45 protein-coding genes and 1 tRNA gene (2 of these 46 only partly in view) are annotated in these 57,671 nt (G+C 50.5%); 21 read left to right on the forward strand and 25 right to left on the reverse strand.

The window, feature by feature from the left end; genetic code table 11:
• On the reverse strand, positions 1-1,023 hold the 5' portion of the coding sequence (gene radA, locus ABJU74_RS15570) for a DNA repair protein RadA (protein ID WP_348385249.1). It extends 342 nt beyond the left edge of the window; only the first 1,023 of its 1,365 coding nucleotides appear in the window; it begins with the start codon at positions 1,021-1,023; the stop codon falls past the left edge of the window.
• Positions 1,024-1,127: 104 nt separating this feature from the next.
• Between radA and ABJU74_RS15575 the strand changes: the two genes are divergently transcribed.
• Positions 1,128-3,482, forward strand: coding sequence for a patatin-like protein (locus tag ABJU74_RS15575; RefSeq protein ID WP_348385248.1), 2,355 nt, complete (start codon positions 1,128-1,130; stop codon positions 3,480-3,482).
• Positions 3,483-3,523: 41 nt separating this feature from the next.
• On the opposite strand, the gene ABJU74_RS15580 is transcribed toward ABJU74_RS15575, so the two are convergent.
• The 4 genes from ABJU74_RS15580 to ABJU74_RS15595 form a co-directional block, all read right to left on the reverse strand.
• Complete coding sequence (locus ABJU74_RS15580; protein WP_348385247.1) at positions 3,524-4,456, reverse strand: MBL fold metallo-hydrolase; 933 nt, start codon at positions 4,454-4,456, stop codon at positions 3,524-3,526.
• A gap of 39 nt (positions 4,457-4,495) precedes the next feature.
• The gene (locus ABJU74_RS15585) at positions 4,496-5,101 is read right to left on the reverse strand and encodes a DUF6445 family protein (RefSeq protein WP_348385246.1); all 606 of its coding nucleotides are present in this window, start codon (positions 5,099-5,101) and stop codon (positions 4,496-4,498) included.
• A gap of 9 nt (positions 5,102-5,110) precedes the next feature.
• The gene (locus ABJU74_RS15590; protein ID WP_348385245.1) at positions 5,111-5,776 is read right to left on the reverse strand and encodes a glutathione S-transferase family protein; all 666 of its coding nucleotides are present in this window, start codon (positions 5,774-5,776) and stop codon (positions 5,111-5,113) included.
• A 123-nt stretch (positions 5,777-5,899) separates the two neighbouring features.
• Positions 5,900-7,594 carry a long-chain fatty acid--CoA ligase gene (locus tag ABJU74_RS15595; protein ID WP_348385244.1) on the reverse strand — a complete coding sequence of 565 codons (1,695 nt, stop codon included), beginning with the start codon at positions 7,592-7,594 and terminating at the stop codon, positions 5,900-5,902.
• A gap of 183 nt (positions 7,595-7,777) precedes the next feature.
• Here ABJU74_RS15595 and ABJU74_RS15600 point away from each other — a divergent pair, with 183 nt between their 5' ends.
• Positions 7,778-10,150, forward strand: a complete 2,373-nt coding sequence (locus ABJU74_RS15600; protein WP_348385243.1) for an EAL domain-containing protein — start codon at positions 7,778-7,780, stop codon at positions 10,148-10,150.
• A gap of 47 nt (positions 10,151-10,197) precedes the next feature.
• Here the strand turns inward: ABJU74_RS15600 and ABJU74_RS15605 are convergent, their stop codons facing one another.
• Complete coding sequence (locus tag ABJU74_RS15605) at positions 10,198-11,973, reverse strand: sodium:solute symporter family protein (RefSeq protein WP_348385242.1); 1,776 nt, start codon at positions 11,971-11,973, stop codon at positions 10,198-10,200.
• A 14-nt stretch (positions 11,974-11,987) separates the two neighbouring features.
• Positions 11,988-12,296, reverse strand: coding sequence for a DUF4212 domain-containing protein (locus ABJU74_RS15610; protein WP_348385241.1), 309 nt, complete (start codon positions 12,294-12,296; stop codon positions 11,988-11,990).
• A gap of 528 nt (positions 12,297-12,824) precedes the next feature.
• Between ABJU74_RS15610 and ABJU74_RS15615 the strand changes: the two genes are divergently transcribed.
• Complete coding sequence (locus ABJU74_RS15615) at positions 12,825-14,429, forward strand: T6SS immunity protein Tdi1 domain-containing protein (RefSeq protein ID WP_348422580.1); 1,605 nt, start codon at positions 12,825-12,827, stop codon at positions 14,427-14,429.
• A gap of 221 nt (positions 14,430-14,650) precedes the next feature.
• Positions 14,651-16,627, forward strand: a complete 1,977-nt coding sequence (locus ABJU74_RS15620) for a S9 family peptidase (protein ID WP_348385239.1) — start codon at positions 14,651-14,653, stop codon at positions 16,625-16,627.
• Positions 16,628-16,911: 284 nt separating this feature from the next.
• Here the strand turns inward: ABJU74_RS15620 and ABJU74_RS15625 are convergent.
• A tRNA-Thr gene (locus ABJU74_RS15625) sits at positions 16,912-16,987 on the reverse strand.
• A gap of 212 nt (positions 16,988-17,199) precedes the next feature.
• Between ABJU74_RS15625 and ABJU74_RS15630 the strand changes: the two genes are divergently transcribed.
• Both ABJU74_RS15630 and ABJU74_RS15635 read left to right on the forward strand, forming a co-directional pair.
• Positions 17,200-18,549: a hypothetical protein gene (locus ABJU74_RS15630; RefSeq protein ID WP_348385238.1), complete on the forward strand. Its 1,350-nt coding sequence runs from the start codon at positions 17,200-17,202 to the stop codon at positions 18,547-18,549.
• A 173-nt stretch (positions 18,550-18,722) separates the two neighbouring features.
• Positions 18,723-23,405, forward strand: a complete 4,683-nt coding sequence (locus ABJU74_RS15635) for an NAD-glutamate dehydrogenase domain-containing protein (protein ID WP_348385237.1) — start codon at positions 18,723-18,725, stop codon at positions 23,403-23,405.
• Positions 23,406-23,413: 8 nt separating this feature from the next.
• On the opposite strand, the gene ABJU74_RS15640 is transcribed toward ABJU74_RS15635, so the two are convergent.
• The 6 genes from ABJU74_RS15640 to ABJU74_RS15665 form a co-directional block, all read right to left on the reverse strand.
• On the reverse strand, positions 23,414-24,619 hold the full coding sequence (locus ABJU74_RS15640) for a DUF445 domain-containing protein (RefSeq protein WP_348385609.1): 1,206 nt from the start codon (positions 24,617-24,619) through the stop codon (positions 23,414-23,416).
• A 95-nt stretch (positions 24,620-24,714) separates the two neighbouring features.
• Positions 24,715-27,879, reverse strand: a complete 3,165-nt coding sequence (locus ABJU74_RS15645; RefSeq protein ID WP_348385236.1) for an efflux RND transporter permease subunit — start codon at positions 27,877-27,879, stop codon at positions 24,715-24,717.
• Between the two features lie 55 nt (positions 27,880-27,934).
• Complete coding sequence (locus ABJU74_RS15650) at positions 27,935-29,119, reverse strand: efflux RND transporter periplasmic adaptor subunit (protein ID WP_348385235.1); 1,185 nt, start codon at positions 29,117-29,119, stop codon at positions 27,935-27,937.
• A gap of 266 nt (positions 29,120-29,385) precedes the next feature.
• Positions 29,386-29,661 (reverse strand): GlsB/YeaQ/YmgE family stress response membrane protein, encoded by a 276-nt coding sequence (locus ABJU74_RS15655; RefSeq protein ID WP_348385234.1) that lies wholly within the window; start codon positions 29,659-29,661, stop codon positions 29,386-29,388.
• A gap of 192 nt (positions 29,662-29,853) precedes the next feature.
• Positions 29,854-30,153 carry a DUF1153 domain-containing protein gene (locus tag ABJU74_RS15660; RefSeq protein WP_207989496.1) on the reverse strand — a complete coding sequence of 100 codons (300 nt, stop codon included), beginning with the start codon at positions 30,151-30,153 and terminating at the stop codon, positions 29,854-29,856.
• Between the two features lie 115 nt (positions 30,154-30,268).
• A complete protein-coding gene (locus tag ABJU74_RS15665; RefSeq protein WP_348385233.1) occupies positions 30,269-30,595 on the reverse strand; it encodes a hypothetical protein in 327 nt (108 codons plus the stop codon).
• Between the two features lie 196 nt (positions 30,596-30,791).
• Here ABJU74_RS15665 and mnmA point away from each other — a divergent pair, with 196 nt between their 5' ends.
• On the forward strand, positions 30,792-31,928 hold the full coding sequence (gene mnmA / locus ABJU74_RS15670; protein WP_348385232.1) for a tRNA 2-thiouridine(34) synthase MnmA: 1,137 nt from the start codon (positions 30,792-30,794) through the stop codon (positions 31,926-31,928).
• Between the two features lie 4 nt (positions 31,929-31,932).
• Here the strand turns inward: mnmA and ABJU74_RS15675 are convergent, their stop codons facing one another.
• The gene (locus ABJU74_RS15675; protein WP_348385231.1) at positions 31,933-32,310 is read right to left on the reverse strand and encodes a hypothetical protein; all 378 of its coding nucleotides are present in this window, start codon (positions 32,308-32,310) and stop codon (positions 31,933-31,935) included.
• 23 nt (positions 32,311-32,333) lie between these two features.
• On the opposite strand from ABJU74_RS15675, the gene ABJU74_RS15680 reads away from it, so the two are divergent.
• Positions 32,334-33,482 (forward strand): serine hydrolase, encoded by a 1,149-nt coding sequence (locus ABJU74_RS15680; protein WP_348385230.1) that lies wholly within the window; start codon positions 32,334-32,336, stop codon positions 33,480-33,482.
• A 64-nt stretch (positions 33,483-33,546) separates the two neighbouring features.
• On the opposite strand, the gene ABJU74_RS15685 is transcribed toward ABJU74_RS15680, so the two are convergent.
• The 3 genes from ABJU74_RS15685 to ABJU74_RS15695 all read right to left on the reverse strand — a co-directional run bounded on the left by ABJU74_RS15685 (position 33,547) and on the right by ABJU74_RS15695 (position 35,308).
• Positions 33,547-34,353, reverse strand: a complete 807-nt coding sequence (locus ABJU74_RS15685) for a PhzF family phenazine biosynthesis protein (protein ID WP_348385229.1) — start codon at positions 34,351-34,353, stop codon at positions 33,547-33,549.
• The gene (pdxH, locus tag ABJU74_RS15690) at positions 34,350-34,928 is read right to left on the reverse strand and encodes a pyridoxamine 5'-phosphate oxidase (RefSeq protein WP_348385228.1); all 579 of its coding nucleotides are present in this window, start codon (positions 34,926-34,928) and stop codon (positions 34,350-34,352) included. The genes ABJU74_RS15685 and pdxH overlap by 4 nt, the downstream gene beginning before the upstream one ends.
• A 161-nt stretch (positions 34,929-35,089) precedes the next feature.
• A complete protein-coding gene (locus tag ABJU74_RS15695) occupies positions 35,090-35,308 on the reverse strand; it encodes a hypothetical protein (RefSeq protein WP_348385227.1) in 219 nt (72 codons plus the stop codon).
• Between the two features lie 264 nt (positions 35,309-35,572).
• Here ABJU74_RS15695 and ABJU74_RS15700 point away from each other — a divergent pair, with 264 nt between their 5' ends.
• The 8 genes from ABJU74_RS15700 (at position 35,573) to ABJU74_RS15735 (ending at position 43,593) form a co-directional block, all read left to right on the forward strand.
• On the forward strand, positions 35,573-36,043 hold the full coding sequence (locus tag ABJU74_RS15700) for an ABA4-like family protein (RefSeq protein WP_348385226.1): 471 nt from the start codon (positions 35,573-35,575) through the stop codon (positions 36,041-36,043).
• A 69-nt stretch (positions 36,044-36,112) separates the two neighbouring features.
• Entirely contained in the window at positions 36,113-37,033 is a 921-nt protein-coding gene (locus ABJU74_RS15705) for a DnaJ C-terminal domain-containing protein (RefSeq protein WP_348385225.1), read from the forward strand.
• 17 nt (positions 37,034-37,050) lie between these two features.
• Complete coding sequence (locus ABJU74_RS15710; protein WP_348385224.1) at positions 37,051-37,998, forward strand: YihY/virulence factor BrkB family protein; 948 nt, start codon at positions 37,051-37,053, stop codon at positions 37,996-37,998.
• A gap of 76 nt (positions 37,999-38,074) precedes the next feature.
• A complete protein-coding gene (gene fabI, locus ABJU74_RS15715) occupies positions 38,075-38,878 on the forward strand; it encodes an enoyl-ACP reductase FabI (RefSeq protein WP_348385223.1) in 804 nt (267 codons plus the stop codon).
• Positions 38,878-39,378 carry an N-acetyltransferase gene (locus tag ABJU74_RS15720; RefSeq protein WP_348385222.1) on the forward strand — a complete coding sequence of 167 codons (501 nt, stop codon included), beginning with the start codon at positions 38,878-38,880 and terminating at the stop codon, positions 39,376-39,378. The genes fabI and ABJU74_RS15720 overlap by 1 nt, the downstream gene beginning before the upstream one ends.
• Positions 39,379-39,406: 28 nt before the next feature.
• Positions 39,407-40,474, forward strand: coding sequence for a chorismate synthase (aroC, locus tag ABJU74_RS15725; protein ID WP_348385221.1), 1,068 nt, complete (start codon positions 39,407-39,409; stop codon positions 40,472-40,474).
• A gap of 11 nt (positions 40,475-40,485) precedes the next feature.
• Entirely contained in the window at positions 40,486-42,285 is a 1,800-nt protein-coding gene (locus ABJU74_RS15730; RefSeq protein WP_348385220.1) for an SLC13 family permease, read from the forward strand.
• A 69-nt stretch (positions 42,286-42,354) separates the two neighbouring features.
• Complete coding sequence (locus tag ABJU74_RS15735) at positions 42,355-43,593, forward strand: dicarboxylate/amino acid:cation symporter (RefSeq protein ID WP_348385219.1); 1,239 nt, start codon at positions 42,355-42,357, stop codon at positions 43,591-43,593.
• On the opposite strand, the gene ABJU74_RS15740 is transcribed toward ABJU74_RS15735, so the two are convergent.
• From ABJU74_RS15740 to ABJU74_RS15760, 5 genes are all read right to left on the reverse strand, one after another.
• Positions 43,590-44,045: a L,D-transpeptidase family protein gene (locus tag ABJU74_RS15740; RefSeq protein ID WP_348385218.1), complete on the reverse strand. Its 456-nt coding sequence runs from the start codon at positions 44,043-44,045 to the stop codon at positions 43,590-43,592. The genes ABJU74_RS15735 and ABJU74_RS15740 overlap by 4 nt on opposite strands.
• Before the next feature lie 76 nt (positions 44,046-44,121).
• On the reverse strand, positions 44,122-45,411 hold the full coding sequence (locus ABJU74_RS15745; RefSeq protein ID WP_348385217.1) for an adenylosuccinate synthase: 1,290 nt from the start codon (positions 45,409-45,411) through the stop codon (positions 44,122-44,124).
• 17 nt (positions 45,412-45,428) lie between these two features.
• Positions 45,429-46,544, reverse strand: coding sequence for an ATP phosphoribosyltransferase regulatory subunit (locus tag ABJU74_RS15750; RefSeq protein WP_348385216.1), 1,116 nt, complete (start codon positions 46,542-46,544; stop codon positions 45,429-45,431).
• A gap of 59 nt (positions 46,545-46,603) precedes the next feature.
• Complete coding sequence (serA, locus tag ABJU74_RS15755) at positions 46,604-48,187, reverse strand: phosphoglycerate dehydrogenase (protein WP_348385215.1); 1,584 nt, start codon at positions 48,185-48,187, stop codon at positions 46,604-46,606.
• A gap of 103 nt (positions 48,188-48,290) precedes the next feature.
• Positions 48,291-49,460 carry a phosphoserine transaminase gene (locus ABJU74_RS15760; RefSeq protein WP_348385214.1) on the reverse strand — a complete coding sequence of 390 codons (1,170 nt, stop codon included), beginning with the start codon at positions 49,458-49,460 and terminating at the stop codon, positions 48,291-48,293.
• A 250-nt stretch (positions 49,461-49,710) separates the two neighbouring features.
• On the opposite strand from ABJU74_RS15760, the gene ABJU74_RS15765 reads away from it, so the two are divergent.
• Both ABJU74_RS15765 and ABJU74_RS15770 read left to right on the forward strand, forming a co-directional pair.
• Positions 49,711-50,376: an extensin family protein gene (locus ABJU74_RS15765; protein ID WP_348385213.1), complete on the forward strand. Its 666-nt coding sequence runs from the start codon at positions 49,711-49,713 to the stop codon at positions 50,374-50,376.
• Positions 50,377-50,442: 66 nt separating this feature from the next.
• The gene (locus tag ABJU74_RS15770; protein WP_348385212.1) at positions 50,443-51,312 is read left to right on the forward strand and encodes a TIGR00730 family Rossman fold protein; all 870 of its coding nucleotides are present in this window, start codon (positions 50,443-50,445) and stop codon (positions 51,310-51,312) included.
• Between the two features lie 11 nt (positions 51,313-51,323).
• Here ABJU74_RS15770 and ABJU74_RS15775 read toward each other — a convergent pair whose 3' ends face one another.
• Complete coding sequence (locus ABJU74_RS15775) at positions 51,324-51,968, reverse strand: cytochrome c family protein (protein ID WP_348385211.1); 645 nt, start codon at positions 51,966-51,968, stop codon at positions 51,324-51,326.
• Positions 51,969-52,199: 231 nt separating this feature from the next.
• Here ABJU74_RS15775 and ABJU74_RS15780 point away from each other — a divergent pair, with 231 nt between their 5' ends.
• The 3 genes from ABJU74_RS15780 (at position 52,200) to ABJU74_RS15790 (ending at position 55,977) form a co-directional block, all read left to right on the forward strand.
• Positions 52,200-53,105 carry a prephenate dehydratase gene (locus tag ABJU74_RS15780; protein WP_348385210.1) on the forward strand — a complete coding sequence of 302 codons (906 nt, stop codon included), beginning with the start codon at positions 52,200-52,202 and terminating at the stop codon, positions 53,103-53,105.
• Positions 53,106-53,292: 187 nt separating this feature from the next.
• Positions 53,293-53,916 carry a PilZ domain-containing protein gene (locus ABJU74_RS15785; protein WP_348385209.1) on the forward strand — a complete coding sequence of 208 codons (624 nt, stop codon included), beginning with the start codon at positions 53,293-53,295 and terminating at the stop codon, positions 53,914-53,916.
• Between the two features lie 183 nt (positions 53,917-54,099).
• Positions 54,100-55,977 (forward strand): EAL domain-containing protein, encoded by a 1,878-nt coding sequence (locus tag ABJU74_RS15790; RefSeq protein WP_348385208.1) that lies wholly within the window; start codon positions 54,100-54,102, stop codon positions 55,975-55,977.
• Positions 55,978-56,009: 32 nt separating this feature from the next.
• Here ABJU74_RS15790 and ABJU74_RS15795 read toward each other — a convergent pair whose 3' ends face one another.
• A protein-coding gene (locus ABJU74_RS15795; protein ID WP_348385207.1) for an EAL domain-containing protein crosses the window boundary here: on the reverse strand, positions 56,010-57,671 show its 3' portion. It continues 663 nt past the right edge of the window; 1,662 of the gene's 2,325 nt are visible here — the last part of the coding sequence; its start codon lies off the right edge, out of view — the gene reads right to left on this strand; its stop codon occupies positions 56,010-56,012.

The raw sequence follows: 57,671 nt of genomic DNA on the forward strand, positions 1-57,671 counted from the left end.
TTCAAGCACTGCCAAAATCATGGCCAGTCGCGAACTATCCCATCCGACAACCGAACGACGCGGGGTGGCTCCGCTCGCTAGCCGAACGGTGAGCGCCTGAATTTCAACCAGCACCGGACGCGTCCCTTCCAAAGCTGGAAACACTGTCGCCCCGGTCACTTCTTCATGTCGGTCCGTCAAAAAAAGAGCCGATGGGTTTTGCACTTCGCTGAGCCCCATTTCTTCCATCGCGAACACGCCGATTTCATCCGTTCCGCCAAAGCGGTTCTTAATCGATCGCAAAATCCGATATTGGTGACTCCGCTCGCCTTCAAAACTCATTACGGTATCAACCATATGTTCCAGCACCCGAGGTCCTGCGATATTCCCATCTTTGGTGACATGCCCGACGAGCATGACCATTGTGCCGTGCTGTTTTGCAAATTTGATAATTTCCTGGGCCGATGCCCGCACTTGGCTGACCGTTCCAGGCGCGCCTTCGATCAAATCGCTGTGCATGGTTTGGATGGAATCGATAACCGCAAAATCCGGCGGGTTTTTGCCCAATGTTGTCAAAATATCGCGAACGGATGTGGCCGATGCCAATTGCACAGACGCCTTGCCCAATCCCAGACGGCGCGCGCGTAATCGCACTTGATCAGCAGCCTCTTCTCCAGAAATATAGGCGACAGAACATCCCGCATCAGCAAGCTTGGCCGATACTTGCAACAACAAGGTCGATTTACCAATCCCCGGATCGCCACCCATCAGGGTTGCCGAACCGGCTACCAATCCGCCACCAACCGCACGGTCAAATTCTTCAATGCCCGTTTTTTTGCGGTCCGGAAGCTGGATTTCAGTGTCCAATCCAACAAACCGAACTTCTCGTCCACCGGTTTGCAGATTATGTTTAGCTGCGAAAACAGTGTCGCCAGCTTCTTCAACAAGCGTATTCCATTCCCCGCACTCGGCGCATTGGCCTTCCCATCGATGGGATATGGCACCGCAATTTTGGCAGACATATTTTTTCTTGGGCTTCGCCATTACACTCTTCTTCTGGAACAAAAAAAGAACATTATAGTTTTTGATGGCTTTTTCAACTGCTTTCCTGCTTGCGCGATTCTTCACATCCTGCCACTCTTGGATCGATGCGCCAGAAGGAACTCAGACTCGCTCTTATTTGCTATGGTGGCGTCAGTCTCGCCATTTATATGCACGGTATCACCAAAGAAATTTGGAAGTTGGCCAAAGCGAGCCGCGATTTTCACGATGGCCAGAAAACAGCCGATTGTAGCCGCGGAACCTATTATGACATATTGGACTGGGTGGAAAAAGAAACCGGGGTCAAGCTTAGAGTGTTGCCCGACATCATAGCTGGTGCCAGCGCTGGCGGCATAAATGGAATTTTTCTCTCACAAGCCATAATATCTGGGGAGTCACTCGAACCGTTGACTGAATTGTGGCTGGAAACAGCAGATGTGGATCGATTGCTTGATCCCGATGCTCGTCCGTTGTCCCGTTTTTCCAAATTTTGGGCAGAACCCATTGCCTGGATGGCCCTTGGTCGCAAAGGCGGAGCTGTCGAACAAACAGTATCCAAAGAGGCGCGAGAAGAGGTTAAAATGAAGCTATCGCGGTTTGTCCGCGCGCGCTGGTTTGCACCACCATTTGGCGGAAAAGTATTTTCCGGGTTGATATTGGATGCGCTGGCAACGATGAAAAAAACCGATCGTGGCCCCAAATTGCTTCCTCCCGGTCAACCGTTGGATTTGTTCGTAACCGTGACCGATTTCGTTGGTCATCCTGAGAAATTACAATTACACAGCCCGCCAGAAGCACTGGAAATGGAGCATCGCATTACGATTAGTTTCTCGACGCGGGGGAAAAGCGGTGCCGATATTGCTGATCCGGCGGAACTGGTTTTTGCGGGGCGAGCAACCGCCAGTTTTCCAGGCGCCTTCCCGCCATTCACGGTGTCGGAGCTAGACAATGTCCTATCCAACCGCGGTAGAGAATGGCCTAATCGGGCAAATTTCCTGAAACGTATCCTCCCCAATCAAAGCCGCGCGGGTACCGCCGATGATACGGTATTGATTGACGGCTCGGTGCTTGCGAACGCCCCTTTTGCACAAGCGATTGAGGCGCTTAAAAACCGCCCAGCAAAACGCGAAGTCGATCGCAGATTTGTCTATATTGACCCCCGTCCGGATCTCGATGTCGCCAAAAGCGATCGCGCGCTGCAACGGCTGCAAGCGGCTCAAGAAGCGGAGGATGAAAGTCTGCCTGGCTTTTTCTCAACAATTTTCGGAGCCATTTCGAATATTCCCAGAGAGCAACCCATTCGGGACAATCTGGACAATATTTCCGGACGATCCAACCGCATCATTCAAATGCGTCAGATCACGGACAATTTGCGAGGAGAAGTGGAACAAAATGTCGAATCGCTATTCGGCAGAACTTTGTTTCTCGACAAACCCACACCAGCGCGACTGGCTGCCTGGCGACGCAAATCACGGGACAAGGCAAGCAAATTGGCCGGCTTTTCCTACAGCGCTTATGGCCATCTGAAATTGGCTACGGTACTGGAAGATATTGCCCATACCGTCCGGCGGGCTAAAGCGGATAGCAATGTGCACAATCATCAGCAGATGCGAGAGCTATTATGGGCTGAATTGCGTCAAATTGGACTGGACAATATTGGTAAAAAGGGCGGCGCAGGTCCTTCTAAATTGGCGGCAAATTTCTTCAGTGAACATGATCTGGGCTATCGCATCCGGCGCTTGCGCTTTCTGGCGCGGCGTCTGGCTGAAGATCTCGATAGCGCGCATCCGGATGATTATGCCATTATCGAACAAATGCATGATGTGATTTATGATTGCCTTGCCCTTTATATTGAGCGCGAAACAATCGAATATCTCGGCGATGAATTTGTGGCTTTGGCAGAACAAGCCGAAAACCATCCATCGACCATTTTAGAAAGTCTTGCCAAAGCTCGAGACCTAGCGTCGGCAGATGCGCTCGTTGATGCCCAATTGGCCGAAGCCATGGCCGGTCTGCCCAAGACGGAACGCCGATCGATGCTCTTGGCGTTTCTCGGTTTTCCATTTTATGACATCGCCACTTTGCCGCTTTTACAAGGCGAAGGGCTGGATGAATTTGATCCGATCAAAGTAGACCGAATTTCACCAGAAGACGCCAAGTCGATTCGCCAAGGCGGAGTTGCAGCTACATTAAAAGGTATAGAATTCAATAACTTCGGGGCGTTTTTTAGCAGAAGTTACAGGGAGAATGACTATCTCTGGGGCCGCCTTCATGGTGCGGAACGGATGACCGATATTTTGTTATCCACCTTACCGGTGAACAAACAGCCAGATGCCCACAAAAAGCTGGAATTTAAAAAGACCCTCTTCCGCGCCATTATTGACGAGGAAGAAAAGCGGCTCACCAAAATAGGGCCGCTTATCATTTCGTTACGCAAAGAAATTAACCGCGCTACCGTTTGATCAGAATAAGCAACGCCAAAATATGGCGCGGTTGATAATCTTTAATGCGCTGGTTTTTCGAGGCTCATATAGACCGCTTTGACAAAGGCATCGCCTTTGATGAAGGCATCTTTATTCGTGTCCCATTTCGCTGCTGGTTTCATGGCTTGAATTTGCTCGAGTGTTTTGCCTTCGCTCCGCGCAGCTTCAACTGACCCGATGACGCTTTTTAACATATCCCGATAGTCTTTGAGATCGGCTGTCGTCGCCATGGGCCCATGGCCGGGGATAATCTGGGTATCGTCATTGGCCAGTGCCAAGGCTTGCTCCGCAGCAGCCAATACGCCCCGCGCATTGCCCCCGCTGTTCAAATCAATGAAGGGCAAGGTCACTTTGTTAAAATAGAGATCGCCCATATGGATAACATTGGCATTTTTCCAAAAGACAATACTGTCCCCATCCGTATGGGCATTCTTCATATGTTTAACATGAACTTCATCCCCATTGAGATGCAATTTGAGCCCATCTTCGTAGGTAACCACCGGTAAGGCTGCTTTTGGTGAAGCCGGGTCATTGCCGCGACCATCGGTTTGCTCCCCCGCCATTCTTTGGCGGACATGATCATGGGCCATGATCAACGCACCGGCTTTGCCAAAATTCTCGTTCCCACCGCTATGATCGCCATGCCAATGGGTATTGATGAGATATTTAACCGGGTCAGCCTCGAGCGCCGCAACCGCAGCTTCTATTTTTTTGGTCAATGGAGCAAATTGATCATCAATCAAGACAGTGCCATCCGGCCCATAGGAAACGCCAATATTTCCGCCAGCACCAAACAGAACGGCGATATTGTCCGTCAATTTTTGCGTCTTGATCTCAACCTTGGCAAAACGATCCGCTTCTTGCGCATTGCTTTTTTGCGCGCAGGCAGACAGCATGATTGGCGATGCAGCCAATAAAGCCAGAGACAGGGATTTTGTGTACAGCGGATTCATTGCGATATCTCCTTAATATGACGCCCTTTTAGTCGATGATTAGGTTTTGGCAAAGAACATCAATTGGACCAATCTCCCATTTTCTATATTGGTCCCAAAAGCGGGCCCGCTATTATGGAACAGCCAGGGGCTAAAAAGGATCAAGCGATTGTAGCGCATCGGCACCACCATCTCTCGCCGCCACTTGGATGGGTTGCGCGTATCGCGATTCACAATGTCAGCAATTAACGCATTTATGTCAGCATAGCCGGCATTGACAATGCCTAAAGAATCTGTCGGAACACGGTCCAACCCGGTGCGTTTGTGCCGGAAAAATTCCGTACCACCGGCACTATGTTCGGGGAGAGATAGATATAAAATGCCGGAATAAAAAGCTGGATCAATATGGACTCCGCTGCGCCCTTTGTCGCCTTTAACCGTGATCCGACAATGGCCATGGCTCGTTCCTTTGGCCGGTTCTACCGGCACATTGATTATGTCAGAGACGCGTTTTTGTAACCCTTTAATCACCAGCGACTGTGTCGAAATATGACCGGGATAATTGCCTTCTTTGCGGGTTGGGTCATAATCCAGCGCCATGGCTGCTTTGCGCGCAACATCGGGGTCGGATAGAAAGTCATCGATAATTAATAACGCCGGCAGCATCCCTTTTCCTTACCGTTGAGTACCAATTGCAATTGACTGAGTTTTCTCGGATTCCCATCGCGTTGCTACCAAAGTTGGCCGCTGCCCGATTTTGTTCAGCCAGTGCCGAAGCGGCAAAAGTTGACTGATCAAATTATCCCCTTCAGCTGTCATTTGAACCGGCCGTAAAATGCAATAGATGAAAATATCGGCAAGCGAAAAATCTGTACCCGCAAAATAAGGTGCTTCTTCAACGCGCTCGCAAACGATCCCAAGATGTTCTGCAATTTGCGGCAACGCAGCTTCGATAATATCCGATCGCAACGGCGTTTTCAAAAATCGGTGCGCCAATCGCGGCATTAACAATCCATGTTCCGCCACGGGAAAGAGATACCCATTGGCAATTGAAATCCAACGATCCATTTCCGCACGTGCCGCAAAGTCGCGAGGTTGCAAGTGACCTCCATTATGGGCGTTGTCGATATATTGGCAAATCGCAACACTTTCAAATAAACTGAGCCCATCTATTTCTACTGTCGGGACTTTTTGAAAGGGATGGCGGCGTTTATTTTCCGCACTACCGGCGGGCGTGGCTGTGATTGTCCACGTGATACTGGCCTCTTCTGCAACCGTCTGCACGATCCGACTATAGGTCGACATGATCGTTCCATATATGTGCAAAGTGGGTTCAGCCATGCCCCATGCTAAAACCAAAATTCATTTCTGTCATCAACCGGCTGGGATAAAGGGCAGAGACGCAAATCCGAGGCTCAGGCCTTTCGCCCGAAACCAACCCGAATTAAATGCAAAAAGCGCCTTTTACAGCAGTTCCTCAAGACGGAGTGCTTTGCGATCAAGCTTGCCGATCATCGTTTTAGGCAAGCTGTCTCGGATGACGACCGCGGTTACACGTTCATGTTTACCCAATTGCGGGTTGAGCCAGTCTTTCAAGCTCTCCCCTTCAACAGTCATGCCCTCTTCCAAAGCAACAAAGGCTTTTGGCGTTTCTCCGCGATAGTCGTCCGGGATGCCGATAACCAACGCTTCTTTTACTGCATCATGTTTGTAGAGTATTTCTTCCACTTGGCTGGGGAATACTTTAAACCCGCCGACTGCAATCATGTCTTTCAATCGGTCGACAATTTTTATGTAACCGTCTTCATCAATGACCGCGACATCTCCGGTTCGCAAAAACCCATCGACAAAAACATCGTCATCCGCATCGGGACGATTCCAATAGCCTTGCATGACTTGCGGGCCTGAAAATATCAGCTCTCCCGGTTCGCCATCGGGCACGTGTTTGTTGGGATCTTCTTTGTCCACCAATTTGACCAATGTCCCGGCGACCGGTTGTCCAATGGTGCCGGTTTTGTTGAGACCGGAATAAGGATTGGCACTGACTACGCCGGAACTTTCCGTGAGCCCATAGCCCTCGACCAATTTGGCGCCCGTCTTTGCTTCGAATTTTTTCTTTAATTCTGCAGGCAAAGGGGCACCACCAGAAACACAAACCTTGAGAGATGAAAAATTGGTTTTGTCGATATCCGGATGATCCAGCAAGGCCTGATACATGGTCGGCACGCCAGGCATGGCAGTGATCTGGTTGCGGGTAATGGCTTTCAACGTCTGTTTGGCGTCGAAACGCGGCAACATCACTATTTTCCCGCCGCGCTGAACGGTTCGATTAAGCACGGCGCTATTGGCGAAGACATGGAAAAATGGCAGCACGCCCATCAAGCGATCTTCTTCTTCGACAAACGGATCGATACCATTAATTTGCCGGGCATTCGCGGTCAGATTTTGATGACTAAGCATTGCCCCCTTGGGCGTTCCTGTCGTGCCGCCCGTATATTGCAGCAAAGCAATATCTTTTTCGGGATGGATATTGGGCGCGAGATATTTGCCATCATTATCGGTTAAATCCGCAAAAGGCGTGATGCGATCATCTTTGGGCTGCGGCGAATTTTCTTTGCGGCGGAACAAGCGATAAAAAAGCGCTTTTGCGCCCGGTAGTGCGCCCGCCACACTGCCCACGACCAAACGTTCCAGACTGGATTGCTTGAGCACTTCATATGCGGTTGGAAAGACAGCGCTGGCGGAGAGTGTGAAGAGGATCTTGGTCCCGCTATCTTCAACCTGATGGTTCAGTTCATCAATTGTATAAAGCGGCGAAAAATTGACGACAGTGGCCCCAATTGCCATTGCGCCATAATAGGCCGTCACATAATGCGGAACATTGGGCAAAAACAGCCCCACCCGATCGCCTTTTTTAATGCCAAGCTCTTGCAACCCTTTGGCCACCCGAACCACGCCGGCTGCAACGTCTGCATAGCTATATTTGCGGCCCATAAAATCCAGCAAATTTTCTTCGCCTCTGCGCCCAGCAGAAGCAAAAAACATTCCTGGCATCGACAGCGGAGGGAAAAATTGGTCCCAATCTGTCGGATGATTATAGCGCGATTTCCAGATCGGAGCAGAATCGCCAAGTGGCAAGGTTTCAGGCGTATCAGTCATTAACATCCATGTAAGTGAATATCTCGCGACTGACAATGGCTATTGCGGGATATCTCTCCAGAAATTCCAACCAAAACCGCGTCACTTGTATAAGCTGGTAAACGCCAAAATATTTACCAATATCAATCCCGTAACGGCATGAAAAATAACGATTGATAAACCTATCTTGGCTAGGTCGTCGAAATGTGGAATCTTCTCCAACAAAAAGACAGCTTGCGCGACCTCGAACAGCCTGATCTGGATCTGGTCACTAGAGAACAGCTTGCGCAACACGGAAAATCTACACTGACGGCTGTATTGTCCAATGCTGTGGCCGCCATTGTGGTATCGATATTATTCTCCCAACAGCTGAACTTCTGGGCGCTCGGAGGTTGGGCGTCGTTCTTATTGGGCGCATCCATTTATCGGCTGCAACTGGGCAAGCAAACCCAAAGAGCGGCCATATCCCGCGGTAAAGCCTTGCGTTTAAAAAGGCGCCTCACGGTAAATGCGGCTGTCTATGCCCATATTTGGGGAGTCGGCATCGCCTGTTTGTTGACCGTTGCACAAGGGACACAATTTGGACTGCTTGCCGTCATCGGAGCCGGACAAATTAGTGCCGGCACCCTGACCTATCGTCATCTTTCTGAAGCGTCGCGCGCTTGGACCTTCATCATCTTCATGTGTCTAGCGGTTGGCCTCATCGCTCGGGGCGGATTTGAAAGCTATGGCACGCTTGTTCTTTTATCCATGTTCGCAGCAGTTTTGAACAAAAATGGCGTCGACATTTTCAACGGTTTCGTCAATCAACTGCTGACCCGCCAGGAAAGCAACCGGTCCGCCGAAACCGTAAAATTACTGCTCAACGATTTTGAAGAACAATCGGCAAATTGGCTTTTTTCAATGGACCAAGATGGATTGCTTATCGATGTTTGCGACCGCTTTGCTGAAGCCGCGGATCGACCTAAGAAATTATTGGAAGGCAGCAAACTTACGGCGCTTTTTGCCGATCCCAAAGACCGCAATCACCTGAAACGAAAAATCGCCAAATCAATCGCGTTTAGAGACGTGCCCATTGCCATAAAAGTAGGTGATGAAAAACATTGGTGGACGATCAGCGCTCGCGCTACGGGCCCATCTCAGCGCAGCAGCAAGGTCGCAATGCGAGGCGTCATTGCCGATATTACAGCGCAAAAATCGGCTGAAGAAAAAGTCAATTATATGGCGCATTTCGATGGATTGACCGATTTGCCCAATCGCCGGCTGTTCAACGATACTTTGGATAGAACAATCCGAAATGCCCAAGACAAAGACTATATTGCCTTGGCCTTTTTCGACCTTGATCACTTTAAAGGAATTAATGACACTTTAGGCCATCCTATTGGCGATAAATTGCTGCAAGCGATCGCCAGGAGATTGGATCATTTGTCACATAGCGGGGATTTGCTCGCACGTATGGGCGGCGATGAATTTGCGCTGCTTTTAACCGGTAACCAGGCCAAAAAAGCTGAAGAAATCGCGCAAACAATCATCAAGAAATTGGGCATGCCCTTTGTCATCGATGGCCATGATATCAGCACCGGTGTGAGTATCGGCATCGCGCATTGGAACGCCGAGATTGAACATCCTGACAAGCTATTGAAATATGCCGACCTTGCGCTTTATGCATCGAAAAAAACCGGCCGAAACCGGCTGACATTTTTCGAGCAGGGCATGGATATTGCCGCCGAAAATCGCCGCGCCATGGAAAATGATTTACGGCAATCCATTGGGCAACAGGAAATGCGCCTCCACTATCAACCGTTGGTCGATATCAAGACGCTCCAGAAAACCGGTTTTGAAGCGTTGATCCGCTGGGAACATCCGCAACGCGGGATCGTCATGCCGGATGAATTTATCGGGATTGCCGAGGAGACTGGACTGATCGTCCAATTGGGAGAATGGGTGATCCGCAAAGCGATTGAAGATGCCGCGGCCTGGGGTGAAGGATTGAACGTTGCGGTCAATCTGTCGCCATCGCAAATGCGCGCGCCCAATTTGCTTTCCACCATCGTCAACGCACTGGCCCGCACTGGCCTGCAGCCTCATCGACTGGAACTGGAAATTACCGAGAGCGTATTGATGCAGGATAGCGAAGATAATATCCGGCTATTGCATCAACTGCGCGATTTGGGTGTGCGGATCGCGCTTGATGATTTTGGGACCGGCTATAGTTCGCTCAACTATCTGCGCAGCTTTCCTTTCGACAAAATCAAAATTGATCGCTGTTTTGTGGAAGCCATTGATACGCATGAGGATTGCCGAGTCATAATTCGATCAGTTATTAATTTAGCCAAAAATCTGGGGATGCAGACAACCGCCGAAGGCGTCGAACGGCAAAGCCAGGTGGACCAATTGCGCTTGGAAGGATGCGATCAAGTACAAGGCTATCTATACGGTAAAGCGGCTCATCTCGATGGCTGCACCGATTTGCGCTCGGAAGACAAAACAACCAGCAATCTGGAAGCGCTCACCCCCTCTGACAGTCGTCCAGCAGAGCGGGAAAGCCTTTCCGATGACCGGCGCAAAAGCGCTTAACTTCCAAAAGGATCATTCCGGCCACGTAGTCTCTCTGGCTAGTAATGTTAATGGTTGCTCGCATCACCGGCGCCGCGCGGCACCCGAATGGAATCGACCAGTTTGCGAACACTTAATGGAGGCGCATTGGTGCTTTTCGCCACAATGATGGCGATGGCGAAATTTAAAATCATACCGATGACACCAATGCCTTCAGGCGAAATGCCGAATAACCAATTGGCTGCAATATTGGCCTCCGGATTCATCAGCTTGAAATAGGCTATATAGCTAAAGGTGAACACCAGGCCGGTGACCATACCGGCAATAGCCCCTTCCCGGTTCATCCGTTTGGAAAATATGCCCATGAAAATGGCTGGGAAAAGCGACGCGGCCGCCAAACCAAAGGCAAAAGCAACCACCTGCGCAACCCATCCGGGCGGATAAATGCCAAGAAATCCAGCGACAATAATCGCAGCTGTTGCCGCGAGCCGTGCCGCCAACAGCTCTCCTTTTTCACTGATATTGGGCTTGAAGGTGCTTTTGAGCAAATCATGGCTGATCGAAGACGATATCACCAGCAAAAGGCCAGCCGCTGTCGATAGCGCGGCCGCAAGCCCTCCGGCTGCAACCAAAGCAATGACCCAGCCCGGTAGGTTTGCAATTTCCGGATTGGCCAGAACCATGATGTCGCGATCAACATAAACTTCATTGCCGTTGCTTTGATCCAGCTCATTGGCCAGCAAGCGTTGACCGGCCGGTCCTGTTTCCTCGGTAAATTCAGGCTTGCCTTTAAACGCCGCACCATTGGACATTTGCATTTTACCGTCACCATTTTTGTCGGCAAAAGCAATAAGATCATTTTTTTCCCAGTTTTTGAACCAAGCCGGGGCTTGAGCATAATCTTTTTCACTGACGGTTTCGATGAAGTTCAGACGCGCAAATGCACCGACAGCCGGTGCAGTGGTATATAGCAAAGCGATGAAGATTAGCGCCCAGCCAGCTGACCGCCGCGCATCAGAAGCTTTGGGAACTGTGAAAAACCGAACAATCACATGAGGCAGGCCGGCTGTTCCGATCATCAATGCCGCGGTGATACAGAAAATGTCGATCATCGACTTGGACCCGCTCGTATAGGCGCCAAAGCCCATATCCTGGAGCACAAGATCGAGCTTCTGCAAAACATAAAGACCCGATCCATCATTGACTATAGACCCGAGCCCCAATTGCGGAATGGGATTACCAGTAACCAGGAAACTGATAAAGAAAGCGGGGACCATATAAGCGAAGATCAAAACGCAATATTGCGCAACTTGCGTATAGGTTATGCCCTTCATGCCCCCGAGCACAGCGTAGAAAAACACAATTGCCATGCCAATAATCACACCCATAGTGATCGGCACGTCCAGAAAGCGTGAAAAGACAATACCAACGCCGCGCATTTGGCCAGCAATATAGGTGAAACTGATAAAGATCAGGCAGATAACCGCAACCACTCGCGCCGCTTTGGAATAATAGCGCGTGCCGATAAAGTCCGGCACGGTATATTGACCAAATTTGCGCAAATATGGTGCTAATAGCAGCGCCAGCATCACATAGCCTCCGGTCCATCCCATTAGATAAACCGACGCATCATAGCCGGAAAAGGCAATAAGTCCGGCCATGGAAATGAAACTGGCCGCTGACATCCAATCCGCCGCCGTTGCCATGCCGTTGACAACCGGATTCACACCGCCGCCAGCCACATAAAACTCACGTGTTGATCCAGCCCGAGACCATATGGCGATGCCGATATAAAGAGCAAAACTGGCCGCAACAAAAATATAGATTAAGGTCTGTGTTTCCACGATGTCATGCCCCCTTAATCATCAAGATCATATTTGCGTTCCAGCCGTTTCATGCGGAACGTGTAGTAGAAAATCAAAAGAATGAAGGCGTAAATGGACCCTTGCTGGGCAAACCAGAATCCGAGCGGGTAACCGCCAATGGAAAATTGGTCGAGAAACGGTCGAAATACAATGCCTGCTCCAAATGACACGAGCAACCAGATTGCCATTAATCCGCATAAAAGTCGGATATTATCCGACCAATAGGCCCGTTCATTAGCCGTGGTATCATATTCCTCTTCCACCCCGTCTTCCGGTGGCTGCTTTGTTTGATCATCTACCATGGCGCTCTCCCCGCTCTATCTTTGCGCAACATGCTACAGCAGCACAGAAATTTTGAAAGAGTGAGTTTAAAGGAAAACGATTTGGGGCTAGCCCGCTGCCAATATTCACGCTTCACATTGCGGTAAGCTATCGAAAATCCCATTCTACCCAACCTTCTCGGGGATGTTCCCTATGAGACTGAGCTTCTGAGCGAGACCCAGATTGTTGACAATCAGGGCAATGTAACCGCCCGAATGACAGCAGAAGATGGGGCTGGAGTGCTGATCGCAGAACTGGATCTTTAGCCAACAAAACCCGCGCTTGAAATTCCCAACCAATTCTGGATTCCCGAACTACAAAGACTCGCAAAGCTTGTGTGGTGGCACCAGAATTGTATTAGCAAGGGCATCTATAAGAAGGCCAAGGAGGATGGGAGATTCTAGCACAGTAAGCCCCAATACCGTCCGCATTGGACGCAAAAGCGGGCATAGTTAAAAGAGCATAGCTAGACCTCTTTGGACTTTGAGCAAATGCTGTTACGAATAATCATGGCCTGTGTTTGGAAAATTTTGTTTTTCGTATTTATTTCAAACTTGACAGCCTGTGCGACAAAATCACATTCTGATGCTAATTCGGTTCCCATGGCTTGGGACGGCGCTGAAAGTCGGCAAAAAAACTCCATTCAAGCCAAAGCCTGGGGCTATAAGCTTTCTCCAGTTAACCCCAGCACCGAAGACCCTGATGGAACAATACGCGTCTGGCATTCTAAACTCGGTAGTATCAGCTACCCAACAAAAAGGGCCTGCATGGAAGCAGCAAAGAAAGGGTTGGAATATCTCGCTGGTGAGGCTTGGAATTTTGAGGCAAGTTGTACTTCTCCTCCACGGGCTTCTATGCCGATTGCCACAGCGGCAATTGATGTCAACAAATTTGGGATCGATAGTAACCCTATCGCTCATGAAACTGAGAAGCCACAGCAGCCTGTAGAACAAACCGTTGGCGAAGCTTCGCCACCAAGGATCATTGTCAATACTATCCCAAATCCGGAGAAAAAAACCGATCCGGCAGAAAGTCAGTACCTGTCAATAATTGTTCGCAGAATTTTTTTTCCGCCACAGAAGCAGGATTCCATCGCACCGAAGAAGCGCGCTGACCTGTCGAGTTGCGATGCATCTGAAGGGTTGGCTATGATAACTGCGCTGCAGAATTGCTGGCCAGTTATGCAAAGCTATCAAGCTCTAGGTGATGTCATGAGAAACATGAGAGATCACTTTATGGCAGAGGCATTGGCGGAAGATTCGACTGATGATTCTGAATTACAAATGCAGACTCGCACTCTGAAGGGGGCCGACGAAGTCATTGCCTTAGCCAGCGAACGTAAATGGCCTCTGCAAGACCTGATACTCATCATGGCTCACAGTGTGAAGCGCGAGATATACGAAGACACACAGAAATATAACCTCGCACTGGAACAACTTGCTACTACTGAGTCGATCGCAAGATCCAGTCGCATGACGGAGCCAGGGTTTGAATTGCTCAAAGATGGTTCCGCTGTTCGCATAAAATTGCTCCGCAAGAAGGAAAAGGCTGTGCAAGCCAAGGAGTATAATCAAGGAACTTCAGAAACGTGGATCGCTGTTGAAGAATTAGTCCCGTCTGCTTTAGTGCAAGAATATGGTCTTGCGCCAACCGATTTGGCGGCCAATCCTTCATCTTTTCGGTTAAATCACTTTGTGGAGGTATGGAAATGGCTAACCGGAAGCGATGTCCATCCGTTAATGATAACGGCTCTCGGTGATTTGATATTCAAGAGGTCCAATGGTGAGATTCTTCTCCTGGACACTGCCTCCGGGACGCTGGTTCCGCTGGCTGAGTCGCAAAATGCATTTGTGAAATCTGTTTCCGAAAAGGCGGTGTTAGATCAGGTTTTCTCTCCTAAGATTATAAAGCAATTTAAGGGTAATGATATTATGCTGGGGCCCAATCATGTCTACAGCATAACCAAGCCTCTTAACTTGGGTGGAACCTATACTGCAGACAATTTTCTAGTGATCGATATGGATGTGCATTTTGTGATTTTGGGACAGATACATTCTCAGATTAAGGACCTACCTGACGGCAAAGAGATTGATCGCTTCACGATAAACAATTGAGTTTGATTAAGCGAACGTCCGCTTTCGGGATATTGCCCTCACAGTTAATTTTCCAAATTGTGAACAAAAAGATGTTGTTTAACGCTCATTGGCAATTAACTTGTTGAGTTATTCTCGTTTCACTGAGATATTTAATCTCCTTTTTGTCGAGGTGCATTATCTCCAAATTACAAACATCGGCCTTTAACCAACATGCAAAGTTGATTCAGGTTTTGGTCCTGATGTTGTTGACGAGCCTTCTGGTTATCCCGCAATCGGTTGAAGGCAAGGACTATCTTAATCCGGAACCCATTCCCGTTGAGAATTATTCTGCTTTACCCTTCCTACATTCACCATCCCTCTCTCCGGATGGAACGAAACTGGCCGTGCTGGTAACCAAAGGAGACGCAAAGCATATTGGGATAATTGACCTAACTGCTCCAAAAGAAAGCGAACCCAAATATTTTTCGTTTGGCGAAAACAAACTCAACTGGTTCCATTGGGCAGGAAACAAAAAACTGCTTATCAGTTTTGGCAGCGTACGAAATCTTATTTTTTACGTCTTTTCGACCAATGCCCTCAAAACCATTGATTTGGAAACGTCCAAGATAACAGCGCTGAACGAAAAATCAGAATTCATCAAAGACAATATTATTTTTCAAGACCCCTATGGGCAGTACATCATTGCCTACCAATATCGACGTGGGAAGCCCTATGCTGTTCGCATCGATCTCAACGACGCTAGCGAAGTGGTCTTGGAAAAGCCCCGTCACCAGATTGATCAATGGATCTCTGATAATAAAGGAAATATCCGTGCTGGTATAAATTATAGCAAGAAGCGATGGAGGCTATACTATCGTGAACAACCCGGCGGCAAATTGGTGAAGATTGAAAACCGTCGCTATGATTCCTTCGAAGATGGTGTCGTAGAAGATCTGCAATTTTTGCCGGAAACCGGTCAGGCCATCATATTGACGAACGGAAAAAATGGACGGTTCGGTGCCTATAATTACAATATTCGCGAAGATATTATTGGTGACGCTATCTATGAGCATCCGACCGCTGATGTGACCAATTTGGTGATGGACACCGCCAAAAACCTGATCGGCGTAGAATATAATGCAGACAAACCCGGACAAAAGTGGCTTGTTCCGGCAATGAACGACCTCTACCAGCGGATTGGCAAGGTTTTCAAAACCAAGCAGAACAGGATATTGGGAACCAGTGATGATCAAACGGTGACTTTATTTTGGTCGGGATCGGGTTCGGATCCGGGGTCATATTATCTCTACTATCCCCAGCTAAAAAAAATTGAGCAAGTTTTGATCCCGTATGACAAGATTGATCCTGAAAAAATGGTAGCCATGGAACCCGTCAAATACCAATCACGCGATGGCCATATGGTTCCTGCATATTTGACAATGCCCAACGGACCTAAAAAGAAAAATCTACCGACTGTGATCTTGCCTCATGGCGGTCCTTTCATGCGCACCAGTTGGAGGTTTGACCCTTGGGCACAATTACTGGCCAATCGCGGATATGTTGTACTGCAACCGAATTTCAGGGGCTCCACCGGCTATGGTCGGGATTATGTCGAAAAGGGCTATGACCAATGGGGTACTGGTATGATCGATGACATTGACGACGGAACGGACTGGTTGATCGAACAAGGTATCACCGACAAGAACAAGATCTGTATAATGGGTGCCAGCTACGGCGGCTATGCTGCGCTTTGGAGCTCGATCCGCCAACCTGAAAAATACAAATGTGCCATCAGCCTGAATGGCGTCACTGATGTTCGTGCGATGTTGAAATATGACAGAAAACAATTTGCGGCAAGACGTTATGCCCGAAAATGGGAAGAAAAAGTCGCGGGTGAAGAAAAGAAAGACCTCGAAGCCATATCTCCGGTGCAACAGGCCGCTAGAATGAGAGTGCCCGTGCTTGTGGCGCAGGGACAGCGCGACACAAATGTCCCCAAAGAACAAGCTTATGATTTCGTAAAAGCACTCAATAAGGCTGGTTTCGATAAACTTGAGAAAATATATTTCCCCAAATCTGGTCATGACTTTGCCAACAGTGCAGATTCAACAAACTTCTTGAAAAAGTCGCTTCAATTTCTAGCCAAGCATAATCCATCTACAATCAATAGTGATCCGCAAGCCGAGGATCTGAAAATTGAAGCAAAGGCACTAGAAGAAGAAAAAGATGAGAAGTGAGGTTTGAGTTTTCTCTTAGCCTCACGCTAAAACGTACAAGATCATATTGCGGTCGCGCCGCTAACGTCCGCTTTCGGGATAGAGCAGACTCAACAACATTCCTCAATGCAACACAGGCGCAACATGCTCACTCGAAAGCCCTGTTTTCAAAGGGCTACTTACTGACATTTAATCGGTTGGTTGCTGGAAGCACTCAATGCACATGCATTGTGATACATATGTTGCTACAGTACTTGCTACAGAGCATTACAAATATATCTATATTTATCAATAGTATAGAAAAATGGTGCCGCTTAGAGGACTCGAACCTCTGACCCCATCATTACGAATGATGTGCTCTACCACCTGAGCTAAAGCGGCGGATTGGCGGTAGCTTGTCTTCTAGCCACTGCGTTACCGGGGGCGCCTTTAACAGCCGGTCTGGCTTGTGACAAGCCTGATGGTAACAGATGCGCGTCAATGATCGCGAATTTTCTAAGGGTCAGCATCAGAATTCTCCAGAATATTTACCAGATATTTACCATGGCTGCTGCAAAACAGTGGGGAGAGCAGTAGAACTATTAGGACTAGGCATGGAAAATCTTCGGAATTCTGACGAAAATGGTGTGATGAGCAATAGCGCTGATCCCGATTATATCGCCTATGAAGACGAAACTGTGACCAGTGAGGCCCCGCCAGCCATTGGCCAAGACGAACGCCGTATGCACGTTCGGGCTTATAATTTCTGGGCTGGTTTGCTCGGAGAGCGGCAATTTCCAAGCGTTGAAGATCTCAACCCGGAAACCGACAAAGACTTTGGCCCCAATAGTGTTTTGCTCGATTTCACTAACGGTGTAGAAAATCCAACTATCCAGTTCCTCGGCGACGCTTTGCGTGACGAATGCGAAGTGGACGATAGCATCACCACGATTGATCAGGTGCCTGCCCGATCGTTATTGTCGCGCATTACAGACCATTATCTGCAAATTATCGCCAATCAGGCGCCCATTGGTTTTGAAGCTGAATTTGTTAATCAGCGTGGAATCACTATTATGTATCGTGGCATTTTGCTGCCCTTTTCGACAGATGATGACACGATCGACTTTATTTACGGTGTGATAAACTGGAAAGAAGTGGTCGCGGATGACTATGCTCAGGAGCTGGAAAACCAAGTCGCCGAAGCGATGCGGTCTGCGCCCGAGAAAACCGAAGCCGGACCAATTTGGGCCGATGCGCCAACCTCCAGCCCCTTGGAATTAACCGCTGAAGACGCTGCGGCTGCAACCGCAGCACTGATTGGCGGCGAGCATATTGAGCTCGACGAAATAGAAGAAACACCGGATGAAAATGCCAGCCTAGCCGATTGGTTAGTGGCAGCGCGCAGCAGTGCCGACAATGCAGCCCATAGCGAACAGCGCAGCCGTGCGGCGCTTTATCACGCTATTGGTCAAGCCTATGATTTCTATCTGATGACCGAAGCCCATCCCCAAGATTATGCTATTTTGCTGGAAGATTCCGGTCTCAAAGCCCAGGAACGGGCGCCGATGACACCAATTGTAAAGCTGGTATTCGGTGCGCATTATGACAAAACCCGATTGACCGAATATGCCGCAGCTCTGCGCTTTGCCAAACAATCGGGCATCGCGAAGGGCGCATTTGCAGATTATCTGGAAAATCATGATGGCGGTCTGAAGGCAATTGTCTATGCAGAACGCGAGACCCGCAATCCGAAAAAAGCCGTTCCCGACGCAATCGCCCATGATGATGTGCTCGATCGCCTACGCCAAGCGCCTGGCCGACAGCTCCATGATGTTGATGCCGGAGATGCCGAATTTGTTGTCCTCGTCGCACGCCGGGATGACAGCGGACAATTGTCAATCGTCGGTCCTGTGCTCAGCGATCAGAAACTGACAGACAAAGTGCTGAAGCAAACCAGCGTCTAAACCAATCTGGTTGGATAGTTGGTTTCATATGTAACCAATTTGCTACACTTGGCACATAATAGCGTCTTGCACCGTTGATAGTCTTGGAACACCCTTGAGCAAACCTTCCATTGCGCGCATAACCGCCTGCGACAGGCGGAGTCTTGGTCCCGTCTGAAATTTTTGGGGGAAGCATGACGAGTAGCCGCAACAGGAAAGCTGCGAAATCGACCCGCGCGACGGCTGACAAGAAACTCGAAAAAAAATTAATCAGCGCCTTTCAAAATAGCGCGCTGCCCGGCGAAAACACAGGTTTTGACAACAAGGCCTGCACAGAAGCCGTCCGGTTTGCCTTGGCGTGCGGCTATAGGCGCAGCGGAACCGATGCCAGCTTGGTGCTCGAAAGCGTCGTGAGTACCCAAGGCCATCGCCATTTGCGTTTGGCCATATTCAATGATGACATGCCGTTTCTGGTCGATTCTGTTTGTGCCACCATCGCTGGATTTGGCCTCAATATTGAACGCCTTATTCACCCAGTGATTGCTGCCGAGCGAGACAAGAATAGCAAGCTAACCGCTATATTTGAACGATCAGATGAGTCCAAAGAGCGCGAATCGATTATCTATATTGAACTGGAACGGGCTGAGGCAAAATTGCGTCGCACCCTGCAAGCCGCGTTGCGGAAAAATCTCAAAGATGTTGCGGCAGCCGTCAGCGACTGGGGAAAGTTGCAAACTATATTGAGAACCGGCGCAAATAGTCTTTGTGAAGGCGAAGGCGCGGATCTGCTGCATTGGTTCCTCGACCGCAATTTTACGCTGCTAGCTCATGAAATAATTGACCCGAAAGGCGAACGCGCAAAAAAGCTGGGACTTTCCCGCATGCGCGACAAACCGGCTCTTTCCAAAGAAAGCCAGAAACGCGCATTTGACTGGTTTAAAGCTGGCGGTCAGGCGCCATTGATCATCAAATCCAATCAAATTTCAACCGTGCATCGCCACGTCTTGATGGATATTATTGTCGTGCCGATATGGGAGAAGAAGAGACTGAAAGGTCTTTCGTTGACCGCCGGCTTGTGGACCAGCGCAGCATTGGCAGCGCCGCCCGAAAACGTCCCCCTCCTGCGCACCCAATTGGATCATTTGTTTAAAAAATTCGAATTTGCTGCAGCAGGCCACGCCGGCAAATCACTGACTCACGCCTTAACGGCATTACCGCATGATTTGCTGATCACCTTCCGGCAGGAAGATTTAGAGAAACTAGCACTAATTTCCATGTCTCTCATCGATCGGCCCCGCCCGAAACTGCACAGCGTCATGTCGCCGCTTAATCGCCATTTATTCGCATTTATCTGGTTGCCGCGCGAACAGCTTTCGACGGCCAGACGCGAAAACATCCAAGCCATGTTGACCGAAGCGACCGGCGCCAAAATTCTCAGCTGGTCCAATACTTTAGGTGAAGGCGGGATTTCTTCCCTTCGTTATGTTTTGGATATGGGCATCGACAGCAAAATTCCGGATCCCGATGCGCTCGACCGTCAATTAGAAAATATGATCAGGGGTTGGCGACCGGAAGTGGAAAGCCAGCTGAGTGAATTTGTACCGGACAATCGGGCGGCCGTTTTGGCGCAGCGCTATGCGGATTGCTTCCCCGGCACCTATCAAGCCACCTATGGCGCAACCGAAGCCGCGCGAGATATCATGCGCCTGTTCCAACTTGAACGCGGCGGCCAAAAATCAACACGCCTTTATCATCTTGATGGCGATCCCGACGATACATTACGGCTCAAAGTCTATCATCTGGGAGGGGCCTTGCCGCTCTCCGATGCGGTTCCCACGCTCGAAAATTTCGGCTTTTCGGTTTTGGAAGAAGTGCCGACACCGCTGGAAGAAGGACGTCTTGGTTATATTCATGATTTTCAATTGTCTTTGCGTAATCCTGAATCTCGAGACGACCTGATTGCCCGAGCATCCGAGATTCAAGACGCGATTACCGACGTGCTTGAAGGACGGGCTGAAAATGATAATTTCAACCAGTTGATCACCGCAGCTGGGATCAGTGCACAATCGACCGTGTGGATTAGGGCCTGGTTCCGGTATTTGCGCCAAACCGGGTTGAGCTATGGTTTGATTACCGTTGTGGAAGCATTGGTGGAAGCCGGTCACGTCACCCGCGCGATGATTGAATTGTTCGTCGCGCTACATGACCCTGATTTTATCGGCGATCGAGAGGCGGCCTCTGCGGAATCCATCCGTGCAATAGATGCCGGTTTAACAAAGGTTGATGGCATTGATGATGACCGGATATTGCGGCTTTTCCGATCAGTGATTGAATCGGTGCTGCGCACCAATGCTTTTGCCCCCTTACTCAGCGGCGCTCTGGCATTCAAAATAGAAAGTGCGAAAATTCCAGACTTGCCTGCCCCCGTGCCGTGGCGGGAAATATTTGTATATAGCCCGCGTGTTGAAGGCATTCATTTGCGCTCGGGGCCGGTGGCACGAGGCGGCTTGCGCTGGTCTGATCGCCGCGATGATTTCCGGACAGAAATTCTCGGCCTTATGAAAGCACAGCGTGTTAAGAATGCCGTGATCGTGCCCACCGGTGCAAAAGGCGGTTTCTTTGCCAAACAATTGCCATCGGGCGACGACCGCGATGCCTTTATCGCCGAAGGAACGGAATCCTATAAGATTTTTATTCGCGCCTTGCTGTCGATAACCGACAATATCAAAGACGGAACCCTTCTCCCGCCAAATCGCGTGCTTTGCCGCGATGACAGCGACCCCTATTTTGTTGTCGCCGCGGACAAAGGCACAGCTAGCTTTTCCGATATCGCCAATGCCATCGCCATTGAAAATGACTTTTGGTTGGGCGATGCCTTCGCTAGCGGCGGCAGCAATGGCTATGATCACAAAGCCATGGGTATTACCGCTCGAGGCGCTTGGGTATCGGTGCAACGCCATTTCGCTGAAATGGGTATCGACGTGCAAAAGGAACCCGTTTCAGTCATCGGTGTGGGTGATATGTCGGGCGACGTTTTTGGCAACGGATTGCTTTTGTCCAAAAGCCTGCGCCTCGTGGCGGCGTTTGACCATCGCCATATTTTTATTGATCCCGACCCTGATCCGGCAAAAAGCTGGAAAGAACGCAAACGCTTGTTTGACCTCCCGCGTTCGAGTTGGGAAGATTATAATAAGAGCGTGATATCGAAAGGCGGCGCTGTCTTTTCACGCCATTCTAAAACGCTAAAGATCAACAAGACCATCGCAAAATTGGTTGGACTCGATGGAGACACAAACGTGACGCCATCGCAGCTTATTGCAGCTATTTTAACCAGTCAGGCAGACCTTTTATGGTTTGGCGGCATCGGCACCTATATCAAAGCGGATCGCGAAAATCATATTGAAGTGGGTGATCCGTCGAATGACGCGATCCGGATTAATGCCAAGCAATTGCGCGTCAAGGTCATTGGCGAAGGGGCTAATCTAGGGATAACCCAAGCAGGCCGCATTGATTTTGCCGCAATGGGCGGGCGGATTAACACCGACTTTATCGACAATAGCGCCGGTGTTGATTGCTCCGATAATGAAGTGAATATCAAGATTGCGCTGAATGCTGCTATGGCAAAAGGCCAATTGAAACCCGCAGCAAGAAATCGATTGCTCGAAGCGATGACCAATAATGTCGGCAGTCTCGTTTTGGAGGATAATCGACTGCAAGCCTTAGGACTTTCCATTGCCGAAATGGGCGGTCAGAAAACGCTGCCTTCCTATGTCCGTTTAATTGAACTTTTCGAAGAACAAGGTCAATTGGACCGCGCGGTAGAAGGCCTTGCATCCAATGAAGATTTAATGCGCCGCGCACAAGAAAGTCGCGGTTTGTACCGGCCAGAACTGGCAGTTCTCATCTCGACCGCCAAGCTCGGATTGCAAGATGCGATAGAAAATAGCAGCCTGAGCGATGATCCGGCGCTGGATAGCGAATTGCTCAATGCCTTTCCCAACGCAATGCAAAAAAAGCATAAAAATGCCATCTTAACCCACCAATTGCGCAAAGAGATTATCGCAACCAAATTGGCCAATCGCATGATCAATCGCTTGGGCCTGATCGACCCTTTTGAATTGGCCGAAGAAGAAGGCACATCACTCGGAGAAGTCGCTGCAGCCTTTGTCATGGCTGAACGTCTGTTTCAGGCCGACAAGCTTTGGATTTCATTGGAAGAAGCGAAAATCAGTGAAAATGTCCGATTGCTACTCTTTGATCGATTTGCCTATGTCTTGCGCTCGCATATGGCGGATCTGATGCGCATTGGCTTGTCCAACGGTACGATTGATGAGGCAGTGGAAATGCTCGCGCCGGGCATTAAAGCATTGAATGCCAAAGTGGAAAGCCTGATCACTGAGCAAGGCCAGTTGGAAGCGACCAAACAGACCAGATTACTGGTCGAAGCCGGGGCCACTAATGAGATCGCCCATAAAATGGCCAATATGTACAAAAATGATGGAGCCGCAGGCATCGCATTTCTCGGTAAAATCCGGGAAATTGATGCGATTCAAGTCGCCGCCGCCTTTACCAAATTGGGAAGCCTGCTCGGCTTGGATTGGGCTCAAATGACCGCAACCCGGATCAACCCATCCGATCCGTGGGATCGCTTGTTGGTTGCTGGACTGGCGCGTGATTTCCAACAAATGCGTCTCGATTTTCTGCGCCGTGCGCGCAGCAAGGATATGGATCAGTTTCTTGAAAGCTGGGTGGATAAAAATGCCGATCGGGTCGGGCAATTTCGTAATATTGTTGATCGCGCCCAATTGTCTCCACGGCCATCTATCGCCATGCTGGCGCAAATTGCTGGACAAGCCCGCATATTGCTCTCGCGCTAGTCCGGAGATTAAATCCAATAACCCAAAAGATGCAACGACACGCCGACCAGGCCGCCGACCAAAGTTCCGTTTACGCGGATATATTGCAGATCACGGCCCACCGCATTTTCCACGCGATCGGTGATTGTTTGCGCGTCCCAACCCCGAATAGTTTCTGAAACCAGCTTGACGATATTATCGCCATAGCTCGCAACAACACCAGCCACAGCGCGGCGAGCAAAGCGATTAAGCTGCCGATTGAGCAGCGGGTCTTTCTGCAAGCTGCTGCCCAATTGCATCAGGGCATCGCCAAAATGGCCCGCCATGGCAGCCTCTGGATCTCGCGATGCCTTTAACAGGGCTTCGCGACCGGTTTCCCACATACCGTCAATCCATGTTGCGATGGCAGGATTATCAATCATTTCGAGCTTCCACTCATTGACCCTTTCCCGCAATTCAGGATCATGTTTCAGCTCTTGCGCCAATTGCGCGATACTTTCCTCGGTTTTCGAACGCACCGGATGCTGAGGGTCTGTCGCCATGTCGGCCAGCAATTTGTAGAGCCCATCCATGACTTCATTCGCCAAACGGTCGTCCAAACCGGTCCACCGCATGACGGTATTCGCGCGGTCGTGGACAATCGCCCGAATGACATATTCATTCGCATCAAGCGTGCGATAGGCCCATTTTATTGTCGAATCGATAAGCGGTCCGTGGCGGTTCTCCGCCATGACTGATTCCAATATCTGTCCCATGGGCGTGGCCAGATCCAATTCTTTGGCTTGCGACTTTACGGCGCCTTTGAACATTTTCCCCAATCGATCCTGATCGAGCGAACCGATAATATCGCCGATAAGCCGGGATGCCCCCATCCGCAATCGGCCTTGTCCTCCGCTCGGGGACTTGAGAAAACGGCCGACGCCTCCGGCTAGGTCTACGCCGTGCATGCGCTGCGCCACGATGCGGGAAACCAGAAAATTATTCTTGAGGAAATTGGCAAGCGTATCGCCAATGCGATCCTTGTTGCGCGGTATGATCGCCGTATGCGGTATTGGAAGCCCCATGGGATGGCGGAACAATGCCGTTACCGCAAACCAGTCGGCAAGCCCTCCCACCATTGCGGCTTCGGCAAAGGCGCGGACAAAGCCGAGCGCGGGATGGACCTCTTCAAACGATTTTGAGGTGAAATAAACGATCGCCATCAAAACGAGCAATCCGGTTGCGATAATTTTCATATCGCGGCCGGCATTGTTCAAGGCTGTTCCCTGAACAGAAGGGTGATCCGAAGGGGCGCTACTCGATGTTGGCACCAATGTAGAAGAAAGCGGCTTCACTCGGCTGGTTGGACCTCTGCATCAGAAGGATTTTCCGGGCCCTCCCCGTTATCGACAAGCAAATGCTTGCGGAATAGCGAACCGAGACGTTTTTCAATGCCGCTAGCGAGACTGAAACCAGCCGGGACAATCAACAAGGTCAGTACGGTTGAGAGTATCAATCCGCCAATCACTACCGTGCCCATCGGCGCGCGCCAAGAGGAATCTCCTGACAAGGAAATCGCCGTTGGGATCATCCCGGCGGTCATCGCAACCGTGGTCATGACAATGGGTTGCGCCCGTTTACGGCCTGCTTCAATAATCGCGTCTCGTTTCCGTTGCCCCATTTCTATTTGTTCAAGAGCAAAGTCGATCAACAATATCGAGTTTTTCGCGACAATGCCGAAGAGCAGCAATATCCCGATAAACACCGGAAGCGACAAGGCCTGCCCGACCATCACCAGAGCAATCAAGCCGCCCAAGGGCGCCAATAGCAAGGATCCCATATTGACGAGAGGTGACATCACCCGGCCGTAGAGGAGCACTAGCACCGCAAAGACCAGTAAGGTTCCCGCAACCAGAGCGATACCGAAATTGGTCTGCATTTCTTGTTGCCATTCATCCGCACCGAACGGCGCATTCGAAACACCGGTCGGTAATTCTGCCATTATCGGCAACTTGTCAATTTGCGCTTGCGCCGTGCCTTTGACGACGCCGGGCGCTAGATCAGCACCGACAAAAATCCGCCGCTTCTGATTATAGCGCTGAATTGTCGTCGGCCCGGACCCGAAACTAATATCGGCCACCCGGCTGAGCGGGACGGATCCCCCGCCCGCAATGGGAACCGGCAGGTTTTCAATCGTCGAATAATCCCGGCGAGATTTACGCGGTAACACAACCCGGATCGGAACTTGGCGATCAGACAACGAGAATTTGGCGCTATTCTGGTCAATCTCACCCAAAGTCGCAATACGAATAGTTTGGCTCAGCGCAGCGGTTGAAACGCCCAATTGCGATGCCAGATCGGAGCGCGGCGTGATCAATATTTCAGGACGCTGCAAGTCCGCATTCACCCGCGGTCCAACAATAGATTTCAGTCCTTTCATTTGCTCCACCAAAGTCGCGGCGGTAGATTCCAACAAGGCAGGATCCGAGCCCGATAACATGATCGAAAAGTCTCGTCCGGTTCCGCTGCCGCCTGGCCCATTATTATTCAAAAAGGATACGCGCGCATCGGGAATAGCCTGCAATTGCGGCGTCAGATCTTCTTCATAGTCTGAACTTTTGCGATCACGATCGGCTTTCAAAGTGATGAATATCCTTCCGTTGCCCTCGCGTATACTTTCCAAAGCAGTTTGCGTTTCCGGTTGTGCTTCAATGATTTTAGCAACTTTTTCTGAGACATCAGCAGTTTGTTCGAGCGTCGTACCCGGCACCATCTCAATGTTGACGCGGCTAAAATCTTCATTACCGGTTGGGAAAAATTCTTTGGGAATGACGATGAACATGACGATGGTCACAACGAAGGTGAGCAGTCCCAACCCCATAACAATCACACGGTGATCAAAAAATTTGGCGATGATGCGGTTGAAGATGCCGCCACGCGCTTTGATTTCCGTCGACTTACCGCGGCCCAATGTCCAGGTTAGAATATCGACATATTGTTCAATCCAGGGGCCGCTAGCATGATCAGCCTCCCCTTTGGCTTTAAGAAAATAGGCGGCAATCATCGGCGTTATCATCCGCGCAACCGCCAAGCTCATCAGCACCGCAATGACGACGGTAAATCCGAAAACCTTGAAATATTGTCCCGCAATACCGGGCATTAATGCGACCGGTAAAAAGACCGCCACAATCGAAAAAGTGGTGGCAACAACGGCCAGACCAATTTCATCAGCCGCATCAATTGAAGCTTGATAGGCGGATTTGCCCATGCGCATATGGCGGACGATATTTTCAATCTCCACAATCGCATCATCGACCAAGACCCCGGCAACAAGCCCCAAGGCCATCAAGCTCATCTGATTGAGGCTGAAGCCAATCATGTCGAGAAACCAGAAGGTTGGAATCGCGGATAATGGGATAGCAATGGCAGAAATAAAGGTTGCGCGCCAATCCCGAAGGAACAAGAAGACAACAATGATGGCCAGCACCGCGCCTTCGATCATCGCTGCCATTGAACTCTTATATTGTGCCTTGGTAAAGCCCACGCTGGTGAACAGCTGAGTGAAGGAAACACCCGGATTTTCCGCTTCAATCTGGTCCATCTTTTCAACGGCGTCATCATAGACAGTAACGTCTGAAGCCCCTTTGGCCCGTGACAGACTGAAGGTCACCACTTGCTTGCCCTTCACACGGGCGATCCGGCTCAACTCACTAAAGCTATCCGATACTTCAGCAATATCGGCCAATTTAACCGACCGGCCATCGCCTGTAGCAATTTTGGTTTGTGACAGATCAAAAGCTGTTTTGGCGTTACCGAGAACACGGACCGATTGGCGTGAGCCGGCTATTTCCGTTTGTCCGCCTGCCGCGTTGAGATTGAGCTGCCGCAAAGAATTGTTAATTTGCGCCGCAGTAACGCCGAGTGCCTGGATCCGTTCGGGAATCAGAACAACCCGAATTTCACGGTCGACACCACCGCCCCGTTCCACCGTTCCTATGCCATTAATCGTCAACAGCGACTTGGCCACAGTATCATCGACAAACCAGCTCAGCTGCTCCATCGTCATATCATCGGCGCCCACCGCAAAATAAGCGATAGGATTGCCAGAAGTGGATTCCTTGGTGATCAGCGGTTCAAGTATGCCATCCGGTAAATTACCGCGTTCCTGATCGACCGCATTTTTGACGTCATTGACCGCTTGATCAATATTTTCCCCAATATCAAACTGAACCACTGTCACACTGCGACCTTCGCGCGTGGTCGAGCTAATACTATCGACGCCATCCAGTCCTTGCACGGCGGATTCCACGCGTTGGGTGATCTGGGTTTCAATTTCCGTTGGCGCTGCACCAGGCTGCGAAATTTGGACAACCACAACCGGAAATTCAATATCCGGATCATTTTGAACATCAATAAGCTGGAAGCTAACCATACCGGCCAGCATCATGCCAACAAAAATCACAATCGGAATCACCGGATTGCGGATGGACCAGGCAGAGATATTGCGGAAATTCATAATCTTTCTATCCGTCGTTCCGGTTTAAGCAAAAAGGCAATGGGCGCGGCATGGATCAGCTATCTTTGCCTTCTTCAACCGCCCGCACGGTCTCACCCGGGTTTAAAAACCCGCCAGCGCGCAAAACAACCCGTTCATTGCCTGCCAGTCCGGACGCCACAGTAACGCCTGCCGAGCTGACCCCAGCGGTTTCAATGCCGCGGCGTTTAATCTTATTATCCTTGTCGACAATATAGACATAATTGCCCTTATCATCATCATGGACGGCAGATTCGGGGAGGACGGCAGCCTGAGAAGATCCGCTTTGAATCTTTGCGCTAGCAAACCCACCGGGGCGCAAGGCATCGTCAAAATTCAGCGCAATTTTCGCTACGCCTTGTCGCGATTGCGCATCAATCATCGGAGAAATTTGCCAGATTTGGCCGGTTAGAACCTTGCTTGTACCAACCGGGACAACATCTGTGCTGACCCCGACAGAAACATTCGCCAGATCACTTTCGCTCAACTGGGCTTGCAATTCCATTTCGCCATTTTGCGCTAGCCGAAACAACGTTCCGCTGCCGGTGCTGACCGTCTGGCCAACTTCTACGCTACGCTCGAGCACCAGACCGCCTTTTGGCGCAACAATATTCAGAAATTTGTTGCGAGCCCGGGTTTCCGACAATTGTGCCTGGGCAACGCGCAATTGCGCCGCACTCGAATCGCGGGTCGCGGTCAGCCGGTCGATATCGGCTTTCGATATAAACCCCCGATCGATCAAACGCGCAGATCGATCAAGATTGGCCTGCGCCAAATTCAGATCAGCCCGGCGAGAAGCAACCGTTGCTTCCAGTCGCGCAGCCTGTTGATTTTGAACCGACCGGTCAATGCTGGCCATAATCTGTCCCGGCTTCACCCAATCTCCCGCATCGACGAAGACATTGGTGACCCGGCCACCTTCACCCACGACACCGACGGGAATCTCGCGACGCGCTGCCAATGTGCCAGTGGCATTGATCGTGCGGACAACATCTTGCTTGCTCGGAACAACCACGGTGACCACCGGAGCCTGCCCGTCTTCGCTGCCAGCCACACCTGATCCGCCGCCAGACATGAGCTGATAGGCGACAATCGCCGTAATCACAGCAATCGTCACCAATGTGACTATCAAGAAACGCCGTTTGTTCCGACGGGATTCAGCCTCGTCACCCATGGACGAGACATCCAGGTCTTCGCGCGGGATTTTCGACTCAAAGTTCATAGGGCACACTCTTAAGATCAATTTTCATAGTAGTTCAACGTCGCCATATACAAAAAGATTCATGCAATTAGTAGGAGAATTCTGCAATTTTCATATTTGGTGTATTATATCAATAAATCAGTTACGACAAGCCCGAACCGTGACATCCGAAAAATAGTTAATGCTTAACGCAGATATTTTCAGCGATCACCGCTATTTAGACACGGAAAAGGTCGACCCGATTGGGCCGACCTTTCCGCTAAATTCAATCGAAATTACGTCTGATATTAACGGATTTTGCCGCGCTTGATTAAGTTGACAACTCCCAGCAGAACAATCGCTCCACCAAAAGCCACAAGCAATGTCATCGGACTAAATGGTGCTTCCCGTAAATTAGACGTACCGCCGGTGAAAAAACTGAACAGCCAACCGCCCAGCATGGATCCGACACAGCCAACGACGACATTCCAGAATATCCCCATGGACGCATCACGCCCCATGACCATACTGGCCAGCCATCCGATAACCCCGCCCATAACCAATGCGATGATAAAATTGATCATAACTTCCTCCTGATCTGTTTCGCCCCATCCCTCGAGGCCGAGCCTGCATTCTTATACATTTGGCGGCTCAAAACCAGAAAATAGTCTTTGATGCAAAAAAAATGGGCTTCGGAATCGCAATCCCGCAGCCCATAAACCATTAATATTCATACTTAAGTCGCAAATTGCAGCGCCGAACGGCGCATCGAGCGATCAATATTTCTGCTGGCGCTCATATAAATCGCGATAATGTTGGATTCGCGTGACCCGCAAGCCAGGCATACCAGAACGATCAACCGCGCGTTGCCAAGAAGCAAATTCTTCCAACGACAAACTATACCGGTCACAAACTTCATCCACCGTCAAAAGCCCACCATTTACGGCAGCTACGACTTCCGCTTTGCGCCGAACGACCCAACGGGTTGTCCCTGGCGCTGGCAAATCGGCCACAGTCAAAGGCTCGCCTAATGGGCCGACGACTTGTGCTGGTTTAATTGTTTGGTTCTCGATCATACTACCCTCAAATACGCCTTTCGGCTTTTCCTCTAAATCTCAATATTTTTACATCTTTAGACATAGAGTTTTTCAAACTATTAAATCACCAAGGTAAATAACGCGTTCATATTTACTATCCCGCGCTCTTATCTGATGATTTATCACGCAAAAGATCCGGCCGAAAATGACCTTTGTCAAAAATGCGCGCGCGTTTTGCAAAAGCGCTTCTTGATGGAAGCTCTCCTGCAAAATACTTGATCCGATCTTCCATCAATCCTCTGGCAACCACTGCTTTGTTGGCAGCCTTGCCTGTCTGCCGTGCTAAAAATGCACGGGCAGAAGGAGATTGAGCCTGACGCGCCACCGCATGCGCAATCAACGCTTCATGCGCGTTGTCTGCTTTTGCATTCGATTCGGCGCTGGTCTCAGCCACGCTCTTATGAGGGAAGTTCATTTCCATAAACAGCTGTCTAACAGCGAAGGTATAAACTTACGTAAAGGTCGCGTTCATCGGCTCTTAGGACTAGTTAAGCAATTCTTCCTTCCAATTCCCCATTTCGTCCCAATATGAACCAAAACGATATTTGAGCCCGGATATTCTGCTGTCGTTCGCGCAATACTGGCGCTGTGAACGGTTCATCGTTAAGGGACAAGGAATGATGACAGATCGAATCAATAATCAATTTCAGCTCGGAGACGATTTGACCGGCAAACGTATTGTCGTGGCAATGTCCGGTGGAGTCGACTCCAGCGTGGTTGCCGCTCTGGCAGCACGGACGGGTGCAGAGACTATTGGCATAACCCTGCAACTTTACGATCATGGCGAAGCGGTCGGCAGAGCAGGTAGTTGTTGCGCGGGTCAAGATATCCGCGATGCCCGTCAGGTTGCCGAGAAACTGGGTATTGCACATTATGTGTTCGACCATGCCAGCCGTTTTCAAGAGTCGGTCATGGATGTTTTTGCCGATGAATATATGGCCGGCCGTACGCCTATCCCATGCGTGCAATGCAATATGGGCGTGAAATTTACAGATTTGTTGAACCTCTCGCGCGAACTGGGCGCGGATTGTCTCGCTACCGGTCACTATGTTCGCCGGGTCATCGGTGAACAGGGCTCAGAATTGCACCGCGCAATGGATCCGGCGCGTGATCAAAGCTATTTTCTATTCGCAACCACTCAAGATCAGCTGAACTATTTGCGGTTCCCTCTGGGTGACATGCCGAAAGACCAGGTGCGCGAGATTGCCAAAGATATGGGCTTATCGGTTGCCTTTAAGCCGGATAGTCAGGATATCTGCTTTGTGCCGGATGGTGACTACGCCAAGGTCGTGCGCAAATTACGCCCCGAAGCGGATGATGATGGCGAGATTGTTCATATTGATGGCACGGTTATGGGCCGCCACAAGGGTTTAATCCACTATACAGTTGGACAACGCAAAGGATTGGAAATTGGCGGTCAAGCCGAACCGCTTTATGTTATTCGCCTCGAACCCGAAACCAAACGAGTATTTGTCGGGCCAAAACAAGCCTTAGCGGTCGCATCCGCCACGCTGCGCGACATTAACTGGATTGGGGGAGATTTTGAGGGGCCGATGCAAGTGAAGGTCCGCTCGATGGCGAAACCCACCCATGCGAGGCTCGAAGGTGATACATTGCGCTTTCACAATCCGGAATTTGGTGTATCGCCAGGCCAAGCAGCCGTCTTCTATCATAAAGACCGGGTTCTTGGCGGCGGGTGGATTGATAAAACCGGCGCCGTGTCCCAACAATGGCTAGCCGCAGCCGCTGTTTAGGCTTTCATCGATCAGCTTCTGCTTCGGTTAGCATTACACATCCCCAACCTTCCCGAAATTCGGCTGTCGCAGAGGCTAGCAGAAGAGCCGATGCGGTCACACGTTTCTTATCGTCATTGAGAGACAGGCCGATGACTTCCATGCCGGGTTCAAAATCTTTTTCACAATCCTGCAGATCGCGACCGCCGATATAATGGCAAGAACAGGCCACGCGTGCGCCATAAGCAGTGCCGACGCCCAACTGGCCCTTTATAAAGGCGTAATTATAGGCAAAGACCGCCGCCAATATCAGAACAAAAAGCAGCAAGATCATCAAGCCGATGCGCCCTTTCTTGCTGGGTAGTTTTGACCCGGAGTGAGAATTGCTGTTTTCAGTTGCCATATGGGCATCTATTGGTGCAACCGATGACAATGCACAAGATTAAATTCATTCTGGTTCCATCCCTCATTCTCGCACTTGCCAATTGTAGCGACACGGATGCACCAGTCACTCCGCCTGCCAAGTCTGCTGAACAACTCGCCTATATATCGGATTCCAGCCCGATAGATAAAGCCCGCCTCGATCGGGTCATCTCGCCTTTGTTCGAAGACCCCGCCATGGCCGAAACCCGCGCCCTGCTGATCATGCATCGCGGTGAAATAGTCGCGGAGAAATATGGTGAAGGCTATGACGAAGACACTCGCTTCATCAGTTGGTCTATGGCGAAATCGATTACCGGTGCGCTGATTGGATTTCTCGTTGCAGATGGGCGGCTAGTCTTGGATGACCCTGCCCCCGTGCCAGCTTGGCAGCGACCGGGCGATCCGCGCGGCGATATTACATTGCGCCAGCTTATCCATATGTCATCGGGCTTAGACCACACGGAAGTGGCCGAAGAAAATGGCAAGACTATATATGAGGCGGATACGCAGCAAATGCTCTTCCTCGACGGCGCTAGCGATATGGCGGGCTATGCCGAAGCGCGGCCGATGGAAGCGGAACCTGGTGCCAAATTCGAATATAGCACCGCCACCAGCATAATATTGGCGGATATAATCACCCGGACATTGACCAAAAGCGAAGATCCGGAAACACGACGGAACACCGCTATGCGATTCATTCGCGGTCGATTGCTCGAGCCCCTCGGTATGGATAGCACCTATTTTGAATTTGACGCCAACGGTACGTTTCTGGGCGGCAGCATCATACAATCCACTGCTCGCGATTATGCCAAATTTGGTGAATTTTTGAGGAATAATGGCGCCCGCAAAGGAGCCCAGCATCTGCCTGTTAGTTGGGTAAAATTCATGCGCACCTCTTCCGCCAATGATCCGTCTTATGGCGGACATATCTGGCTCAACAAGAAGCGCCCAGAAGGTTTCAACCAAATTTTATTTCCCGATATGGCACCGGACACGGTATTCGCCGCCCTGGGACATTTGGGACAGCAAATTGTCGTATCACCGGAACAAAAGTTGACGGTGGTTCGTCTTGGCAAAACTCAAGATGATGTCAATCGGCCGATGAGCGATCAAATCGGAAAAATTGTCGCAGCCTTTCCCCTCGCGAAATAAGGAAGATTGGCAAAATTCGTCGCGGTGACGATTGCGGAATAGCTTCGCTGATCCTTCACGGCATTTAAAAGCGGAAAATACCTTCAACCACAGTTACGCATTTTCCGCCCAACCATGCTTTATCACCCGCGAGACGGCAGTTCACATATCCACCGCGAACGCTGGCTTGAAACGCAGTAAAACTGTCTCGTCCCAGCACGCCAGCCCAATAGGGAGTCAAGACGGCATGGGCAGAGCCTGTTACGCTATCTTCATCGACACCCGCTCCAGGGACAAATACGCGGCTAAGAACATCGGTATCTTTTCCAGGGGCCGTGCAAATAAATTGCTCGTTGCCCAAAGCTGACAGGCTTTTGAGATCAGGGGAAAGCGCCAAAACCTCATCCGCCGTTTCATAGCGAATTACATTATAACGCCCTTCATGAAATTGCGTATCTATGGGACTGCCGCCCAACAGATCGCAAATGTCAGTCAGCGACTTTGGAGCCGGCGCATAGGCAGGCAGTTCCAATGCATAACCATCACCATCTCGAGTCATTGTCAGAATTCCGGCATTGCGCGTGCGGAAGGTCACTTTTTCCAGATCGGGACCTTGCGTCATCAGAATATGGCCGCTCGCCAATGTCGCGTGGCCACATAGGGCAATTTCGACTGTGGGAGTAAACCAACGGAGCTCATAATCAGCCTCTCCGGTTTCATCGGGCAGATAAAAAGCAGTCTCAGCAAAGTTATTTTCTTCACCAATGGCTTGCAACACGGCATCGTCCAACCAATTTTCTAGAGGCATGACCGCGGCTTGATTGCCGGTAAAGGCTCGTTGTGCAAAAGCATCCACGTGAAAATAGGGGAGGGTTTGGTTATTTTGTGTCATGGATACAGCATTCCTTCCGTCCAATCATTGCCGTTTATTACAAATAGTCTCCGCTCATGCAGGCGATGTTCGCGGTCTTGCCAAAATTCAAATCGTTGGGGGGCCAAACAATAGCCTGACCAATGGGGCGGACGTGTAACCTCTCGGCCATCAAAGCGCGCACGGACGTCTTCAAACCGCGCTTCAAATGTCGCGCGGCTGTCCAACGGGCGAGATTGATCCGAGGCCCATGCTCCCAATTGCGAATCCCGACCTCGAGAGGCAAAATACGCATCTGCTGTGACATCTGAAACGGGAGACAAGCTGCCTTCAATGCGGATTTGTCGCCTGAGACTTTTCCAATGAAACAAGATGGCTGCTTTGGGATTGGATTCAATATCCTTCGCCTTGCGGCTTTGCTGGTTCGTATAAAATACGAACCCGTCCTGATCATGTCCTTTGAGCAGCACCATCCGCGCCGCCGGTTGCCCGCTTGCATCGACGGTTGCGATAGTCATCGCATTGCTGTCATTGCGTTCACTGTCGCGCGCTTCAGTAAACCAGCTTTCGAAAAGGACAAATGGATCGGATTTCATAACGCAGCTCTATCAGTCTGTTTGCAGCCAGGAAAGAGCGATTATCATGGGATAATTGGATGGAAGGAGCAAGCGCGATGACCGCGGCAAGCAGCTGTCTGTACCGTTACGGTCAACCAACGCCAAACAGCAATGTCCTATTCCGCCGGTTGAGAGAAAGACTAGAAGATAATGGTCCGCGCCGCGGTTGCGCAATTTTGGCTTTGGGTCTCCCGCATCGTGCCACCGGATTTATATTCCAGCTTCACTTCCGTACATTGCACATAGACAATATTGTCGCTTGTAGGGGATGCCGAATGCAATTTATTGCTTTCATTTTCCACGGCATTGGCGGAAAAGATCATGGCGAATGATAATGGCAATACTGCAGTAATAGGCATCAGATTCAATCTCCCTTGAGATATCAGCTACGGTTGTGTTGCGCTTTGATTAAGTAGGGCTCGAAAATTTATCACGGTTTGTTTGACCGCATCACTAGCGGCTGCGCTTTCACGGAGAAAGCCCGGTTTTAACCAATTTGGGGATACTTCCAATCGGTTCGGCAAAGGATCGGCGGAATGAAGAAGTTGGATGTCCCAAAGGCCCGCCAATGGCGCCGCGCGTCATTTCCTGCTAACCGGCGACTAACAGCCGGGGGAAAGAGCATGAATTGGGATTTAATTTTTACGATCTGCAACAATTGGGCCTTGATCATGTGGCTGGTCTTGGCCTTTGCACCCCGGCACTATTGGCCGAATGATATCGTCATCAAAATGGTATTTTACGGCGGCGTTGGACTATTGGCTTTGGCCTATGCCGCCATCATAATTCCGCTAATGACCGGGATGATCAGCGGCGGAGCGAGTGGCGGTGCTGATTTTACCTCCTTAGCTGGTGTGCAAGCGCTCTTGTCCAGCGATGGCGGCGCGACGGTTGGATGGATACATTATCTTGCGTTCGATCTTTTTGTCGGAATCTGGATCGCGCGCAATGCCGACAAACATGGATTTGCACGGTGGCTGCAGGTCCCGATCTTGTTTTTTACCTTGATGCTAGGGCCTTTAGGCTTAGTGCTTTATCTGTTGCTGCGGATGACACGACATAATAAAGTTGCGGAAGCCGTAGTACCTCAATAAAACACCATATTGAATTCGCGGGAAATGATTCCAATCTTATTAGAGATAAGGAATTGAAAAGGTAGAGTAATGGCAGATCCGTATCAGGCATTGGGCGTCGAAAAAGGCGCCAGCGAAAAGGAGATCAAGAGCGCCTATCGCAAGCTTGCCAAGGAACTGCATCCCGACCGCAACAAAGATAATCCCAAGGCAACCGAACGCTTTTCCGACGTCACAAAAGCTTATGATTTGTTACTCGACAAAGACAAGCGGGCGCAATTTGACCGAGGCGAGATTGATGCCGATGGCAATCCCGCTGGCTATGGCTTTGGTGGCGGCCAAGGCGGAGGATATTCGCGCAGAGCAGGCGGTCAGCAGTTTGATTTCGGCAGTGGCGGATCAGATTTTGGTGATATTTTTGACGGTCTTTTCGGCGGTGGTGGTCGCAGTTCCGGGCCGTTTGGTTCTCGTCAACCCAGCCCCCCGCCTCCCAAAGGCGCCAATATTTCTTATCGCTTGAAAGTTGAATTTATCGCCGCGGCGACGCTCGACAAGCAAAGAATCACGCTGGAAGACGGTAAAACCATTGATCTAAGCCTACCCAAAGGTGTCGAAGAAGGCACGCAGATGCGGCTCGCTGGAAAAGGCCGCCAAGGCCCCGGCGGCAATGGCGATGCTATTGTGACCATTTATATCAACGCCCACCCCTTTTATGAGCGCGACGGTGACAATGTGACGCTCGAACTGCCGATCACGCTGAAAGAAGCGGTTGAAGGGGCAAAGATAAAAGTCCCGACTGTCGACGGTCCGGTCATGCTATCCATTCCGGCTGGATCTGATTCCGGAAAGACCTTGCGGCTGAAAAATCGCGGTTTTCATAAAAAGTCGGGAGGACGCGGCGATCATCTGGTTACGCTTATGATTAGCGTTCCAGAGGATGATCCAAAGCTTGCCGAATTTGTGAAAAATTGGGAAAATGAAGAAAATCCCCGCGAGCATATGGGGGTATGAATTGATCCCTGCCACGCATGTCTGACTCCTCGCCTCTGTCCCCTGAAGCGCGGCATGAGGCGCCGACGCGTCCGGGACAAAAAAGCAGCCGAGCGGCCAATGCCTTATCCGACGGTCCTTTGCCCCGGCAGATTATCTCGGTTTTCCAGCGCACCGCCGTCGGCGTTTATACCGATGGTTTTACCTTTGCCGGAAATTTTGCCTATTTGGCCCTTTTGGCGGTCTTTTCCTTTTTTATAGTTGCCGCAGCCATTGCCGGCAGCATTGGCCAAACGGCAATTGGCACCGATTTTGTCGAAGCGTTTCTCAGCACGGTTCCTCCATCGGTTGCCAGTGCGCTCCATGATCCGATCAGTGATGCTATGGGCGCCCGCACTGGGCCATTATTGTGGTTCAGCGCTGGGGTTGGACTTTGGACGACTGCCAGTCTGATCGAAACCATTCGCGAAATATTGCACCGGGCCTATGGGGTCACAGCACAACGGGCTTTTTGGGAATATCGGCTCACCTCTATTGGGCTGATAATATTGTCGGTATTTTTTGCTATGCTCGCGCTAAGCGCACAATTTTTACTGGCTGGAATTAGTGAATTTCTGGGGGAATTCTTTCCCAAGCTGGAAGAAAGCACGGCCTGGTTCTCGCTATCCAGCGCCCTTCCCTTCCTGATTTTATTCATCACTCTCTATCTTCTTTTTCGCCTGCTGACACCCCGCCAATATCGGCCACGCGCTTATCCCAAATGGCCCGGCGCCGTATTCATCAGCGGTTGGTGGCTATTGATAACCGGGCTGCTGCCGCTATTTTTGAAATATGCTGCCAATTATCAACTCACTTATGGCAGTCTGGCCGGCGTGATGATCACATTGATATTTTTCTATCTCATTGGGCTGGGAATGGTGATTGGTTCCGAGTTAAACGCCGCTCTTGCCGACCGACCGCAGCATAAAGCGCCGGAAGTACAATAGCACAGCGATGATTTTCTGGAATATCTCGGTCACCGTCGCTATTGAGAGTCAAATTTTATGCTAAAAAGGACAGGCAATGAATGAACTGATGAAAGGCAAACGCGGCCTGATCATGGGTCTCGCAAATAATAAGTCACTCGCTTGGGGTATTGCGAAAAAATTGTCTGAAGCTGGCGCTGAACTGGCAATAAGCTATCAAGGCGAAGTAATGGCCAAGCGAGTCAAGCCGCTGGCCGAAGAATTGGGCTGTGACTTTCTGTTGGATTGCGATGTTTCCGATATGGATCAACTCGATCAAACATTCGCTCAATTGGCGGAGAAATGGCCGACCATTGATTTTGTGGTGCATGCCATTGGATTTACCAACAAAGAAGCCCTGCGCGGTCAATATTTCGATGTCACGCTTGAAGATTTTCTGATGACGATGAACATCAGCGTCTATAGTTTTACCGCCGTTGCAAAACGGGCGGCTGCGATGATGAGTCAGGGCGGTTCGATGCTCACCTTATCCTATTATGGTGCCGAAAAAGTCATCCCGCACTATAATGTGATGGGCGTTGCAAAGGCGGCTTTGGAAACATCAGTTAAATATCTCGCCAATGATGTTGGGCCGCAAGGCATCAGAGTGAACGCTATTTCCGCTGGGCCGATTAAAACTCTCGCGGCATCAGGAATTGGGGATTTCCGGTATATTCTAAAATGGAACGAATATAATGCACCGCTCCGGCGCAACGTTACCATTGATGACGTGGGTTCTTCTGCGCTTTATTTTCTTTCCGATCTGTCTTCCGGGGTCAGCGGCGAAACCCATCATGTTGACGCAGGCTATCATACCATCGGTATGAAACAGGAAGACGCGCCGGATATCGCTCTCGACTGATGGAATTTCGTGACGAGAAACCCGCCGATCAGGCCGCCATTTTTGCTGTAACCAAAGCGGCATTTGAAACGGACGCAGAGGCTCGGTTGATCGATATGTTGCGCGATGATGGGGATCTTTATTTCTCGCATATTGGCCAGAATGAAACCGGTATAGTCAGTCATATTGCCCTCAGTCCGATGGATGTTGTCGGCAATGGCAACCCGATAAAGGCGCTTGGTCTTGGGCCAGTTGCGGTTGAACCGGAACTGCAAGGCCACGGCATTGGGTCCCAGATGGTGAATTTTGCCATTCAATGGGCCACGGAAAATCATTGGCAGCTCATTATATTATTGGGCTCTCCGCAATATTATTCCCGCTTTGGTTTTTCCGCTAAAGATGCGGAACCTTTTGCATCGCCATTTGCCGGCCAGTATTTTCAAGCGCTCTGGCTTGACGCGAACGTTCAAAAGCCGCAGTCAGGGCGAGCAGAATATGCATCGGCCTTCGGCCGCCTGTAATAGAGGAACGGCCACGTGATGAGGGCATATGAGTTTTAACAGTTTTGGCCGCGTTTTTCGCTTTTCGACTTGGGGGGAAAGCCATGGTCCCGCGCTTGGCGCAATGGTCGATGGCTGTCCGCCAGGATTGGATCTTAGTGAAACCGATATCCAGCCCTTTTTGGATGCACGCCGACCGGGCCAATCCAAATTCACGACCCAACGCCAAGAACCGGATCAAGTAAAAATCCTTTCCGGTCTATTTGAAGGCAAAACCACGGGTACGCCCATTTCGCTGATGATCGAAAATGTCGACCAGCGTTCGAAAGATTATAGCGAAGTGGCCAAGGCTTATCGTCCCGGCCATGCCGACTATGCCTATGACGCCAAATATGGTTTTCGCGATTATCGCGGTGGCGGCCGTTCCAGCGCCCGCGAAACCGCTGCACGGGTCGCAGCTGGCGCGGTTGCGCGGCTGGTTATTCCCGAAATATCAATCCGAGCATGGGTGTCTGAAATTGGCGGTGATGCCATTGATATGGCCAATTTTAATCCCGAAGAAATAGACAAAAATCCCTTTTTCTGTCCTGATCCGGTGGCCGCTAAACGCTGGGAAGAGCTGGTCGATGCGGCGCGCAAAGCGGGCAGCAGTCTCGGCGCAATCATCGCCTGCGAAGCGACCGGCGTCCCCGCTGGTTGGGGCGCTCCTGTTTATGCGAAAATGGATAGCGAACTCGCTGCTGCCATGATGACAATTAACGCGACCAAAGGCGTTGAAATTGGTGATGGTTTTGCTGCTGCTCGTTTGCGCGGTGAAGAAAATGCCGATGCGATGCGTCCCGGCGCAGATGGTCCAGAATTTATGGCCAATCACAGCGGCGGCACCGCCGGCGGTATAACCACTGGCCAACCGCTTTTGTGCCGCGTAGCTTTTAAACCCACCAGCTCTATCTTGACTCCGGTCGATACGATTACGCGAGACGGTGACGCGACACAGATCGTGACCAAAGGCCGCCACGATCCGTGCGTCGGCATCAGAGGAGTGCCGGTTGTCGAAGCCATGATGGCTTTAGTATTGGCCGATCAGAAATTGCTGCATCGGGCCCAATGTGGATGAGATTAGTTTAGATGATTGATCTCGTTCTTCACGTCATTGACGACTATATTCAGGCGCATAAGGCGATTATCGGCCTTGTTATTTTGGGTTTTCTTTTTGCCGGCTTTATCATGGAGCGGTTTCCAGCGGCGGTTGTTGCGGTTTTAGGCGCCTGCATGTTCCTGTTTCTCGGCATTATTGATTCTGACGGACTTTTCTCGGTATTTTCAAACACAGCTCCGATAACAATTGCCGCGATGTTCATCTTATCGGGCGCCTTACTACGCACCGGAACCATTGATGCGATTGCAGGAATCATCATCGAGCGCGCGAAAAAACGACCGAAATTGGCCGTTGTCGAGATGTTCCTTGGCGCTTTTGTTGCTTCGGCCTTTATGAACAATACCCCGGTTGTATTGGTGCTGATTCCCATCATCATTCGCCTATCTGGCGCCACAGGTATCTCGTCCAAAAAGCTCCTCATTCCGCTTAGTTTTGTCTGTATATTGGGCGGCACCACCACATTGATCGGCACATCGACCAACTTGATTGTGGATTCCGTTGCCCGCGATACTGGCATGCCCGGTTTTGGAATATTTGATATTACACCTTATGGGCTAGTGGCTGCTGTCGCTGGAACCATCATGATGGTGTTGTTCAGCAGTTGGTTGCTGCCTTCCGGGCAAGTGGGCGGCGAATTTACCAGCAGCGATGAAAGTGATTTTCTTACCGAATTAACCGTGAGAACACGCTCTTCGGCCATTGGGAAAATATTGTCCGAAGTTCCGATAATCCGCCGCACCAGTGTAAAAGTATCCGCAGTAAAACGGCTGAGCAGTTATATTCGCCATGATCTGGAACATCATGAATTGCGCGCGGGTGATCGCATTGTCGTGCGGTTAGACCTAGCGGAATTAATTTCCTTGCGCTCTTCGGAAGACTTCAAAATCGGTATCGTACGGTCTGGCGATGTCGGTCCATTGGGTGAAGAACTTGTCGAAGCAACGGTTGCGCCGGGCCACCCGAGCATCGGCAACAGGCTCTTCGATATTCCCTTTCTCGGGCAGCTAAACGTCCGTATTCTGGGCATGACCCGCTATCGCAATTTGCCGCGATCCGATCTAACCAACGCGCGGATCCATGCTGCTGACCGCTTGCTAGTCACCGGGTCGAGCAAAGATATTCAGCGAATGTACGAAAATCCCAATTTATTCGGCGTCGGTGAAACGAAAATTCGGGCCTTCCGCCGCGACCGGGCTCCGATAGCCATTGGGGCTTTGGTGGCTGTGGTTGTCCTGGCGGCTCTCAATATTGTGCCCTTGGCGGTGGCAGCCATTCTCGCGGTGGGTGCAATTTTGCTGGCCCGCTGTATTGACGCGGAAGAAGCCTGGGGATCGATGGATGGCAATGTTCTGGTTCTGATATTCGGCATGTTAGCGGTCGGTTTGGGCTTGCAACAAGCCGGCAGCGTCGACCTTATCGTCAGTCAATTGACGCCCGTATTGCAATCCATGCCGCCATGGGCCTTGGTGTTTTCCATCTATATTTTGTCAGTGATCATGACCGAAATTGTTACCAATAATGCCGTTGCCATCATCATCACGCCAATTGTCATCGCCTTGGGACAGGATCTGGGCGTCGATCCCAGACCATTGGTTATTGCCGTAATGTTTGCGGCCTCGGCCAGTTTTGCGACGCCCATTGGCTATCAAACCAATACTTTGGTTTATGCTGCTGGTAATTATCGGTTCACCGACTTTTTCAAGGCGGGTATTCCACTCACCTTTGGTGTCGGACTGGCCACCTGTCTGGCAATCAGCTTTACAATGTGAAGCGCTAATGACTTGCTGTAATCCGCTTGCAACGATAGGTTGAAAATAATCAATAAAGGGGTTCGTTACATGCTGTCCTTCTGGTTCAAAATACCGCTTTGGCAGCGCGTAATCGCTGCGCTCATTTTGGGCGTACTGACCGGACTGCTATGGGGTCCCGATGCGGAATCGATCAAATGGATCGGCGACTTTTTCATCAAAGCCATCAAAATGCTCGTCGTTCCCTTGATCTTCTTCTCGTTGGTCGCAGGCGTTGCGGCTTTAGGCGATCTTCGAAAACTCGGCAGTGTCGGCGGGCGAGCGATGATTTTGTTCGTGATTACCGGTCAGATTGCAGCCTGGCTCGGCCTTGCACTCGGAACATTTTTCCAACCCGGGAAAGGCGTCGATACCAGCGCCATTCAGAAAGGGGAAACACCTGCGCCCAATGATACCACTGCGGTCGACATGATCCTGTCTATTGTCCCGGATAGTCCGGTCCAAGTCATGGCCGATGTCCGTGTTCTCCCGCTAATCGTCTTCGCGTTGCTGATCGGTATTGGAATTTTAATGGCCAAGGAAGACGGCAAACCACTGGCGAAAATATTCGATAGCGGTGCGATTGTTATGCAAAAAGTGACAATGATCGTCATGGAACTGACCCCTTTTGGCGTCTTCGCGCTTATGGCTTGGGTCGCTGGTACACTAGGACCCGATGCGCTTATCTCGCTCGCACAATTGGTTGGCCTCAATTATCTGGGCTGCTTGCTGATCATCGGCGTCATGTATTCATCGCTGATAAAATTTGTCGCCAAATTGCCGGTGATTGATTTTTTCCGCGGTATTATCGATGCAATTGCGGTTAGCTATTCCACCGCTTCTTCCAATGCAACACTCCCCGTGACCTTGCGCTGTGTTGAACGCAATCTGGGCGTCAGCAATTCTGTTGCAAGTTTCGTCGTGTCGCTGGGCGCAACGATAAACATGAACGGCACGGCAATGTATCTGGGCTTAGCAACCTTGTTCGGCGCGCAAATTTTCGGCGTTGATTTGAGCTTTGGCGATTATGTGCTCATCGCCATTACGTCGACATTGGGCGCTATTGGAGCGGCCGGTATTCCAGGAGCGGGCTTGATCATGATGGCACTGGTATTCGGCAGTGTGGGCGTCCCGTTGGAAACCATCGCCTTTGTCGCCGGAGTGGATCGGATTATGGATATGATGCGGACAACGACCAACGTATCCGGAGATGCCGCCATTGCCACAACCGTTGCGGTAATGACCAATGAAATTGACCGTGAAGAAATGATTTCAGCGGATGATGTCTAGGGCTGTATCGTGATGGATGTGCCGTCGGGCACAACCTCCCAGATTTGTTTTATTTCCGCATTGCTCAGGGCGATGCATCCATCAGTCCAATCCGAAGCAATCGGCGCGCCTTGATATCCATTGGGTTGCCCATGGATAAAAATATCCCCGCCGGGAGATTTGCCGCGGGCTTGCGCAAAAGCGCGATCCACAGCATTGGGATAGGAAATTCGCAAACTGAGATGAAAACGGCTCCCCGGATTGCGTCCATTGATGCGATAGGTCCCCTCCGGGGTTTTTTCATCACCTTCAAAGCGTTTATGGCCCAATGGTGCATTACCGAAGCGGATCTGATCATAGCGCGCAATTTCGGTATCGTCTTGATAAAGGATCAACGTGCGATCACTTTTATCGACAACGATATGATCCGCTTTAACGCCTGCAGGAATGTCGGGAAGCGGGGCAGATGCCACGATCGTTTCCGATCCTTGGACAGGCGCGTCTGATCCGCATCCCGCAATTGCCAAGAGCGGCGCAAGCAAGAGAAGCTTAGTCTGCAAAAGGATCCGTGACCAAAATCGTGTCTTCGCGCTCGGGTGAAGTGGACACCAACGCGACCGGACATTGGATCAATTCTTCCACCCGCTTGATATATTTAATGGCCTGCGCGGGCAATTCTGCCCAGCTACGGGCGCCAGCGGTGGACTCACTCCAACCGGGCATGGTTTCGAATATGGGCTTCACCGCTTCTTGATCTTGATGATGAGGTGGCAGATAGTCATAGGTCACGCCATTCAAATCATATCCGACGCAAATTTTTAGCTCTTCAAAGCCATCGAGAACGTCCAGTTTGGTCAATGCAATGCCAGCAACGCCAGATACAGCGAGTGCCTGACGTACCAATACCGCATCAAACCAACCACAGCGTCTTTGACGTCCGGTAACCGTGCCAAATTCATGACCGCGTTCCCCAAGACGTTGGCCGATATCATCGTTGAGTTCGGTCGGAAAGGGGCCGGATCCGACGCGTGTCGTATAGGCTTTGACTATACCCAAAACATAGCCAGTGCCCGAAGGCCCGACCCCGGAACCCGCCGCAGCTGTTCCGGAAATTGTATTGGAACTGGTGACAAATGGATAGGTGCCGTGATCAACGTCGAGCAACACGCCTTGTGCGCCTTCAAACAAGATCCGATCCCCGCGCTTGCGCGCCTCGTTGAGACGTTTCCAAACCGGTTGTGCATATTGCAGAACACTATCGGCAATTTCCCGCAAGTCTGCCAATAGCCGGTCGCGATCAATTGGGTCTTCTCCAAATCCTGCGCGCAACGCATCATGATGCGCGCATAATCTGTCCAATTGTGGCCCCAGATCGTCTAGATAAGCCAGATCGCAGACCCGGATAGACCGGCGCCCCACTTTATCTTCATAGGCAGGTCCAATTCCGCGCCGGGTCGTCCCGATTTTGCCTTTGCCGCTAGCATCTTCGCGCATCGCATCCAGATCGCGGTGAATAGGCAATATCAGCGGACAATTTTCTGCAATACCAAAATTATCGGCGTTGATTTCCACACCCTGATTGCTGAGCTTTTCAATTTCATCGCGCAAATGCCAAGGATCCAAGACCACGCCATTGCCAATGATCGACAAGGCACCGCGGACAATCCCGGAAGGCAAGAGAGAGAGCTTGTACACTTCTCCATCGACAACCAATGTATGGCCCGCATTATGACCGCCTTGAAAACGAACCACGACATCCGCGCGTTCAGACAACCAATCGACAATTTTGCCTTTGCCTTCATCACCCCATTGAGCACCGATCACGGTTACATTCGCCATATTCGCCCGTCTTCCTGTTAAATTGCTACCGGCTGTTTACCGTTGAGATAGTGAGTACACCCCAAAGTTGCGGCATCATCGCTGTCGGATAATGCTGCAACGGTGCGCCATCCTTGTCCCCGCAAGGCTTGCGCCACGCTCACATCATGTCCGATCGGCAAGAACAGACTGTCTTTGGTCTTAGCGCTAAACCCGGCATCGACCAAAGGGCTAGGATAAAGGGAAAAACCTACAGCATTTTCAACCGCGCCGTCTGCGGTTGCAATTTCATAACTACCGCCACGCCCCATGGCGCCAACAAAGCCTTCTGCGAACAACGTAAAGCCAAACCAGTTTTGATATTCGAACCCATGGCGTTCTGTCGGGTCGAGAGTCAGCATCGCCTGGTCTTTGATATTATCAGCAATGGCCGCAATGCCATCGAGGCGCGATGTTAAAAGATCGTCACATTCAAAGGCGCGCATTTTCTCCATGGCGGTATCAAATGGTCCGGTGGCCTCGATTAACGGCAAATATCCGTTAGCACCCAATTCAGAAAGGCCGCCAGCATCTTTCATATCCAGCTCGCTGCGGACTTCATTGGCTTGCGCAGGGCTGAGCGGCAAAGGACCGGCGGACAGCACGTCGACCAGATCCGGCATCGTGAAATCAACCGTAATGCCAGTCAAACCGGCCCGCCCCAAAGCCTCAATGGCCACGGCGACAATCTCGCTTGCCGCAGCCACGCTATCGGTCCCGATCAGCTCTGCACCAATTTGCAGGCGGCTGCGCTCCGGACGCAATTGGCCTGAGCGCAGCTTAAGAACCTGCCCGGAATAGCTCAATCGCAAAGGCCGCGCCGCCTCGGACAAGCTGGTGGCAGCAATCCGGCCAATTTGCATGGTTACGTCCGGGCGGAGCGCCAATGTGCGCTGCGAAATAGGGTCTACAAAACGCATCAAATCACGCTTGGACGACCCGGTCATCCGTCCCGAGAGGACATCTTCATATTCAACCAATGGCGGCGATACGCGTGCATAGCCGTGGCTAGCCAAAGTATCGAGAACATCGCGTTCGAGTCGAGAACCGGCCTCAGCATGAGGAGGCAAGGAATCGTGAAAGCCTTCGGGCAGCAAGTTAGACAGCTTTTGCATAGACTTTCGCCTCCATAGCCTAAGCGCGCGCTGAGGCCAGCGGTTTTTTGCCCTCCCGCTTAGAAGCGCAGGGCTTTGACCGTTTTCACCCCTTCCAATTTACACACAGCCCACAAGACAGGCTCCTCAACCGGCGAATCGATCGACAATAATAATACCGCTTCCCCGCCCGGAGCGTCCGACCGGCGCCCCAGATGGAATGTGCCAATATTCACGCCAGCTTCGCCTAAGGTCGAACCGACGCGGCCAATAAAGCCGGGTTGATCTTGGTTCACTACATATAGCATGTCGCCTTCCAGATCGGCCTCCACTTTAATTCCGAACATTTCGACCAATCGTGGCCCGGATGAACCGAACAACGTCCCGGCAACCGATTTTTCCCCTTCGTTGGTCGCCACGGAAACACGAACCAAAGTGTGATAATCGCCTTCTCGTTCATGGCGAACTTCACGAACATCGAGGCCGCGTTCTTTTGCCAAATAAGGTGCATTCACCATATTCACCGTATCGCTATACGCGCGCATCAAGCCAGCAAGGACCGCTGCTGTAATCGGCTTGGGATCCAAATCTGCTGCGGCGCCTTCCACTTCCACTGACACGCCTTTGACTTCATCGCCTGCCAATTGCCCAACCAGCGACCCCAATTGGGTCGCCAAGGCCATATAAGGCTTGAGTTTCGGCGCTTGCTCAGCCGATAGGCTAGGCATGTTGAGCGCGTTTGTGACACCGCCATTGACCAGATAGTCGGCCATTTGCTCTGCCACCTGAATGGCAACATTAACCTGTGCTTCGCTGGTTGAGGCGCCCAAATGCGGGGTACAAATTAAGTTGGGCGTGCCAAAAAGTTCATTCTCCTTAGCAGGTTCCTGGGCATAAACATCCAACGCTGCGCCAGCGACATGGCCAGATTCCAGAGCCATTTTCAAGGCCGCTTCATCAATCAGCCCGCCGCGCGCACAGTTGATAATCCTGACACCCGGTTTTGTTTTGGCAATGGCTTCAGCAGAAAGAATATTGCGCGTCTGATCCGTTAAAGGCGTGTGCATGGTGATAAAATCAGCGCGCTCCAGCAGCTCATCCAATGTCACTTTTTCAATGCCAATTTCCACAGCACGCTCGGCGGTTAAAAAGGGGTCATAGGCGACTACCTTCATCCGCAGACCAATGGCCCGTTCGGCGACAATCGAACCGATATTGCCCGCTCCGATCAATCCCAGCGTTTTACTGGTCAGCTCGACGCCCATAAATTTGGACTTTTCCCATTTGCCTGCTTGGGTCGACGCGTCAGCCGATGGCAGTTGGCGGGCCAGCGCAAACATCATCGCGATCGCATGTTCCGCAGTAGTGATACTGTTGCCAAAGGGCGTGTTCATGACCACCACGCCTTTGGCAGATGCAGCAGGGATATCCACATTATCAACGCCAATTCCAGCGCGGCCCACCACTTTCAAGTTGGTTGCTGCGGCCAAAATTTCGGGCGTGACCTTAGTCGACGACCGGATTGCAAGACCATCATAATCACCAATTATTTTGAGCAACTCTTCCGGTGTCTGTCCGGTAATCTCGTCCACCTCTACTCCGCGCTCCCGGAATAATTCAGCAGCTTTAGGGTCCATTTTGTCAGAAATCAGTACTTTTGGCATAAGAAAAACTTTCTATAACTCGACGTCCAAGAAATATCTCGGGACAAGCGGCTTCAGCAATTTTGCGCGCAAATATCCCGGTGATCATCCAGCGGACGGATAATTAAATCTCGGCTTTCACCTGTGCAAAGGCCCATTCAATCCATGGCAACAGGCGACGCAGGTCTTCTTCTTCAACTGTCGAACCGCACCAAATGCGCAGCGAAGGCGGCGCGTCGCGATAGCCATTAAAATCATAGGCAATGTCCATTTTGTCGAGCAAAGCCGCGACCTTTTTAGGCACCGAAGCTTTGTCTTCGTCAGACAGACCTTCATACCAATCGCCCTGAAACATCATGCAGATGCCCGTATTGGTCCATTTGGCCGGATCGCTTACCATATTGCGAAGCCAAGGCGTTGCTTCAATCCAATCATGAACAATCTTCGCATTGCGGTCTGCCCGCGCATGCAATTCAGACAAACCGCCAATTGATTTAGCCCATTCCAGCGACGCGATATAATCTTCCGTCGCCAGCAATGAAGGTGTGTTGATCGTAGCCCCGTCAAAAATAGCGCGGTTAAGCTTATCGCCTTTTTTTACGCGGAAAATCTTTGGCAATGGCCAGTTTGGATTATAGCTCTCAATGCGTTCTACGGCCCGTGGGCTGAGGATCAACATGCCATGCCCAGCTTCTGACCCCATGACTTTTTGCCAACTATAGGTGGTTGCATCGAGCTTTGCCCAATCCATTGGCTGGGCGAATACAGCGCTGGTGGCATCGTTGATCGTCACGCCATCCCGGTCGTCGGCAATCCAGTCGGTATTGGGAATTTTTGCGCCGGATGTTGTGCCATTCCAAGTAAAGACAATATCATCCCCCTTGTCGATCTGCGTAAGATCTGGAATTTCGCCATAATCAGCCTCGAGAACGGAGAGATTTGCTGGCTTTAGCTGCTTTACGGCATCCTGAATCCAGACATTGCCGAAGCTTTCCCAAGCCGCGACCGTGACCGGGCGGGCGCCCAGCATGTTCCACATTGCCAGTTCAACTGCACCCGTATCAGATGCAGGAACAATGCCGATAAGATAATCGTCAGGAATACCAAGCAGCTCGCGGCTAAGATCAATGGCATATTTCAGCCGTCCCTTGCCAGTTGCAGAGCGGTGAGAGCGGCCCATGGCCACAATATTAATTTTATCGAGAGACCAGCCAGGAAATTTGGCGGTTGGGCCCGAAGAAAAATTCGGGCAATTTGGACGCAACTCGGGTTGCGGTAACATCGTATCAGTCATGTATGCTTCTCCTTACAGAGAGCTCGCGCGGCGTTGGGACCGCGTGGCCCGTCGCCGCAATGGTTGTTGCAGCGCAGCAAGTCAAGACGCAAAATTGCAACCGGCGAACAAATTCTTGCGATTGGTGGCTCAGAAAATTTCCGCCGGATACTGACTCAGTTAGTCGCAAAAAATTGTCTCTTCGGTACAAAACCGGTTATATGTCATAAGCTTCATCGAAGATTCAGGACGATATAGTCAAACGAATATTATGAAAAAATCTGCCCAGTCCATCGTTCCGATGCGCAATATCCTCGGTTTGGCGCTATTATCTTTTGCAGTCACGGCTTGCGGTATTCCAGACAGCAAACGACCAGATAGTGGAAGGATTGATATCGATCCCAGCCCTTCGGCCAAACAATGCTATGGGGAACTGCGCAAAGCCGGTGTTCGCTTTTCCCCCCTGCCCAATAAAAATTTTGCCGGAGGTTGCAGCCAGATTGACGCCATCACTATGATCGATGTCGGTCGCTATACCGATATCTCAAATCTGGGTCCCATTCGCTGTCAGCTTGCCAATAAATTTGCCGCTTGGACAGAATTTGCAGTGCGCCGTGCTGCCCGGCAATATTTAGGGAGCGAATTGGTCAGAATCGAAACCATGGGAAGCTATAGCTGCCGGCGCGTGGCGGGATCAAACCGCCTCTCGGAACATGGCCGAGCCAATGCTATCGACATTTCCGGATTCGTCCTTGCAGATGGCCGGCGCATTACATTGACCAAAGACTGGAACGGGAATCGCCGGGAGCGGCAATTTCTGAGGGCAATCCACAAAAGCGCCTGTCGCCGTTTCGGAACCGTGCTCAGCCCGGACTTTAACGCCGCGCACCGGGACCATTTTCATTTTGATATGGGCGGAAATGGATATTGCCGTTGAGCGATTATTGCCCAACAACCATTAAGTTCATTGGCAAGACGCTTAGCTATGCTCTAGAGGGTGGCTATGACCAATAAAGATTTACATGATCGCCGCTTCTATCGTGCCAAACAAGAAGTAGATTTCACCAAAAAACAAGCGCTGAGCACACCGCAAACAGAAGATCCGGCCTATACATTGGCTTTTCAGGACAATGACTTTCTGTTGCGCGAAGAATTGCGGCCTGTCCGCTTTCAGCTAGAGCTGTTAAAACCGGAAATGCTGCTTGATGAGGCGCAAATTGGTTCAACATTGGTCATGTATGGGTCCGCGCGGATACCCGAACCAAGCAAAGCCGATGCATTAATCGAAGCGGCGACCGATGAAGCATCGCTCAAAACTGCGAACCGATTGAAAGAAAAAGCCAAATATTACGAGGAGGCTCGCAAACTCGCCCAAGTTGCCAGCAATTGCGGAATCGAAGAAAATGGCAAGCGTGATTTTGTCGTGTGCTCTGGTGGTGGTCCATCGATCATGGAAGCAGCCAATCGGGGCGCGCAAGATGTTGGGAAAGAATCGATCGGCCTCAACATTGTGCTGCCTCATGAACAGGCTCCCAATGAATATGTGACGCCGTCATTAAGCTTTCAATTTCATTATTTTGCGCTGCGCAAGATGCACTTTCTCCTGCGCGCGCGGGCGGTTGCCGTCTTCCCCGGCGGCTTTGGGACATTTGACGAATTTTTTGAGCTGCTCACCCTCATTCAAACCGGCAAGATGGAGCCTTTACCGATCATCTTGTTCGGCAAAGATTTCTGGAATCGGGTGATTAACTTCGAAGCCTTGGCCGAAGAAGGAACGATCAGCGCCAAAGATCTCGATCTGTTCCAATTTGTCGAAACAGCCGATGAAGCCTGGACAATTATTCAGGACTTTTACGATCTCGATTGTGGCTAAAGACTAAATTCTTATTCTTCTGCGGCGGCTTCATCAGCAGCAGCGGTTTCTTCTGCTACGGCGTCTGCAGCGGCATCTTCAGCTGCTTCTTCCACCGCCTCTTCTCCCTCTGGCGCTTCAGCTTCCGGAGCCGGAGCTTCAGGATATGGCAAATTGGAACCTTGCGCGTTCATATAGGCGATAACATTTGCGCGATCTTCAGGTTTGCCCAAGCCAGCAAAAGTCATTTTTGTGCCCGGTGCATATTTGCGCGGAGAAATGAGCCACGCGTTCATATTGTCGAAATTCCAATTGCCTTGGATCGACGACAACCCATCGCTATAAGCAAAGCCCGCGACATGGCCGTGCGGCTTGTCTAGTGTATCGTATAGATTCGGGCCGATCCCATTGGCGCCGCCTTGATTAATCGTATGACAAGCAACACATTTTTTGAAAACAGCCTCACCCTTAGCGATATCCGCTTTGGCCAACATCATGCTCATCGGGACTTCTTCTTTAGCGCCGGCTTCCGCTTCAACGCCTTCGATAACGAAACCGAGGGTTTCTGGTCGTTCGTTTTTATCAGCGTGGAAATATTTTCCGCTGAGGATTGAAAAGCCGAGCGCGGCGATTCCGCCGGCCAGTACCCAACCAGCAATGGTGTTGTTATTATCCATCTCGTCTCAAATCCCTGCATTGCGGACAGGCTTGGCCTGTCGAAACTTTGGGCTTTCTCTAATAACAGCGCCGATTCAAAGCAAGACCTCAATTGCATCTCATGCAGCTAATTTTGTTACGTAAGAAGGATGATTTGCGATCAGGTCTTGCGCGGTGGCCTTTTGTCCGGCAATCGCTAGCCGTACAAACCGGGCGCAAGATCGACAGACAGAATAGGGATAGGTAATATCATGAATAGCTTCCCCCAAAATGCTTTGGGTTTGGTTGAGAAAATGGCAGAAACCGCCGCTGAGTCTCCTGATCAAACCATCGCCTTTCAAGGCGCTCCGGGGGCAAATTCCCATCTCGCGGCATTGGAATATGCGCCCGATTGCTTAGCGTTACCTTGCTTTTCCTTTGAAGATGCTCTCGATGCGGTCAAGCAAGGCACCGCGGGCAGCGCCATTATTCCCATCGAGAATAGTCTGCACGGCCGGGTTGCCGATATTCATTTTTTGTTACCCGAATCGGGGCTCTATATTGTCGCTGAGCATTTCATGCCGATACGCCATTGCCTGATGGCCCAATCGGCCGATGCGAAGATCAAAACCGCCATGAGTCATCCCCAAGCGCTTGGCCAATGCCGGCATTATTTGCGCAATCATGACATTATTCCCGTCGCTTATGCGGACACTGCTGCGGCAGCCGCTTATGTGGCGCAGGATAATGACCCCAATGCCGCTGCCATTGCGCCGCCTCTGGCCGCAGAAATTTATGGCCTTGAGCCAATTGCCAATGCGATTGAAGACGAGGCGCATAACATGACCCGGTTTGTTTTGCTGGCATCCGAAGCCAATATTCCCGAACCAAAAGCGGGCGAAGATAGCCGCCTCATGACGACTTTCATCTTTGAGGTGAAAAATATTCCAGCAGCTCTTTACAAAGCCATGGGCGGATTTGCGACCAATGGTGTAAATATGACCAAGCTGGAAAGCTATCAGGAAGGCAGCAGTTTTTCCGCATCAAAATTCTATGCGGATATTGAAGGGATTCCCGGCGATGCTGCCGTCGATCGAGCGCTTGAGGAGCTCGAATTTCACTGCAATTCAGTCCGCCTATTGGGCACCTATCGGCAGGCGCGAAAGCGGGCTGTATAATCACGCTGCTATTTGATTATATGTTTATTTAACAGTGACTTAGTGGATTTACTTTCCTCTCGAGCTTCGCCCTAGTGAGATCGCGAATATCGGCGCATCAGCCGGCACAGGACAACCTTCTTTGCGCCATCCAAAAAAAACCATGAATCCAGCTTAATTATATCTTGGACTAACCGTTACCTAGTTCATGCTGGTAACATCTGAACATAAGAGTGAAAATTTTACTCGGGATCGGCGCAAGAGCGATAGGCAAATATCGATCTTCCGCCTCGCTAAAATTCAATCCGGTAGCGCCGAAGGTTGGGGATTTATAAAAAATATTTCCAACAGCGGAGTCATGGTTGAAATCAGCCCCCAGTTTCAATTGGACGGAACGGCAAAAGTCGCCCTTACCGAAGATGTTGAGCTCGCGAGCCATATTCGCTGGCGCAAAGGATCGTTGGTCGGGATGCAATTTCTCCATGACATCAACGTTGCTGAATTGCTCGCCAATTTGACGGTTCACAATAAAATGCGCCCCTCACGATTGCCACGCGTGCAATTATCGCAATCAATATTGATACGGATCGGATCAACATTGTTGCGGGCTGAAATACGCGATATTTCGCCAGGCGGCATGTGCGTCCACGCCGGTTATTCCTGTGAAATAGGGAATAACTTGACTCTATCGGTTCCAGAATTGGGGGAATTGGATGGCACGGTGCGATGGCAAAAAGGCCCCGAAATTGGCATTAAGTTTCATCAACGCGTCCCGGTTCCGCAAATAACCGGTTGGCTGGCTAATCACTACGCCCAAGCGAATGACGATTAAGAAAGCCATCTATATCCCAAACAACACCCGCAGCAATATCCCTGAATTTTGTGGAACAATCATGGCCGCCAAGTCGGTGACAAGGCCGTGTTTCAACTTGTTCGCCGAGACCAAGAGCCGAACCATGTTTACAGCCGGAAACTCAACATTTATTAATGCTCTTGGGTTAGTATCTCTTCTCAAATGAGCCGTTCATTCATCTCGATTGCGCGCAATGCGATGCAAGCCTTTATCGGTCGAAACGACCGCAATAAAACGCCCATCATTCCGCAAAAATTTCTGGCGTCCGCTTGCAAAGCTAAGCCCTATCGGACCAGCCAAGATTTGACGATTGAAGAATTGCGCCTCTTGGGTGTCGCGCTGGATCTCGCGGAATCTCCCGTCACCTTATATGGCGAGAATAAAATTCCCATTTACGCCAATGCGGCCGCTCGATCCTATTGGCCAGTCACATTTGAGGCGGTCGATCAAGGCATGCCGATGAAAGAAGCGACGGCTAAGCAGATCAAAGCGTTGGCGCCAGGCATATCCGATGCTGATTTGGCCAGTAACTTGAACGAAGTTTTTGCCGGTTTTGAGCAAAAAGAGCCCACGCTCATCCACGCGAGCAACAATAGACTATGCCGGACAACCCATCACCCCATCGGTGATATAGCGATTGCCGGCATGGGCATAGATATTACGGAATTGCGGAAAAAAAGGAAGGAACTCAGCGCGGCGCGCGTTGCCGCAGAGTTCAGGGCCGTCCATGATTCCTTGACGTCCCTGCCCAATCGCGATCGGTTTCGGAAAACCGTTGAGCAAAAAATGCAAAACAAGGATGTTCGCCCATTTTGGTTGCTCATGTGTGATATCGACAAGTTTAAGTTGGTAAATGACATATATGGCCATGATGTTGGCGATGCGGTGTTAATCGCCTTTGCTGGTTTTATGAAAACCCTGCTCGGTGAAGATATTGTCGTCTCGCGCCTAGGCGGAGACGAATTTGCCATCATGATCAACCATCCGATGGATCAAAAGCTAACCAACCCGATACTCCGGCGTTTGATCAACGATAAATTGTTCGAGATTCAAGTGGGCAACCAAGATTTGGAAATTGGTTTCAGCGTTGGCGCTGCCCAATATCCATCGGATGCCGATTCCTACAAGGATTTACTGAAATGTGCCGACCTGGCCTTGCTGCGTTCAAAGTCCGACAATGCTGGCCGCATTGATTTCTACGATCGCCAATTGGGAATCGAATATCAAAGCGGGTTGAGCCTGTTCAAAGATATTCAAACCGCCATTTCAGAAAGCCAAATCAAACCCTATTTTCAACCGATAATCGACATTAAAACACAAGAAATCCACAGCTTGGAAGCGCTTGCGCGATGGGAACATCCTGAACGCGGGCTGCTCATGCCCAATGACTTCCAAAAAGTTTTTGGGGATAAGGATGTCAGTCTGGCTTTGAGCAGATATATGCTCAAAACAGTGACCGAACATATGGTCGAATGGCACGAAAAAGGAATTTCCATTTGCCCGGTGAACATTAATGTTGAAGCCAGCGATTTGCTAAATCAGTCTTTTCTTGCTGATCTTCTGGCCCGCTCCACCACAGAAATAGTGCAACCCAAACATCTCTGTTTGGAAATTACAGAAAATTCCATTCTCAATGTCGATAATCAGGCCCTGCTCGAGAGCTTGCGTGCCATAAGAAGTTTGGGGATTGAAATCCTGTTAGACGATTTTGGTACCGGGTTTTCTTCCATCACCCATCTCGATCATTTGCCAATAACCGGCCTCAAATTGGACAAATCCTATGTCCAAAAAATTTGTGGCAATGACCGCAGCAAAAAAATTGTCGAAGCCATTGTCGGGCTAGCGAAAAATTTGGAACTGAGCACCGTCGCTGAAGGTATTGAAGACGAATTGGCCTTGCAGGCGATGAACCAAATTGGATGCAGCGCTTATCAAGGCTATCTCTTCTCCCATCCACTTTCCGCCCCGGATATTGAGCTATTCCTCAATTCCAGCTTCGATTATCGCGATCATTTTCGTTCCCATCGCAAACATGGATAGATTAGGATAGCGCTGAACCGGTCTGATAACGGTCAGCTGCTAGCGGTCTTATCGGTGGCTTCTGATGGAAACCAAGCGGCCTGAAAAGCCTCAGAAGAAACCGGTTTTGAAATATGCCATCCCTGACCAATATCGCATCCAAACTGGCGCAACATATCCATGCAGGATTGATCCTCAATACCTTCTGCAACCACTTTCAACTTCAAGGCTTTGGCTAACTCAATCGTGGATTTCACCATCACTTTATTGACGTCATCGCCAATCATGGTTTTGACAAAGCTTTGATCAATTTTAATTTCATCTATAGGCAATCTTTGCAAATAGCTCATGGTCGATTGCCCGGTGCCGTAATCATCAATCGAAATACTAATGCCCGCGGCGCGAATTCTCTTCAGCGCCAAGATCGTTAATTCCAAATCCGCCAACGCAGCGGTTTCCGTCACTTCAAAAACTACTTGGTTTTTCGCCAGTTCAGCGCGGCGCACCATTGCTATTGCTTTGTCAATAAATTCGCTATCACCCAGCAACTGTGCTGAGATATTGACGGAGCAACTGAGCCCTGATTGCTGGCTCTCCCATCGCGCTAAATCCGCGAGCGCGCTTCGCAATACATGAAGAGTCAAGCGATCGATACGGCCAGCTTTCTCAAGCATGGGAATAAATATTTCCGGGCTGATCAAGCCCCGTTCAGGATGCTCCCACCGCACCAATGCTTCTGCGCCATCCAGACGATCTGCCCGTAAATTCCATTTCGGTTGATACACCGCCCAAATTTGGTTTTTCTCGATCGCTTGATCCAGTTCCACTAGCAAATTTTGCTTTTGCCCAATTGCATCAGCAATATCATTGTCGTGCAGCGCCCAGCGCTTATTGGAAAGCATCGCTTGCTCGGCAGCGACTTTGGCTTGGTCGATCGATTCTTCACTGACACCAAAAAAGGCATTAAGCTTAATTTTTGTTTCGCCAGCGAGTACCGGAGAATGGCAAAGAGCGACCGCAGTGTCGAAATGGGCCCCAATATCATGCGCATAATCCGTCTTGATAACCCACCCAACAAGATCCGTATCGAGATGAAAAATCCGTTCGTTTACCGCCAAATATTTCAACCGATCTGCGAGGTTCCTAAACAAATTGCCGCGCATTTCCTTGCTGGTGACGACCAACAATTCGCGAAAATCAGAGAGGCGAGCGACGACAATGGTGCCGCCACGGCGGCCCGTGAGAAATTGCAGCATGGCTTGCTCATTCGGCAAGCCGCTTTCAGAATTGGAAAATCGACTGCGGTTTAATGCAAAATTTGTTTTCAGGAATTTTTCCAAGATCAAGAAAACAGCTAGAAAGAACAATGCCGGCACATTTGTGAACGTCAGTTGGCCGGTATATTCCACCATCAGAATCGCTGCAAACAGGAAAAGACCTATTGCCACGGCAAAAGGCGCGGCTGGCTTTTCACCATCCCTGTTGCGCAAAAACCAAATGAGCAAGCCCATCGCAGCGAATATCAATGACGGCAGATAGCCCAAATTGGACATATTCGTGCCTTGCAGAAGCGTTTCCGCCGCCATTGCTTGAATAACCACGCCAGGCAACATCCCGTGGCGGCTAATAGGATAGCGATCTCCCAATTCAATCGCCGTCGCACCCACTAATATTTTTTTGCCCTTGATACCCGCAAGTGATTTGTCTGACTGCAA

Source organism: Parasphingorhabdus sp. (assembly GCF_039982415.1).
Lineage (GTDB): Bacteria > Pseudomonadota > Alphaproteobacteria > Sphingomonadales > Sphingomonadaceae > Parasphingorhabdus.

Bases quoted from the DNA above. Each gene is read 5' to 3' on its own strand.
- ABJU74_RS15575 (WP_348385248.1), top strand. From the start codon at position 1,128: ATGCGCCAGAAGGAACTCAGACTCGCTCTTATTTGCTATGGTGGCGTC.
- ABJU74_RS15580 (WP_348385247.1), bottom strand. From the start codon at position 4,456: ATGAATCCGCTGTACACAAAATCCCTGTCTCTGGCTTTATTGGCTGCA.
- ABJU74_RS15585 (WP_348385246.1), bottom strand. From the start codon at position 5,101: ATGCTGCCGGCGTTATTAATTATCGATGACTTTCTATCCGACCCCGAT.
- ABJU74_RS15590 (WP_348385245.1), bottom strand. From the start codon at position 5,776: ATGGCTGAACCCACTTTGCACATATATGGAACGATCATGTCGACCTAT.
- ABJU74_RS15595 (WP_348385244.1), bottom strand. From the start codon at position 7,594: ATGACTGATACGCCTGAAACCTTGCCACTTGGCGATTCTGCTCCGATC.
- ABJU74_RS15600 (WP_348385243.1), top strand. From the start codon at position 7,778: ATGTGGAATCTTCTCCAACAAAAAGACAGCTTGCGCGACCTCGAACAG.
- ABJU74_RS15610 (WP_348385241.1), bottom strand. From the start codon at position 12,296: ATGGTAGATGATCAAACAAAGCAGCCACCGGAAGACGGGGTGGAAGAG.
- ABJU74_RS15615 (WP_348422580.1), top strand. From the start codon at position 12,825: ATGGCCTGTGTTTGGAAAATTTTGTTTTTCGTATTTATTTCAAACTTG.
- ABJU74_RS15620 (WP_348385239.1), top strand. From the start codon at position 14,651: ATGTTGTTGACGAGCCTTCTGGTTATCCCGCAATCGGTTGAAGGCAAG.
- ABJU74_RS15630 (WP_348385238.1), top strand. From the start codon at position 17,200: ATGGAAAATCTTCGGAATTCTGACGAAAATGGTGTGATGAGCAATAGC.
- ABJU74_RS15635 (WP_348385237.1), top strand. From the start codon at position 18,723: ATGACGAGTAGCCGCAACAGGAAAGCTGCGAAATCGACCCGCGCGACG.
- ABJU74_RS15640 (WP_348385609.1), bottom strand. From the start codon at position 24,619: ATGAAAATTATCGCAACCGGATTGCTCGTTTTGATGGCGATCGTTTAT.
- ABJU74_RS15645 (WP_348385236.1), bottom strand. From the start codon at position 27,879: ATGAATTTCCGCAATATCTCTGCCTGGTCCATCCGCAATCCGGTGATT.
- ABJU74_RS15650 (WP_348385235.1), bottom strand. From the start codon at position 29,119: ATGAACTTTGAGTCGAAAATCCCGCGCGAAGACCTGGATGTCTCGTCC.
- ABJU74_RS15655 (WP_348385234.1), bottom strand. From the start codon at position 29,661: ATGATCAATTTTATCATCGCATTGGTTATGGGCGGGGTTATCGGATGG.
- ABJU74_RS15660 (WP_207989496.1), bottom strand. From the start codon at position 30,153: ATGATCGAGAACCAAACAATTAAACCAGCACAAGTCGTCGGCCCATTA.
- ABJU74_RS15665 (WP_348385233.1), bottom strand. From the start codon at position 30,595: ATGGAAATGAACTTCCCTCATAAGAGCGTGGCTGAGACCAGCGCCGAA.
- mnmA (WP_348385232.1), top strand. From the start codon at position 30,792: ATGATGACAGATCGAATCAATAATCAATTTCAGCTCGGAGACGATTTG.
- ABJU74_RS15675 (WP_348385231.1), bottom strand. From the start codon at position 32,310: ATGGCAACTGAAAACAGCAATTCTCACTCCGGGTCAAAACTACCCAGC.
- ABJU74_RS15680 (WP_348385230.1), top strand. From the start codon at position 32,334: ATGACAATGCACAAGATTAAATTCATTCTGGTTCCATCCCTCATTCTC.
- ABJU74_RS15685 (WP_348385229.1), bottom strand. From the start codon at position 34,353: ATGACACAAAATAACCAAACCCTCCCCTATTTTCACGTGGATGCTTTT.
- pdxH (WP_348385228.1), bottom strand. From the start codon at position 34,928: ATGAAATCCGATCCATTTGTCCTTTTCGAAAGCTGGTTTACTGAAGCG.
- ABJU74_RS15695 (WP_348385227.1), bottom strand. From the start codon at position 35,308: ATGCCTATTACTGCAGTATTGCCATTATCATTCGCCATGATCTTTTCC.
- ABJU74_RS15700 (WP_348385226.1), top strand. From the start codon at position 35,573: ATGAATTGGGATTTAATTTTTACGATCTGCAACAATTGGGCCTTGATC.
- ABJU74_RS15705 (WP_348385225.1), top strand. From the start codon at position 36,113: ATGGCAGATCCGTATCAGGCATTGGGCGTCGAAAAAGGCGCCAGCGAA.
- ABJU74_RS15710 (WP_348385224.1), top strand. From the start codon at position 37,051: ATGTCTGACTCCTCGCCTCTGTCCCCTGAAGCGCGGCATGAGGCGCCG.
- fabI (WP_348385223.1), top strand. From the start codon at position 38,075: ATGAATGAACTGATGAAAGGCAAACGCGGCCTGATCATGGGTCTCGCA.
- ABJU74_RS15720 (WP_348385222.1), top strand. From the start codon at position 38,878: ATGGAATTTCGTGACGAGAAACCCGCCGATCAGGCCGCCATTTTTGCT.
- aroC (WP_348385221.1), top strand. From the start codon at position 39,407: ATGAGTTTTAACAGTTTTGGCCGCGTTTTTCGCTTTTCGACTTGGGGG.
- ABJU74_RS15730 (WP_348385220.1), top strand. From the start codon at position 40,486: ATGATTGATCTCGTTCTTCACGTCATTGACGACTATATTCAGGCGCAT.
- ABJU74_RS15735 (WP_348385219.1), top strand. From the start codon at position 42,355: ATGCTGTCCTTCTGGTTCAAAATACCGCTTTGGCAGCGCGTAATCGCT.
- ABJU74_RS15745 (WP_348385217.1), bottom strand. From the start codon at position 45,411: ATGGCGAATGTAACCGTGATCGGTGCTCAATGGGGTGATGAAGGCAAA.
- ABJU74_RS15750 (WP_348385216.1), bottom strand. From the start codon at position 46,544: ATGCAAAAGCTGTCTAACTTGCTGCCCGAAGGCTTTCACGATTCCTTG.
- serA (WP_348385215.1), bottom strand. From the start codon at position 48,187: ATGCCAAAAGTACTGATTTCTGACAAAATGGACCCTAAAGCTGCTGAA.
- ABJU74_RS15760 (WP_348385214.1), bottom strand. From the start codon at position 49,460: ATGACTGATACGATGTTACCGCAACCCGAGTTGCGTCCAAATTGCCCG.
- ABJU74_RS15765 (WP_348385213.1), top strand. From the start codon at position 49,711: ATGAAAAAATCTGCCCAGTCCATCGTTCCGATGCGCAATATCCTCGGT.
- ABJU74_RS15770 (WP_348385212.1), top strand. From the start codon at position 50,443: ATGACCAATAAAGATTTACATGATCGCCGCTTCTATCGTGCCAAACAA.
- ABJU74_RS15775 (WP_348385211.1), bottom strand. From the start codon at position 51,968: ATGGATAATAACAACACCATTGCTGGTTGGGTACTGGCCGGCGGAATC.
- ABJU74_RS15780 (WP_348385210.1), top strand. From the start codon at position 52,200: ATGAATAGCTTCCCCCAAAATGCTTTGGGTTTGGTTGAGAAAATGGCA.
- ABJU74_RS15785 (WP_348385209.1), top strand. From the start codon at position 53,293: ATGCTGGTAACATCTGAACATAAGAGTGAAAATTTTACTCGGGATCGG.
- ABJU74_RS15790 (WP_348385208.1), top strand. From the start codon at position 54,100: ATGAGCCGTTCATTCATCTCGATTGCGCGCAATGCGATGCAAGCCTTT.